This window comes from Chloracidobacterium sp. N (assembly GCF_018304765.1).
GTDB classification, from domain to species: domain Bacteria; phylum Acidobacteriota; class Blastocatellia; order Chloracidobacteriales; family Chloracidobacteriaceae; genus Chloracidobacterium; species Chloracidobacterium aggregatum.
Window position 1 is genome coordinate 107,501 of the sequence record NZ_CP072642.1, and the last position, 57,671, is coordinate 165,171.

44 protein-coding genes and 2 rRNA genes (2 of these 46 running past the window's edge) are annotated in these 57,671 nt (G+C 62.0%); 27 read left to right on the plus strand and 19 right to left on the minus strand.

The annotated features are described in order from the left end of the window. The 3 genes from J8C05_RS00425 to J8C05_RS00435 form a co-directional block, all read left to right on the plus strand. Positions 1–1,076, plus strand: a 23S ribosomal RNA gene (locus J8C05_RS00425); it begins 1,811 nt to the left of the window's first position. A gap of 41 nt (positions 1,077–1,117) precedes the next feature. After that, positions 1,118–1,234 (plus strand): 5S ribosomal RNA (gene rrf, locus J8C05_RS00430). A gap of 71 nt (positions 1,235–1,305) precedes the next feature. Continuing rightward, positions 1,306–2,418 carry an amidohydrolase family protein gene (locus J8C05_RS00435; RefSeq protein WP_211422295.1) on the plus strand — a complete coding sequence of 371 codons (1,113 nt, stop codon included), beginning with the start codon at positions 1,306–1,308 and terminating at the stop codon, positions 2,416–2,418. Between the two features lie 47 nt (positions 2,419–2,465). Here J8C05_RS00435 and hemF read toward each other — a convergent pair whose 3' ends face one another. Beyond that, positions 2,466–3,425 (minus strand): oxygen-dependent coproporphyrinogen oxidase, encoded by a 960-nt coding sequence (gene hemF / locus J8C05_RS00440; RefSeq protein WP_211422296.1) that lies wholly within the window; start codon positions 3,423–3,425, stop codon positions 2,466–2,468. Positions 3,426–3,538: 113 nt separating this feature from the next. Here hemF and J8C05_RS00445 point away from each other — a divergent pair, with 113 nt between their 5' ends. The 3 genes from J8C05_RS00445 to purQ all read left to right on the plus strand — a co-directional run bounded on the left by J8C05_RS00445 (position 3,539) and on the right by purQ (position 6,436). Then, entirely contained in the window at positions 3,539–4,066 is a 528-nt protein-coding gene (locus tag J8C05_RS00445; RefSeq protein WP_211422297.1) for a hypothetical protein, read from the plus strand. Next, complete coding sequence (locus tag J8C05_RS00450; RefSeq protein ID WP_211422298.1) at positions 4,063–5,604, plus strand: phytoene desaturase family protein; 1,542 nt, start codon at positions 4,063–4,065, stop codon at positions 5,602–5,604. Before J8C05_RS00445 ends, J8C05_RS00450 begins: the two co-directional genes overlap by 4 nt. A 94-nt stretch (positions 5,605–5,698) precedes the next feature. Then, positions 5,699–6,436, plus strand: a complete 738-nt coding sequence (purQ, locus tag J8C05_RS00455; protein WP_211422299.1) for a phosphoribosylformylglycinamidine synthase subunit PurQ — start codon at positions 5,699–5,701, stop codon at positions 6,434–6,436. On the opposite strand, the gene nadC is transcribed toward purQ, so the two are convergent. Continuing rightward, positions 6,414–7,271: a carboxylating nicotinate-nucleotide diphosphorylase gene (gene nadC / locus J8C05_RS00460; RefSeq protein WP_211422300.1), complete on the minus strand. Its 858-nt coding sequence runs from the start codon at positions 7,269–7,271 to the stop codon at positions 6,414–6,416. The genes purQ and nadC overlap by 23 nt on opposite strands. Positions 7,272–7,383: 112 nt before the next feature. On the opposite strand from nadC, the gene dnaN reads away from it, so the two are divergent. Then, positions 7,384–8,559: a DNA polymerase III subunit beta gene (dnaN, locus tag J8C05_RS00465; protein ID WP_211422301.1), complete on the plus strand. Its 1,176-nt coding sequence runs from the start codon at positions 7,384–7,386 to the stop codon at positions 8,557–8,559. A gap of 65 nt (positions 8,560–8,624) precedes the next feature. On the opposite strand, the gene J8C05_RS00470 is transcribed toward dnaN, so the two are convergent. Beyond that, positions 8,625–9,842, minus strand: a complete 1,218-nt coding sequence (locus J8C05_RS00470) for a class I SAM-dependent rRNA methyltransferase (protein ID WP_211422302.1) — start codon at positions 9,840–9,842, stop codon at positions 8,625–8,627. Positions 9,843–9,980: 138 nt separating this feature from the next. Here J8C05_RS00470 and J8C05_RS00475 point away from each other — a divergent pair, with 138 nt between their 5' ends. The 8 genes from J8C05_RS00475 (at position 9,981) to J8C05_RS00510 (ending at position 22,993) form a co-directional block, all read left to right on the plus strand. After that, the gene (locus J8C05_RS00475; protein ID WP_211422303.1) at positions 9,981–10,700 is read left to right on the plus strand and encodes a Bax inhibitor-1/YccA family protein; all 720 of its coding nucleotides are present in this window, start codon (positions 9,981–9,983) and stop codon (positions 10,698–10,700) included. A gap of 347 nt (positions 10,701–11,047) precedes the next feature. After that, complete coding sequence (locus J8C05_RS00480; protein ID WP_211422304.1) at positions 11,048–12,517, plus strand: Cas10/Cmr2 second palm domain-containing protein; 1,470 nt, start codon at positions 11,048–11,050, stop codon at positions 12,515–12,517. A gap of 16 nt (positions 12,518–12,533) precedes the next feature. Beyond that, a complete protein-coding gene (locus tag J8C05_RS00485) occupies positions 12,534–14,483 on the plus strand; it encodes an RAMP superfamily CRISPR-associated protein (protein WP_211422305.1) in 1,950 nt (649 codons plus the stop codon). After that, positions 14,480–16,468, plus strand: coding sequence for an RAMP superfamily CRISPR-associated protein (locus J8C05_RS00490; protein ID WP_211422306.1), 1,989 nt, complete (start codon positions 14,480–14,482; stop codon positions 16,466–16,468). The genes J8C05_RS00485 and J8C05_RS00490 overlap by 4 nt, the downstream gene beginning before the upstream one ends. Further along, the gene (locus J8C05_RS00495) at positions 16,468–18,774 is read left to right on the plus strand and encodes a TIGR03986 family type III CRISPR-associated RAMP protein (protein WP_211422307.1); all 2,307 of its coding nucleotides are present in this window, start codon (positions 16,468–16,470) and stop codon (positions 18,772–18,774) included. Before J8C05_RS00490 ends, J8C05_RS00495 begins: the two co-directional genes overlap by 1 nt. Continuing rightward, positions 18,774–20,261, plus strand: a complete 1,488-nt coding sequence (locus J8C05_RS00500; RefSeq protein WP_211422308.1) for a hypothetical protein — start codon at positions 18,774–18,776, stop codon at positions 20,259–20,261. The genes J8C05_RS00495 and J8C05_RS00500 overlap by 1 nt, the downstream gene beginning before the upstream one ends. A 160-nt stretch (positions 20,262–20,421) precedes the next feature. Beyond that, positions 20,422–22,137: a class I adenylate-forming enzyme family protein gene (locus tag J8C05_RS00505; RefSeq protein ID WP_211422309.1), complete on the plus strand. Its 1,716-nt coding sequence runs from the start codon at positions 20,422–20,424 to the stop codon at positions 22,135–22,137. 91 nt (positions 22,138–22,228) lie between these two features. Beyond that, the gene (locus J8C05_RS00510) at positions 22,229–22,993 is read left to right on the plus strand and encodes a TIGR00266 family protein (protein WP_211422310.1); all 765 of its coding nucleotides are present in this window, start codon (positions 22,229–22,231) and stop codon (positions 22,991–22,993) included. Between the two features lie 30 nt (positions 22,994–23,023). Here the strand turns inward: J8C05_RS00510 and J8C05_RS00515 are convergent, their stop codons facing one another. From J8C05_RS00515 to J8C05_RS00540, 6 genes are all read right to left on the minus strand, one after another. Continuing rightward, positions 23,024–23,473 carry a cytidine deaminase gene (locus tag J8C05_RS00515; RefSeq protein ID WP_211422311.1) on the minus strand — a complete coding sequence of 150 codons (450 nt, stop codon included), beginning with the start codon at positions 23,471–23,473 and terminating at the stop codon, positions 23,024–23,026. Continuing rightward, entirely contained in the window at positions 23,470–24,105 is a 636-nt protein-coding gene (locus J8C05_RS00520; protein ID WP_211422312.1) for a lysophospholipid acyltransferase family protein, read from the minus strand. Before J8C05_RS00520 ends, J8C05_RS00515 begins: the two co-directional genes overlap by 4 nt. 100 nt (positions 24,106–24,205) lie before the next feature. After that, positions 24,206–25,645: a S8 family serine peptidase gene (locus J8C05_RS00525; RefSeq protein WP_211422313.1), complete on the minus strand. Its 1,440-nt coding sequence runs from the start codon at positions 25,643–25,645 to the stop codon at positions 24,206–24,208. A 152-nt stretch (positions 25,646–25,797) separates the two neighbouring features. Next, complete coding sequence (locus J8C05_RS00530; RefSeq protein WP_211422314.1) at positions 25,798–26,430, minus strand: radical SAM protein; 633 nt, start codon at positions 26,428–26,430, stop codon at positions 25,798–25,800. Between the two features lie 62 nt (positions 26,431–26,492). Continuing rightward, positions 26,493–27,989 carry a glycosyltransferase gene (locus J8C05_RS00535; RefSeq protein ID WP_211422315.1) on the minus strand — a complete coding sequence of 499 codons (1,497 nt, stop codon included), beginning with the start codon at positions 27,987–27,989 and terminating at the stop codon, positions 26,493–26,495. A gap of 95 nt (positions 27,990–28,084) precedes the next feature. Then, positions 28,085–28,957 carry an SDR family oxidoreductase gene (locus J8C05_RS00540; protein ID WP_211422316.1) on the minus strand — a complete coding sequence of 291 codons (873 nt, stop codon included), beginning with the start codon at positions 28,955–28,957 and terminating at the stop codon, positions 28,085–28,087. Positions 28,958–29,095: 138 nt separating this feature from the next. Between J8C05_RS00540 and J8C05_RS00545 the strand changes: the two genes are divergently transcribed. Further along, positions 29,096–30,124, plus strand: a complete 1,029-nt coding sequence (locus J8C05_RS00545; protein ID WP_211422317.1) for a dipeptide epimerase — start codon at positions 29,096–29,098, stop codon at positions 30,122–30,124. Between the two features lie 66 nt (positions 30,125–30,190). Here the strand turns inward: J8C05_RS00545 and J8C05_RS00550 are convergent, their stop codons facing one another. The 3 genes from J8C05_RS00550 to rfaE1 form a co-directional block, all read right to left on the minus strand. Continuing rightward, positions 30,191–31,387, minus strand: a complete 1,197-nt coding sequence (locus tag J8C05_RS00550) for a M14 family zinc carboxypeptidase (protein ID WP_211422318.1) — start codon at positions 31,385–31,387, stop codon at positions 30,191–30,193. 34 nt (positions 31,388–31,421) lie between these two features. Beyond that, a complete protein-coding gene (locus J8C05_RS00555; RefSeq protein WP_211422319.1) occupies positions 31,422–32,549 on the minus strand; it encodes a citrate synthase in 1,128 nt (375 codons plus the stop codon). 225 nt (positions 32,550–32,774) lie between these two features. After that, positions 32,775–33,806 (minus strand): D-glycero-beta-D-manno-heptose-7-phosphate kinase, encoded by a 1,032-nt coding sequence (gene rfaE1 / locus J8C05_RS00560; RefSeq protein ID WP_211422320.1) that lies wholly within the window; start codon positions 33,804–33,806, stop codon positions 32,775–32,777. Positions 33,807–34,064: 258 nt separating this feature from the next. Between rfaE1 and J8C05_RS00565 the strand changes: the two genes are divergently transcribed. Beyond that, on the plus strand, positions 34,065–35,438 hold the full coding sequence (locus J8C05_RS00565) for a flavin monoamine oxidase family protein (RefSeq protein WP_211422321.1): 1,374 nt from the start codon (positions 34,065–34,067) through the stop codon (positions 35,436–35,438). 34 nt (positions 35,439–35,472) lie between these two features. On the opposite strand, the gene J8C05_RS00570 is transcribed toward J8C05_RS00565, so the two are convergent. Then, positions 35,473–37,668, minus strand: coding sequence for a RelA/SpoT family protein (locus J8C05_RS00570; RefSeq protein WP_211422322.1), 2,196 nt, complete (start codon positions 37,666–37,668; stop codon positions 35,473–35,475). Between the two features lie 114 nt (positions 37,669–37,782). On the opposite strand from J8C05_RS00570, the gene J8C05_RS00575 reads away from it, so the two are divergent. Continuing rightward, positions 37,783–38,742, plus strand: coding sequence for a VWA domain-containing protein (locus J8C05_RS00575; protein WP_211422323.1), 960 nt, complete (start codon positions 37,783–37,785; stop codon positions 38,740–38,742). Positions 38,743–38,869: 127 nt separating this feature from the next. Here J8C05_RS00575 and J8C05_RS00580 read toward each other — a convergent pair whose 3' ends face one another. The 4 genes from J8C05_RS00580 to J8C05_RS00595 form a co-directional block, all read right to left on the minus strand. Next, complete coding sequence (locus J8C05_RS00580) at positions 38,870–40,384, minus strand: DUF4394 domain-containing protein (protein ID WP_211422324.1); 1,515 nt, start codon at positions 40,382–40,384, stop codon at positions 38,870–38,872. Between the two features lie 136 nt (positions 40,385–40,520). Next, entirely contained in the window at positions 40,521–41,063 is a 543-nt protein-coding gene (locus tag J8C05_RS00585) for an O-acetyl-ADP-ribose deacetylase (RefSeq protein WP_211422325.1), read from the minus strand. Beyond that, positions 41,044–41,928: an LpxI family protein gene (locus tag J8C05_RS00590; RefSeq protein ID WP_246840706.1), complete on the minus strand. Its 885-nt coding sequence runs from the start codon at positions 41,926–41,928 to the stop codon at positions 41,044–41,046. The genes J8C05_RS00585 and J8C05_RS00590 overlap by 20 nt, the downstream gene beginning before the upstream one ends. A gap of 33 nt (positions 41,929–41,961) precedes the next feature. Next, positions 41,962–43,194: a SurA N-terminal domain-containing protein gene (locus J8C05_RS00595; RefSeq protein WP_211422327.1), complete on the minus strand. Its 1,233-nt coding sequence runs from the start codon at positions 43,192–43,194 to the stop codon at positions 41,962–41,964. A gap of 161 nt (positions 43,195–43,355) precedes the next feature. Between J8C05_RS00595 and rpsO the strand changes: the two genes are divergently transcribed. The 5 genes from rpsO to J8C05_RS00620 all read left to right on the plus strand — a co-directional run bounded on the left by rpsO (position 43,356) and on the right by J8C05_RS00620 (position 50,391). Then, positions 43,356–43,625, plus strand: coding sequence for a 30S ribosomal protein S15 (gene rpsO, locus J8C05_RS00600; RefSeq protein ID WP_058868066.1), 270 nt, complete (start codon positions 43,356–43,358; stop codon positions 43,623–43,625). Between the two features lie 312 nt (positions 43,626–43,937). Then, entirely contained in the window at positions 43,938–46,112 is a 2,175-nt protein-coding gene (gene pnp, locus J8C05_RS00605; RefSeq protein WP_211422328.1) for a polyribonucleotide nucleotidyltransferase, read from the plus strand. A 70-nt stretch (positions 46,113–46,182) separates the two neighbouring features. Then, positions 46,183–46,572: an integration host factor subunit beta gene (locus J8C05_RS00610; protein ID WP_281503755.1), complete on the plus strand. Its 390-nt coding sequence runs from the start codon at positions 46,183–46,185 to the stop codon at positions 46,570–46,572. A 68-nt stretch (positions 46,573–46,640) separates the two neighbouring features. Continuing rightward, a complete protein-coding gene (locus J8C05_RS00615) occupies positions 46,641–47,189 on the plus strand; it encodes an HIT family protein (RefSeq protein WP_211422329.1) in 549 nt (182 codons plus the stop codon). Between the two features lie 40 nt (positions 47,190–47,229). Beyond that, a complete protein-coding gene (locus tag J8C05_RS00620; RefSeq protein ID WP_211422330.1) occupies positions 47,230–50,391 on the plus strand; it encodes a PAS domain-containing protein in 3,162 nt (1,053 codons plus the stop codon). Between the two features lie 39 nt (positions 50,392–50,430). Here J8C05_RS00620 and J8C05_RS00625 read toward each other — a convergent pair whose 3' ends face one another. Both J8C05_RS00625 and J8C05_RS00630 read right to left on the minus strand, forming a co-directional pair. Further along, a complete protein-coding gene (locus J8C05_RS00625) occupies positions 50,431–51,396 on the minus strand; it encodes a hypothetical protein (RefSeq protein ID WP_211422331.1) in 966 nt (321 codons plus the stop codon). Positions 51,397–51,492: 96 nt separating this feature from the next. Next, a complete protein-coding gene (locus J8C05_RS00630; RefSeq protein WP_211422332.1) occupies positions 51,493–52,158 on the minus strand; it encodes a hypothetical protein in 666 nt (221 codons plus the stop codon). Positions 52,159–52,411: 253 nt separating this feature from the next. Between J8C05_RS00630 and secD the strand changes: the two genes are divergently transcribed. From secD to J8C05_RS00650, 4 genes are all read left to right on the plus strand, one after another. Continuing rightward, on the plus strand, positions 52,412–54,100 hold the full coding sequence (gene secD, locus J8C05_RS00635) for a protein translocase subunit SecD (RefSeq protein ID WP_211422333.1): 1,689 nt from the start codon (positions 52,412–52,414) through the stop codon (positions 54,098–54,100). An 88-nt stretch (positions 54,101–54,188) separates the two neighbouring features. Further along, positions 54,189–55,469 (plus strand): protein translocase subunit SecF, encoded by a 1,281-nt coding sequence (gene secF, locus J8C05_RS00640; protein WP_211422334.1) that lies wholly within the window; start codon positions 54,189–54,191, stop codon positions 55,467–55,469. Positions 55,470–56,014: 545 nt separating this feature from the next. Beyond that, on the plus strand, positions 56,015–56,779 hold the full coding sequence (locus J8C05_RS00645) for an energy transducer TonB (RefSeq protein WP_211422335.1): 765 nt from the start codon (positions 56,015–56,017) through the stop codon (positions 56,777–56,779). A gap of 153 nt (positions 56,780–56,932) precedes the next feature. Next, positions 56,933–57,671, plus strand: the 5' portion of a protein-coding gene (locus tag J8C05_RS00650; protein ID WP_211422336.1) for a MotA/TolQ/ExbB proton channel family protein. Its footprint extends 17 nt past the window's final position; the window shows 739 of its 756 coding nt (coding positions 1–739); the start codon lies at positions 56,933–56,935; its stop codon lies beyond the right edge, outside the window.

Sequence of the window (57,671 nt, forward strand, 5' to 3'; positions counted from 1 at the left end):
GTCAAGACGACGTATGGGGGCTGACGCCTGCCCAATGCTGGAAGGTTAAAAGGAGGGGTGAGATCATATCAGGCCCTGAATTGAAGCCCCAGTGAATGGCGGCCGTAACTATAACGGTCCTAAGGTAGCGAAATTCCTTGTCGGGTAAGTTCCGACCCGCACGAATGGCGTAACGATCTGATGACTGTCTTAACGAGTGGCACAGCGAATTTGTAGTACCGGTGAAGATGCCGGTTTCCCGCATCTAGACGGAAAGACCCCGTGCACCTTTACTACAGCCTGATATTGAACTGAAAAGTTTTTTGCGCAGGATAGGTGGGAGACTGTGAAGCTGGGCTTCTGGGCTCAGTGGAGTCACCGGTGAGATACCACCCTGAAAGCTTTTGAGTTCTAATCTGCCCGCAAGGGAGTGACAGTGTCAGGTGGGTAGTTTGACTGGGGCGGTCGCCTCCTAAAGAGTAACGGAGGCTCCCAAAGGTTGGCTCAAGGTGTTTGGAAATCACCTGTAGAGTGTAAAGGCATAAGCCAGCTTGACTGTGAGACAGACAAGTCGAACAGAGACGAAAGTCGGGCTTAGTGATCCGGCGGTTCCGAATGGAAGGGCCGTCGCTCAAAGGATAAAAGGTACGCCGGGGATAACAGGCTGATCGCCGCCAAGAGTCCACATCGACGCGGCGGTTTGGCACCTCGATGTCGGCTCATCGCATCCTGGGGCTGAAGAAGGTCCCAAGGGTTCGGCTGTTCGCCGATTAAAGCGGTACGTGAGCTGGGTTTAGAACGTCGCGAGACAGTTCGGTCCCTATCTGGTGTGGGCGTTGGAAGTTTGACGGAGGCTGACCCTAGTACGAGAGGACCGGGTTGGACCAACCTCTGGTGTACCTGTTGTTGCGCCTAGCAGCACCGCAGGGTAGCTAAGTTGGGTATAGATAAGCGCTGAAAGCATATAAGTGCGAAGCTAGTCCGAAGATAAGACTTCCCAATCAGGTTGGTAGAAGACTACTACGTTGATAGGCGAGAGGTGTAAGTGCAGTAATGCATTGAGCTGACTCGTACTAATAACCGATCGGCTTAACCACAAAATTTGTCGAATACGAGCTAACCCTTCGGGGTAACGAGTTTCGGTGGCCATATCGCGGAGGACACACCCGTTCCCATTCCGAACACGGAAGTTAAGCTCCGTAGAGTTGATGATACTGCGCGGGCAACTGCGTGGGAAAGTAGATAGCTGCCGGAAACATAGGGCAAGGTTGCGAAACCTTGCCCTTCCACATTTAAAGACTTTTTCCCTCCCTCCGGTCGCCCACCGTGGCTTTGCTCCGAAAACTTGACCTGCACACGCATATTCTGCCACCGCGCTGGGAAGACCTGCATGCCAAGTACGGCTATCCAGGTTTCCCCCGGCTGGAACATGTTAGCGCACGCTGTGCGCGCATCATGATTGATGACCGCTTCTTCCGTGAGGTGCAGGAAAACTGCTGGCACCCGGAAGCGCGCATCCGGGACTGCCACGCTCATGGCGTCACCACGCAGGTGCTATCCACCGTGCCGGTGATGTTCAGTTACTGGGCCAAGCCACACGATGCCTACGATTTGGCGCGCTTTCTGAACGATCACATTGCTGAGGTCGTTGCGCGCCATCCAGCATATTTCGTTGGTCTGGGAACGCTCCCGATGCAATCGCCTGAGCTGGCTGCCCGTGAGCTTGAGCGCTGTGTCCGTGACCTGGGCCTGGCCGGCGTGGAAATCGGCACCCATATCAATGACTGGAATCTCGATGCCCCGGAGCTGTTTCCCTTCTTTCAGCGCGCGGCTGAGCTTGGCGCGGCGGTTTTCGTTCACCCTTGGGAAATGGTCGGGCGGGAACGCATGCCCAACTACTTTCTACCGTGGCTCGTGGGGATGCCGGCCGAAACGTCCCTGGCCATCTGTTCAATGATTTTTGGAGGGGTGCTGGAGCGCCTGCCCCGTTTGCGCTGCTGCTTTGCACACGGGGGTGGCGCCTTTCCGTTCACGCTTGGGCGCATCACGAAGGGGTGGGCCGCCCGTCCAGACCTCTGCCAGGTGCATATCAGCCAGCCTCCACGCACGTATCTGCCGCAAATTTACGTGGACTCCCTCGTTCACGATGCCGATGCCCTGCGCTACGTCGTGAAAGTCTTCGGGATGACGCGCGTCGTCCTGGGGAGCGACTACCCTTTCCCTCTCGGCGAGGATGAACCGGGAAAGCTCATTTGCGCGATAGAGGAATTCTCTGACGCCGACCGGGAGCGCCTGCTGTGGAAAAACGCCGTCGAATTCCTGGGGCTGGATGACCAGCGGTTGGGTCTGCCGTCCGAAACGGGATGGCCAACCTGTACGGAGAGTGAAGCAGGTGCCGCAGGGATGTCAGATGAGAGAGTACCGGGCGAACCCACCTAGTGGGCCTCCTGTGATGGTTCCGCCCGGCTATCGCAAGTGTACAGGACTTATGCCGTTGCCTGTCCCAGACCCAGCCAGTCCTGCGGGGTGAAATAGGTCATCGCTTCGGCTTCGCGCGAACCGGGCGCCGGACGATAGTCATAGAGCCACTTGGCCAGGGGGGGGAGCGACATCAGAATGGACTCCGTGCGTCCGCGGGTTTCAAGGCCAAAAACGGTGCCACGGTCATAGACGAGGTTGAATTCGACATACCGCCCCCGGCGAATGAGTTGAAACTCCCGTTCGGCTTCCCCATAGGGCTCATGCTGACGGCGCTCAACGATGGGCAGGTAGGCCGGAAGAAAAGCCCGCCCGGCCGTCTGCACAAAGGCAAAAATGGCTTCCAGGTTGGTGTGTTCATCGGCCTTGAGGTAGTCAAAGAAGATGCCACTCACGCCACGGGTTTCGTTGCGGTGCGGCAGGAAAAAATACTCATCACACCACTGCTTGAACCGTGGGTAGTAGTCTGGATGGTGCTCGTCACAGGCGGCCTTGAGCGTCCGGTGAAAGTGGATGGTATCTTCCCGGTAGGGGTAATAGGGCGTCAGGTCCGCGCCGCCGCCGAACCACGCACTGCTGCCCTGCTCAAGGTAGCGAAAGTTCGCATGGACGGTTGGCACCATCGGATTGCGCGGGTGAATGACCAGTGAAATGCCGGTGGCGTGGAAGTTCCGGTCTTCGCCGGGCATCATGCGGGCAGCCAGTTTTTCGGGCATCAGGCCGTGGACGGACGAAAAGTTCACGCCGCCCTTTTCAAACACCCGGCCGTCGGCGATCACGCGCGTCCGTCCGCCACCGCCGCCCTCGCGTTCCCAGAGGTCTTCACGGAATCTGGTGGCGCCGTCGAGCTGCTCCAGGGCGCTGCAAATTTCATCCTGGAGGGTCTTGAAAAAAGCTTCGGCGCGTTCCCGTAAGGTTGGACTGGTGGCGGCTGGCGCTTCGCTGGATTGCATTTCAGTTGCTGTCATGCCGATGAATCCTTTCCACAGAGGTGCAACTCTTTCTTTTGTCAAGCTACACTACGCGCTAGGCTTGCGGCAGATGAAATTCGTGGGTCTCGCCGTTTGCCATACTGACCGCCATGTTTGAGCTGGAAACACCAACCGCCGCTTCGGAAACCAACTCGCGCCGCACCCTGTTCCTCATCCTGGCCGCCACCTTCGTTGTGGTGTCAGCCGTGGTGGGACTTGTCATGTGGTGGGAAAAGCAGGGCCGTGAAACGGCTGCCGTGAAGATGTCCGAAGGGATGTTGCGGGCGGGAAACCCGGAGTACGATGACTACCTTCAGCGTGAAGGTGTCAGGCTGGTAACGCTGGATCGTCTCGTCGTCAACGGCGAGGCCAGTGACCGGTACGAATACATCTGCCGCATCGAGAATCGTGGCAACCGCCCCCTGACCGGCATCGAACTGCGGGTCTATCTCATTGACATGGAAGAAAAAACCATCGTGGAGAAGCTGGCTTATCCACTTGCCGCCCAAAATCTGAAACAGCTTGCGCCAGGCCAGTCCATCACGGCCCGTCCGACGCTGACCGGTGTCAAAACACCGGAAAGTGATGTCCGCGACTTTTTGTGCGTCGTCAACGGCTTGCGCTTTGCCAGGCCATGACCATTGCACACTCCGAGAGCTGGCAGCCGGAAGTCGTTGTCATCGGCTCAGGCATTGGGGGACTCGCCACGGCAGCGCGCCTGGCCCGCCACGGCGTGCGCGTGCTGGTGCTTGAACAGCACACTGTACCGGGGGGAAGTGCGTCGTATTTCACCCGCGCCGGATACCGGTTTGATGTCGGCGCCTCCCTGCTCTATGGGCTGGGAACGGAAGGAACGATCAACTTCGTCGCCGAAGCTCTGGCAGAGGTTAGTGAAACCGTTGAGACCCGGCGCGATGACGTACAGATTCACTACCACCTGCCGGACGGGATGGAAATCCGCACCCACTATGACCGCGAGCATTTCCTGGACGAGCTGACCAGCTATTTCCCACAGGAACGGGCTGGTATCCGCGCCTTTTACGATGCCGCCATGGAAGCCTACCGCGTCATGGCGCGCGTACCACTCATTGCACTCGATGATGTTCCGGGACTGATCCGTGGTGTGGCCACGGCTCCGTGGGATGCCCTGCGGATGAGCCAGGCGGCGTTGACCACGCTGGGCGATCTGGCCAAACGGCATCTGCGGGATGTCCGGCTGCGGCGCTTCATAGACATCGAGACCTTTTGCTGGGCACTGACCGGCGCCGGTGCCACGCCCCTCGTCAATGCGGCACTGGTGTTTGGCGACCGCCACGTGAACGGTGTCCGCTATCCGCTCGGCGGATGCAGCATCATCGCGGAAAAACTGGCGGCCGGCATCGAGCGCCACGGCGGGCGCATTCGCTATGGCAGCCGCGTTGCAGCCGGGTTGGTCCGCCAGGGGCGCGTCCAGGGCGTGCGGCTTGCGACCGGTGAGGACATCACGGCCCGCGCCGTCGTTTCCAACGCCACGGTGTGGGACACCTACGGGCGACTCTTCCGGGAACATCCGCTGGCTGGCGTGATGTTTCGGGAGCAATCCCTGCGGTATGCCCAGGCGGACAGCTTCACCAGCCTGTTTGGCGGCGTCGCCAGCCCGCACCTGCCGGCGGAGACCGTCGTGCACCATATCGTCGTCAACGATTGGGAAGCCTACGACAAACCCCGTGGGATGCTGTTTGTTTCACTGCCTTCGCTGCACGACACAAGCCTGGCCCCGCCCGGCTACCACAACGTCCATGCGTTCATGGTGGACCGCTATGATGACTGGTCGGCGCTGACCCAGCGTGCTGCCGGTGGCGGAGGCGTGCGCCGTACCCCGGCCTACCGGGCGGCCAAGGAAGCCGCCGCCCGCCACATGCTGCACATGCTGGAACGGGTCATCCCGAAGGCTTCCGAAGTCGTGCAGGTCGTGTCGGTCGGCACGCCGCTGACGAACGAGCGTTACCTGGCGCGAACCCGTGGCACGTATGGTCCCTTGCTGCGCCGTGGCCCGGACGTACTGCTCAAGCCACAGGGCGGCTCACCCATTCGTGGTCTCTACTGCGCCGGGGACAGTTGCTTTCCCGGCCAAGGCGTGCCCTCGGTTGCCGCTTCCGGGCTGAGTTGCGCCGGACGCATTCTCCGGGCGTGGTGAGCCGCATGTGGGCAATTTGCTTTGTATTGGGGTGCCGTGAAAAGTAACGTATGAGCTTTGAAATCTCCCAGCCCTTCCCAGGAAGCCCTGCCTCATGAAGTTCGGCGTCGTCGTTTTCCCCGGCTCCAACTGTGACCACGACACGTATCACGTCATCAGCAAGCTCATCGGTCAACCGGTGCGCTTCATCTGGCACGCCGAAACGTCTGTTGCCGATTGCGACGTGGTGATTTTGCCCGGCGGTTTTTCCTATGGTGACTACCTGCGCTGTGGCGCGATTGCGAGTTGTTCGCCGGTGATGCGCGCCGTACGTGAGCATGCCGCGCGGGGTGGGTATGTCGTCGGAATTTGCAACGGGTTTCAAATCCTGTGTGAGGCCGGTCTGCTTCCGGGCGTGTTGTTGCGCAATGCCGGGTTGCGGTTCTGCTGTGACCTGGTGCGGGTACGGGTTGAGCGGGCCGACACGCCCTTCACCCATACCTATGCACCGGGGGAAGTCGTCACCCTGCCGATTGCGCACGGTGAAGGCAACTACTACTGCGCCCCGGAGGAAGTCGCCCGGTTGGAAGCCGAAGGGCGGGTGCTGTTCCGCTATGTGGACGCCGCCGGGCAGCCCACGCCAGCCGCCAACCCGAACGGGTCACTGCATAACATTGCCGGTATTCTGAACGCCGAAGGCAACGTGCTGGGGTTGATGCCCCATCCCGAACGAGCCTGTGAAGAAGCCTTGGGCAGCGGCGACGGCCTCCGGTTCTTCCAGGCGTTGATGCTCACCCTGCGGGATGCCGAGCAGCAACGGCGAGGTGCGGCTACGGTGACAGTTTCAGGCTGATGTCCGCTGCCTTGACGCTGTGCGTCAGTGCCCCGACGGAGATGAGATTGGCGCCGGCTTCCGCGTAGGCCCGGACGTTATCGAGCGACATGTTGCCGGAAACCTCGATGAGGGTCTGCCGTCCGGGTGGTTCCAGCTCACGGATGAGCGCCACACAGGCCCGCACCTGATCAACCGTCATGTTGTCGAGCAGGATGACATCAGCGCCTTCAGCAACGGCTTCCTGGACCTGTTCGAGGTCACTGACCTCGATTTCGATTTTGAGCAGGTGGGAGGCGTTTTTCTTGGCCAGCCGCAGCGCACGTCCAATGCCGCCGGCCAAGGCGATGTGGTTGTCCTTGATGAGAATCCCGTCATCGAGTCCGAACCGGTGATTGTGTCCGCCGCCGACATGAACGGCGTATTTGTCGAGCAGCCGCAGCCCCGGGGCTGTCTTACGAGTATCGGCAATGACGGCGCTGGTGCCTTCAATCGCCTGAACGAACGCATGGGTGAGCGTCGCAATGCCTGACATCCGCTGGAGCAGGTTGAGGGCCACGCGCTCACCGGCCAGCAGCATGTGTGCCGGCCCGACCACACGCGCAATTTCCTTGCCGGTGGGCACCGTATCCCCGTCCAGATAAAAGGTCTGAATCTGGATTTCGGGATCAAACCACTGAAACACCATCTCCGCGACTTCGAGGCCGGCCAGGATGAGTTCCTGTTTGGCTAGAAAGCGGCCGCGGGCCTTGACTTCGTGGGTCAAAATGGCGTCCGTCGTGACATCGCCGCGTCCGATGTCCTCCGCGAGAAACTGTGCAATGAGGTTTTCAATGGCAACAGGATCGAGTCTCATGGTGTGTGTCGCTGACCTTGGGCGGCACAAGCCGCCGGGTTGCTTTGCCGTTTGTAACGACGCATAATCGCGTACTTTACGTGAAAATCAAATGGAAGAGAGATGGTGTGCCGTGGAATTCTCAGTTGCCAAAGCCGATTTGCTCAAGGAATTGACCTTCCTCAACAATGTCGTTGAGAAGAAGACGACCATCCCCATCCTATCCAACATTCTCCTGAGCGGGGAAGCGGGCAGCGCCTCGGCGGGTAATGTGCTGACCCTTGCGGGAACTGACCTTGACGCCACCCTGAAAACCTCATGTCCGGCGGCCATCAGACACAGCGGCACCGCGTTGCTGCCGGCGCGGCGGTTGTTCGACATCGTACGCAATCTGCCGGATGCCGACATCCACTTCAAAAGTGACGGGAGCGGCAACATGACCATGACCTGTGAGCGCTCCCGGTTCCGGCTGTTCAGCCCGGCGCCGGAGGGGTATCCCGCCCTGCCGGAAATACCGGCGCTGCCACTCTCGGTTTCGTCCGGCATTCTGCGCACGATGATCCCGCGCGTGCTTTTTGCGACTTCCCAGGAAGAATCGCGCTACCAGCTCAACGGGGTGCAGATGGTGGTGGACAGCGCCGCCGCTGATGAGTCCCAGGCTGCTCTGCTGCGCATGGTGGCCACAGACGGACACCGGCTGGCGTTGATTGAGCGGCCCGGCTGCGTCCGGCTGGATGCCGGCGCCCCTGTGGAGAAGGGCAAAACGCGCATCAGTTTCCTGATTCCCAAAAAGACCATGGCCGAAATTGTACGGTTGGCGGCTGACACCACGGCTAACGAGATTGCCTTTGGCCAGGACGATCGCCATGTGTTCTTTCAGATCGGGGGGCGCACGTTTGCCTCGCGGCTGCTGGCGGGGCAGTTTCCCAACTACGAGGGCGTTATGCCCAAGAGCAATGACAAGATCATTGTTTTTGAGACCGATCTGCTCGTGGCGGCGCTCAAACGGGTTGGGGTCGTCGCCGATGAAACAACCCACGCCGTCAAACTCCACGCTACGGAAGGACGGGTGGAAATTACCTCCCAGTCGCCGGAGTCGGGCGAAGCCGTCGAAACCCTGAGCGTGGATTATCCCGGCCCTTCGATGACAATCACCTTCAATGTGGGCTACCTGATGGATTTTCTCGCCGTAGCCCATAGCACGCAGACGCGCTTCGAGTTCAAGGACGAAATCACCCAGATACAGCTCCGCCCGGCGGACGGCGACGGATACGACTACCGCTATGTCGTCATGCCGATGCGGGCTTAGGTGAAACGCCCTTGGGGTGAACCGGACTGGGGTGAACCGGTCCGGCGTATCGCCGGTGCAGTGGGTCAGTCCACGCTGAGCAGCAGGCTTTTCAGATAACTGCCTTCGGGATGGAAAACGCTGACCGGGTGATCGAGTGCCTGCCGGTGGCGATGCAGGATGCGCACCTGGCGTCCGGCTTCGCAGGCGGCCTGGAAAACAATCTGCCCGAAGAGCTTTTCATCCACGAAGTGGGAGCAGGAACAGGTCAGGACCAGTCCGCCCGGCGCGACTTTGGCCATGGCGAGCCGGTTGAGGTCTTTGTAGGCGCGTCCGGCGCGTATCACATCTTCCCGTTTGCGCGCCAAAGCCGGCGGATCGAGGATGATGAAGTCGAAGGCCGCCGCATCAAGCTGCCGCAGGTAGGCAAACATGTCAGCCTCAACGAAGTCGTCATCGGTGACAGAGAAGCCGTTGAGGATATGGTTGCCCTGTGCCAGCCTGAGCGCGCCGCCGGAGCTGTCCACCGACACGACCTGCTGCGCCTGGCCATGCCGGGCGTAGAGTGAAAAGCCGCCGGTGTAGGCAAAGCCGTTGAGTACCCGCCGGCCCGCCGCGAGGCTTTGCACCAAGGCGCGCATGTCGCGCTGATCGAGAAAGAGACCGGTTTTCTGCCCGTGTTTGATGTCCACGTGGAAGCGCAGCCCCTGTTCGGTGACGACAAGGGGGCCGAAGTCGCGCCCGTAGAGCAGGCCGGCAAAGTCGGTCAGCCCTTCTTCGTAGCGCGCCGCGACATCCGATTTCTCATAGACGGCCCGGGGCTGTGTCAGCTCGACCAGCGTTTCCAGCACAAAGGGCTTGAGGCGTTCCATGCCGAGCGTCGAGATTTGCACGACGAGGACATCGGCATACTGATCCACGATGAGTCCGGGCAACATGTCGCCTTCGCCGTTGACGAGCCGCACGGCATTAGTTTGGGCTGGGTCAAAGTGTTTTCGTCGGAAGGCGACGGCGCGGGTCAGGTTGTCCCGGATGGCCGTGTAGGGTTCGGCGTCACCGAAGGCGACCATCCGGGCGGCAATCGAGCAGCGGCGGTTGACGTAGGCGTAGCCCAACCGTTCGCCGTTGGCGGCGCTGACGGCGGCGAGACCGCCGTCTTCAAGCTCCTGGGGCCAGTGGGCAATGGCCCCGGAAAAAATCCAGGGATGGCGGTTGCGAACCGATTTTTCGCGGTTGGCGTGCAGTTTGAGGGTTGGAAGGTGTCCGGTGGAGTGGGTCCGGGGTGAGCGGCTGGAGTTTGGCATGCGGCAGTTTTCTACGGGAACTTCTCGTGGAGTGGTACGTTTTTCGGCTAGGATACACAACGCCGTGACGCCTTGTGAGGCACCCTGTGCAGGCGCAAGGCATGAGCCATAACAGATTGTACCTGTCGGAGGGAAACGATGAACGACTACCGCTACAACCAACTGGATCGGGGAGTGCCGCCGGCTTACGGTTTCGGCGGCGTGCTGGCGGCGGATGCATCGGTAGCCGCCCGCATGGCGTTTGTTCGTAAGGTCTATGTCCTGTTTCTCGGCGGCATTTTCTGCGCCATGGCGGGGGTGGCGGTGAGCATCGTCACCGGCCTGTACATGGCTGTGGTGCAGTATTACTGGCTGGCGCTGATTTTGCTCATTGGCGCGGTCATTGGTGTCGGGGCGGTCCGCCGGGTCAAGGGCGTCAATCTGATGGCACTCTTTGCCTTTACGTTCCTTGAGGGGGTGCTCATTTCACCGATCATCCTGTTCACGCTGGGGAGAAGCCCGTTGACGCTGCTGGCGGCGGGGGCGTTGACGGTGGCCACCTTTGGGGGGCTGACGGCTTACACCTTTGTGACCCGCAAGGATTTCAGCTTCCTGGGTGGCTTTCTGTTCACGGGGCTGATTGTGATTCTGGTGGCTTCGCTCATCGGGATTTTCGTTGGTTCGAGCATCTTTTCACTGGCGATTTCTTCGGGGGCGGTGCTGCTGTTTGCGGGTTATGTGCTGTATGACACGTCGAACATCATGCACAACCTGCCCACGGATGAGTACGTCGCCGGTGCCCTGAGCCTGTTTCTGGATTTCTTCGGGTTGTTCATTCACCTGCTGAACATTCTGAACATCCTGGGTGGGGACGAATAGCCTGCCCAAGCTTGCAGGGTGAAGCCTGCCGTTGCTGTGAGCCGAGGCTGCCGACTGGCGGCCTCGGTTTTTTTGTGGTGTTTTTCAGGGCAGGCAGCGGCAGTACTTTTTCAGTGTTCGTTGGAGCTTGACATCATTCGCCGGGGTTGCAGTAAAGTTGCAGCCCAACGACAAGATAATCCTGTAAGTCATTCCCGCCCAAACCCAAGGTCTTCCGTTTGACGGCAGGTGCTGCTGGTGAGCTGTCACCGGCGCCGGTTGTCGGCTGTCTAGGGGCAGGTGACGGACTGGCTACAATCGTTAGCCGGCGCCGGATTTGAAAGGGCTGGTAAGTAGGCTGAACCCTGATGCAGCGAGTCCACATTGAGTTTCAGCGGGTTCAAACGTGGTTGTTTGCTGTGCCGCGCCTGCGCGCCATGGTCGGCGCCAATGCCCTTCTGGGCAGGGCCTTGCGGGTTGCGTTGCCAGACCTGGCACGCCAGACTGGGTGCGGTTGGGCACTTGCCCCCAGCCACGCAAACTATCCTTCCGCCGACCCAAACGACCCACTGAAGGATTACGACGATCCCGCCGCCGATGCGAAGGCAGGTATCCTGTCACGCGATGGTGGGCACTTCGAGGCACGATTTTCAAATGGTGCCAGCGAGTTTGCGGCTGCGGCTGCGAACCTGCTGCGGAGTTGCCTGCCCGGTCTTCGTTTCCGTATCTCGATTGACGGTGCCGGGACGGCGAAGAACCAGGTACATTTGTCCACAGAACTGCCAGTGCTTGCGCCCTGTGAATGGACAGGGCGTGGTTTGGCATCAGCTATTGTGAAGCAGGGCAGCGAGCAGCCCATTGTTTCCCCCGATGTCGCACAGCGGCATCAGGCCGCAACCCAAACCGAAGACGGCACGGCGGTGGACCTGGCAAGTCTGCTCAGCGCCAGAACGAAGCTTCAGAAGCTTGAGCGTCCGCAAGAGCTGAAGGAACTGGTTGGAAACGGCTACCTGGCGCTCATCCACGCCGATGGCAATGGCATTGGTAGCGGCGCAGGCAAAACCGAAGCTGAGCGTGCGGCATTCTTTCATCGCAACCGTGTGCTTCTGCGGCGTGCCTTGCAGCAGGCGATTGACAGGCACTGCCCCAACGCAGGCTTGGCCCCGCTCATCCTGCTGATGCTTGGCGGTGATGACATCCTGCTCGTGACCCGTGCGGAGATTGCCCTCCCTTTCGTCGTCACACTCTGCACCGCGTTGGACGCGCTCCAAGGGAATGAAACCGGCTTCAAACTCACCCTTGGCATTGGTGTCGTCATTGCCCGGCATACCATCCCTGTGCATCGGCTGCACGAAGTCGCCGAACAACTCACCAGTTCGGCAAAACACCGCTTCCGTGGGTTCACGCAAGGGGAGAAAAAACACTCCGTTGTTGACTGGGCTGTGTACAGCACGGCGTGGGTGGACAACCCCGAAGATGTGCGTCGGCGCGACTGGCTGCGCGGCAACAGCACCGACCTCCGCGTGCTCTCACAACGTCCGGTCAATGTGCTCGGCCAGGAACTCGATTCGCTTCAGGGGCTTGTCCATGCCGCCCAAAAGCTCGGGCACGCACCGCGTTCACAACTTCGCTACCTCGTCGATCAGCTTCCTCGCGGACGTGCGCTCTCGGCGCTGGCGTTTGCCGAACTTCCCACCCGAGGCAAGGGGACACTCGCTCAAGCCGGCGTGAAGGAGCTGTGGCGACGCGCAGGAAATGCCTGGATAACGCCACTCCTCGACCTCGTGGAGATCGCCGAGATTGCCCGCCTGGGTGTTACACCGGGTCACAGACCCTGAAATAAGGAGACTGCCTGTGTCCAAGCCATGGGTTCGCCGGATGCTCACTGCCGAATTGCTCTCGGATGCGCACTTCGGCACGGGTTCGGGAGGGGGCGGGATTGATGCCCTCATTTCGCGCGACCGCTATGGCCGCCCCGTCATCTGGGCCTCACACGTTGAGGGTGTCCTGCGCGATGCCGCGCGAAGGTTGTTCAGTAATCAGGTGGCCGAGAACTTCTTTGGCCGCGCAGGTGGCGACTACCAGCGCAGCGACCGCCAGCGCGCCATCTTCACCTCGCTGTATGTGAAGGACGACCCCGAAAGCCATATCTGGCGCGCCACGGCGCGTGAGTCCTTCGACAACCGCGCCCCCAAGGACGACACGCTGCGGGTCGTTGAGTACGTGCCCAAGGGGACACAGCTTACCGGTGAAGTCGAGCTGCCGGAGGACGAGCTGCTGACGTTACAACGGCTTGTCCAGGAGGTGGATCGCCTTGGCAGCGGGCGCGCTGCCGGTGCCGGGCGTGTACGGCTCTCGCTTTCTGAAAATCCGGTGCCGTTACGTAATGTGAGTGGTGCGAAGGGGATTCTCCGGTTGCTGCTCAGAAATCGCGATCCGCTCTGCATAACCGCCACGGCCACACCTGACAACCTGATCCCAAGCCTCGCCTTCATCCCTGGTCGCGCATTGCTTGGCGCGATGGCGGCCTGGCTCATCGCCGAGGGTGAACAGTGTGCAGCCGCACTGCTCACTTCAGGAAGGGTGTCGGTCGGCGATGCACTGCCGTTGCCCTGTGCTCCCACAAAGCTGGAGGATGTCGAGGTCTTGCCGGCGCCGCTCTCACTTCAGAGTGAGAAGCCACAGGGAGTAGCCGGCGATGTGCCCTGGTGGGCGCAACCCATAGCGCCAACGAAGCGGGTTGATGCCTGGCAGGTTGAAGAAAAACTCAAGCGCCCGGAAGATGACCTCTTTGTTTTCCGCGCATATGCAAGTGCGTCCTGGGTGTGCTTCCGCCCGGCCCGCCGGGTGCGTCTGCGCAACGGGCGGCCCGATCCGCATCAGCCGGGTGCCTCCCTGTTTGCCATTGAGCAGATCGTGGAGGAGACGTATTTCCTCACCGAGCTTTGCGGGTCGCCGGAAGATGTGCAGCAACTTACCGAAAAGCTTGGGCCCGTGTTGGCTGGGCAACGCTGGTTGCGCATCGGTCGCGCCGGTGCACCGGTCGAAGTCGTGCAGCTTGCCGGGCTGGATGCGGCAACAACCGCCAATGTCACGGACAGGATGCGGCTTACCCTTACGTCAGACCTGCTTGTGCGTGATGAGCTGTTGCGTTGGCGTACGGCGCTCGATGAAACCGCATTGAAAGCCCTGCTGGGTAATGACATTCAGCTTGGCAGGTCGCTGCAGGACAGTGTGCCGGTCTATGGCTTCAACGGCACTTCGCGCTTGTGGCGCATGCCCGCCGTGGCCATCCGGCGTGGGTCGGTCTTTGAGGTATCAGGTTCGGGATGTGCCGCGCTTGTGGCGCGGGCCGCAAAGCATCAGTGGCTTGGTGAGCGTACCCATGAGGGCTTTGGGCGCTTTCGCCTTGATGTGGTACTCCCCGGCATGCAGGGCGAAACCGCTGGAAGCCATGCTCCGACGCCGACCGGTGACGTTTCCGAAGAGGCGATTGCTGCGACAACACAGGATTGGTTCAACGCACACAAGTCACTGGCAAGGACTGGCAGTGCCAGTGACCGGAAGCCAAGCCTCTCGCAGTGGCTTGATCTGGTTGGAGACCTCGAACGTGCTGCCCCCCAGGCGCTCCCCAGTCGCATCAACCCTCAGACTGCGGGCGGCAGGAACTGGAAACACCCGGACGCCAGGGCGGTTCTGGAGAAACTCGCGGCACTTCCACCCGAACAGCAAAAACTCTACGCACGCTTCTTCGTGCGCTGGTTGCGCGCGGAGCTGCGCCGGCAGGTGAAGGAGTCCCAATGACAACCAAACTGACGCTGTTCACGGCCACGCTCGTGCAGGACTCGGCGCTTTCGGTTTCAGGTCTTGATCGCGAAAGCAGCGCCGACCAACCCTTTACGCTCGTTGACGGCGTGCCGACCCTGGTGGGGCGGGGACTCAAAGGCGCTGCGGTGGCCATGGCGAGGCGCTGCTTCGACCCGCTGCCACGCGCTGTCTCTGACGACATCCAGCACGGCGCACTGCGCCGCTCCGCGTGGGAATTCACCGATGCCACCACTACAGGCACGCCACGTCTTCGCGCCGGCGTCGGCATCCGCCACAAAACCGGGGCCCGCGCTGCCGGCGTCCTCTACGACCGTGAGGTGATGCCTGCTGGCACGCAATGGAACCTCTACATCCGGGTTGACCGCTCCTACACGCTGGATGATGCCGAATTTACCGAGGCTGAGGGCATCCTGGGCTACATCCTGTCCGAGCACTGGGCCAAAGGGCGCTGCTGGCTCGGCAGTGCTGTCGCCCGCGGGCTTGGCTGGTGCCACCTTGAAAACCTGACGGCATATCGCTTCGATGATATGGCCTACGAGACGTGGGTAAAGTCTGGCCGCACGACGCTTCCAGCGGCACTACCGGCTGTGCCAGTCGTCTCACCAACCCGCTCGTGGTGCTTCCGTACCCTTGATGTCAACATCTCGTTCGGTGAGTACAAGCCCAATCCTGATGATGCCGTCTGGGGCCTCGACATGTTTGCCGTCGGTCCACATGACACCGAGCGCGCCGTGCAGCCGACGGGTGACGGTCAGTGGGCCAAACCCGTGTGGGCCATGAAAACAGGGACGCCCGATGCACTGGCGACCGACCGCGCACTGCTGATGGAGAACGGTCGGCCATTGCTCCCCGGCGCAAGCGTGCGCGGTGTCCTGCGGCATGCGTTCTCACGTATGGCGCGCGCAGGTGGCAAAGACGTGAAAGACCCGCATCTTGTCCAGGGTGATGTCGGCTGTGAAGACCCGGCGGGAAACGCCTTCGGCACGGTCAGCCGGAGCAGCCGCATCCTCATCCGTGATGCGCGTGCTGAAGACGGGTGGGCCGCCGCCAGGCTGCACATGCACGCGGAGGACGAATTCTCGGCCGGCTCGTATGGAACGGCCAAACGCGATGCCGTGCGTTTGCTTCGGGGTACGTTCCCGGTGCGCATCGTTGTTGAAGGTGCAACGGCTGAGGAGGTCACGCCGCTCATCCAGCTCATTGATCGCCAGGTTGCACTGGGCGCGCTGGGACACTTGCCCATCGGCGGCCACAAGACACGTGGGGCCGGTTGGGGGCGCTGGGAGAAGGGGGGCGGTTGGGTCAACCACGATGTAACAAAGACGAGAGACTGGACGCCACCGAAGGAATCCGGCGAGGACACATCACAGGACATCCCTTCACGGCATTCCATGATTGAGACTTCCGGCCCTTCTGACGCCTGCGTACGAACGGAAACCGGCGAAGTCACCACTCCGCTCACGCTTGGGGCAGCCGCGAAGCTGGCCAAAGCTGCGCTGGGCGGACGGACGCTCGTTGCGTGGTGGTGCGATCCGACCATTGACCTGACGCTGACCGCCCCGCCGGCAACGTTTGGCCGGCAGTGGCCGCCGGATGATGCAACGCTGCAGGTTGATGAAGTCGCCTTTTACGCCGAGCGCGCCGTCTGGCGTGCCGTGCGCACGCACGATGGGGCGCGATACGTTCTCATTGAGGAAGTTGCTTCGGACGAAAACGGCGCGAAGCAGACCCGTGTGATTCATACCCCTGCACGACTCCATGGTTTCCTTCGTTTTTCGTCGGCCAACACCGGCCCGGGCAGCGTACTTCTGCGCGAGTGGCACGTCGGTGATGAAATCCTTGGTTTCACCCTCGAAAAGGTTCTCACTCCAGGGAAGGTTATCACTCCAGGGAGCCTGCCAACGGCATTGCCAGCCGGTGACGATCTCTTTCGCCTTACGCCCGAAAAGGAGCTGCGCTGATGGACGGAAAACCTGACAAACCACATCGCATCCGTGTGCGCACGTGCGACGGCAAGCCGCGCGATGCCAGGGAACTCAACAGGTTGAGGAGCAACCAGCTTGGGATGCCCCACCTCGACATCTTTCAGACTGACACCCCCACCGAGTTGATCATCTGCGCTTCCATAGAGGACCACATCAAGGCTGTGCGCAACAAACTTGCGGGCGCCGGGCTTGAAGAAATCGCCAATGGCAATACGACCATCACCACAGAAGACAGGATGAAGACTGTGTCGCAGCCGTCCCAACAGGGGGGCCAGACGCAACACGGTGGCCGGACTCCGGGCGGCAGCGGACACCGCCCGCAACAAGGACAACAGCCTGCCCTGGCGAGCCAGACGGAGCCTCTCCCCGGCAAGCCCTACGGGTTTGTCGCACTTCCGTCGAGCTTCGACACCAAACCTCCAGTCTGGCACGACGGCACGGGCAGCAAAGAGCGATTTTCAGGGGAGATACGCTGCGAGCTTGAGAACCTGGCACCGCTGCTTGTGGGCTGGGAGCGCGGGCAGGTTGGTGATGCTGACAGCGACTGGCCCGTGCCGGCGACCCTTGATGCTGTCGACGGCAAGCTTACAGCCGGCAAATCCGTGCTTTGTCCGCTGCGCGCGCCGTGGGGCAAGCGGCCGGTCATCATTCCCGGGGACTCGCTGAAGGGCCTCCTGCGTCACGAACTGGGCGCGCTGCTCGGTGCGCCGATGGAGCGCGTCGCCGAGCGGTCCTACTCATACCGCCCGAACGCACTCTTTCCGAAAGACCCAGACCCCAGACTCATTGCACGCATCGCCCGTGTTCCAAACGATGGCGTCACTATGAAGGCGCTCGACGACAACCACCAGGTTCGCGTGACGGTCAAGCTCGAACTGCTACCCATGAATCTTCGCTACGACAGAGAGGGCAACCTGACAACCGAGTATTACCGCTTCGACGATGCCAGTGGTGCGCCGTACCGGGGTGGCCAGGGTGCAGGCGAGAAGCTCAACTCCAAGCGTAAGTTGCATCAAACACTTGAGGTGAATCCGAACCAGGCAGTCAAAACAGCATCGGTTCCGACAGCAGTGCAGGACGGCTATCTCGCAACGCTTCGCCATCTCGTTGACCTCGCCCACGGCCACTTCTCCGAACGGCATCCCGATGTTCCCAAAACCATCACCGGCGATGAGGCGCGCCGGCGCATCCTGAAGGCCGCAGCCGAAGAAGTTTTCCAGCCCGGCGACCTCATCTGGGTTGAATGGGACACCAAAAAAAAGTGCATCGTCTCGCTCGGCTGGCACTACTACTACCGCTGGGCCTACACCGACACGGTTCGCCGACAAGGCGGCAGGCTCGAACGCCACGGCCTTTTCCCGCTCGACAGAGAGCGGGAGAAGGACCGCGAGGGCGCACCGGTGAAGCTGTCGGCGGTACGGCGGCTGTTTGGCTACACGGGCGACAACGAAGGCAGTGCCAGCATTGGCGAAGGCGATCACACGCAACTTATGAGCCGGGTTTCCGTCAATGCTGCGCTTGAAGTCGTGGGTGACAACGAGGCCGATGACCAACGCTTTCTGCCGCCGGCGTTCCTCAAGGAGCTGGGCATGCCCCGGCCAAGTGCCGTCGAGTTTTACCTGAAGCAACCCTATCACCCACGCTCACGCCCCTCTGACCGGGCAACACTCGTGACCTATGGCGATGCTGCTGGCTACGACACGCCCGGCGAGCTGGCAGGTCGCAAGTTCTATCTCGACCGTAAAGATGCTTATGGGAACGACGGGAAGGGATTGGTGCCCGGCCCGGCTGCGGATTCCTCCCCTGAGAACAGGAAGAACGAGCGCAGCACACTCGCGCTGGAAGCGTCAAAGCCCGGGCGAAAGTTTCGTTTCACCGTCCGCTTCCGTGATCTTGATGCCCATGAGGTCGCTGCAATCCTTGTCGCGCTTTGTCCTGACCAGTTCAAGGGTGTGCTCGGTGGCCACCACGCTGATGGCTACTGCTCGAAACTCGGTTATGCACGTCCGCTTGGCTGGGGCAGCGTACGCATCGCGGCCCGGCAGCTTCTGTTGCTCGACGAAGCGGGTGACGCGCCCGTGCTGAATGAGGCCGATCCGGCCGCCTGGGTGAAGCAGCACCATCAGAAGACAGCAACGCAGGATGCGTGGCTTGCCATCCATCACCGCCGCCATCCAGACGCGGAGGACTATCCACGTAGGAATGGGGAGATTTTCACCTTCCACACCTCACTGCGTGCCGAGCATTCGCGTAAACGCCGCTACCGCCAGGAAGGCTGTTGATGACGACCCTGCTGGTCATGACCACTGGACAGACGGACGTGCAGCTTGTGATGAACGGCGTCCGTTGTGAGTTACGCAAGGATCGCTGCGCAGCACTGCACGACGAACTCGAACAGCGCCGGGCGGAGTGGCACTTCGTTGACGCGCCCTGTTACAAGCAGGAGCCGCCGGTCGAGGCCCTCCCGGAAGGCGCCTTTTCCCTGTGTACACCAAAGCTCGATGCGGTTTTGTGCCGGGTTGTTCCGGCCGCCGCCCTGCTGCTCGAAACGAGGCGGAATGCCAGCGCCGCACCGGGGGACCCGCGCTTTGCGGGCGCCGTGCTGAAGTCCCGTCTGGAAACACGGGGTGTCGTAAGGGTTTACCGATGCACCTACTTGCAGAACAATGAACGTCTTGAGGACCCTGACCAGCCTCTTGATGCTGTCGTTCGCCGGGAAGTCGTCCGTCGCCTCGAAGCTGCCCTCTGTAACGCCATCGCGAATGTAAAACCCTCGCGCTTCGTGGTCACGGCAACCGGCGGCTTTCCGGTCATCAGCAACCTGGTGGAGGAAATGGTTCGCCTCCATGCCGGCGAGCTGGACGTTGAGGTGCTTGAGATTGCTGATGGCACCAGAGCCACCCCTCCCACGCCGGATCGCGCTGTCCCACGGGTATCCGTACCGGAGCCGCTGGTTTCCTTTCAGTCACGCCGCCGCGCCCTGGAGCAGATAACCAAGGGCAACCTGCTCGGCGCCTGGGCAATTGTCGAGCCGCTTCACGTTCATGAGACAGAGCGGGTGTGGACTCAGGTCGTTGACTGGCTCCGGTGCTTCGCCTCCTCGCTGCCGATGCCACACGGCTGTGATCTCCAGGTGCTTGTGCACCCCCGGATGGCTGTGCGAGCCGCGCTGCGCGTCGAATTGGCGCTTCGCGCCGGCGATATTCCAAGAGCCGTTCACGGAACCGTTGCGTTCTGCGAAGCCGCCGTGTGGGACAAGCTGCTTGAGTACTTCGAGCGTGACGCTTCCAATCCGCGCTGTCTGAAGCTCAGGGAAGGAAAGCCTAAACCCACTGGAAAATTACTCCGCGATGGCGGCGATGACGACAGAAACTGTCACGACAAAAAAAACCGTCCCTTTGAGAGGAAGACCTGCCCTGATGGGCAGCCGGGGTTTTGGTTTCACGAAAGCGGCACCGGACGTTTTGCCTGCGACTATGTGGGGAGTGAGCCGCTCAAGGCCCTGCACGACGCCGTTCAACAGGTGAAGCAACTCCGTAACGATGTGGCTCACAACGAACCAACCCCTAAGCTGATGGCCGAGGCCCGTGAGCGGATGCAAAAGGCCAGGCTGTGGTCTTCCGAAGACACGTTTCTGAGCCAAAAGCTTGTTCAGGATGTTCTGACGGAACTGGGGGAAAGCCAGCCCGACCAATTGCTGGAGTGCCTGCTTGCCAGGGTGAGACACCGCCTTTACGGCTGTGGTCACGCTTTGACCGCCAACGGATGACTGGCTACAGACCCGATACAATGCCACTTACCCACATGCCCCCAGTCCAAGGTGTTGTTCCGGGAACGCCTTTTGTGATCCCTTTGGTGCACATCCGCTCCGGCTGATTTGGTAAGCTGCTGCCACCTTGCCAACTTTCATTGCCAAAGGCTGATTTCCCATGCGCGATTTGCTCACCGAGTTTGAACGCGAAGAAATCGTCGTCGAACGCCTCGATGCTTGGGCGCAGACCACTCCCGATGCCGTCTATCTCCACTACGGCGAAGATGACCGGACCCTGACCTTTGCCGAAGTCGCCGCCCTCACGGACCGTATCGCCGGAAACCTCGCCCGCCTCGGCATCACCCGCGGACAGCGCGTGTCCCTCCTGATGCAGAACCCCCTCATCACCACCCTCGCCATGTTCGGCATCTGGAAAGCTGGCGCCGTGTTCTGCCCCATCAACTACACCTTCACCGGCAAACTCCTCGCCTACACCCTCAACGACACCCAACCGGCGCTCCTCCTGACCGAACGCCGCATGGTGCCACGGCTGACCGAAATCGCCGCCGAACTCACCCATCTGCCCCGTACCGTGGTCTATGACGCACCCGAAGGCACGCACGATTTCCTGCCGCCCACCGAACGGATGCCCCTCCCGGATGCCTTCCAACCCACAGGCTGGACGGAACTGCTCGAACCGGCCGCACGTCCGAACGTCACCCTCCAGTACACCGACCCGGCCAGCATCATCTACACCTCCGGGACAACCGGCCCCTCCAAAGGCGTCATCCTTCCCTTCCGCTGCCTGAACCAGTACTGCTTCCTGGCACGCAAGCTGCTCACCCGCGAGGATGTCATCTACTGCGATCTGCCGATGTACCACATTGCCGGCGCCTTTGCGCTCATCGCCCGCGCCGCCTGGGTCGGCTGCGAAGTCGCCGTCTGGAACCGGTTCAGTCCGCAGGATTTCTGGGCGCGCATCGCCAAACGCGGCGCAACCACTGCCATTCTGCTTGATGTCATGGTGCCGTGGCTGATGAAAGCCCCACCCAGCGAAAACGACCGCGCCACAACGCTGTCAAAAGTTCACTTACAACCGTTGCCCCTCAACCACCAGGAAATTGCCCGGCGGTTCGGCTTCGACATCGTGACCACCGGCTTCGGTCAGACCGAATCCGGCCTCGGCCTCTGCCTGCTCATCGAGGAAATGCCCGAAGGCGAAGGCACACCGCCCGAACTGTGGAAAGGTTCAAACCGCGCGCACCTGCGGCAGGTGGCCGGGCAGTTCGGCATCCCGGTCGTCCGGGGCGAAACCGTCACGACCAAAGGTGCCATGGGGCGTCCGATGCCGTTTCACGAAGTAGCCATTCTCGATGCCAAAGGCTACCCCTGCGTGCCCGGCGAAATCGGCGAACTGTGCTTCCGTCCGAAAATTCCGTCCCTGCTGTTTGATGGCTATCTCGGCAAACCCGAAGCCACCCTCAAGGCCTTTCGCCAACTCTGGTTCCACACCGGCGATGTGGCCTACGCCGATGAGCATGGCGGGTATTTCTTCGTTGACCGCCTTGGAGACCGGCTGCGACGGCGTGGTGAAAACTTCTCCAGCTATGTTGTCGAAGACCTGCTGCACCAGCACCCCGACATTGCCCTGTGCGCCGTATTCCCAATCCCAGGCGTGGAAAGCGACGAAGATGACATCGTGGCATTCATCGTTCCCAAGGCCGGCACGGCCCTGACCGAAGCCGCCGTCCAAGCGTGGGCCGCCGAGCACCTGCCGAAATTCATGCAGCCGCAGCACATCCGGCTTGTAACCGAACTGCCCCGGACGCTTACCAACAAGGTGGAAAAGTACAAACTGCGCGCCGAAGTCCTGCGGGAACTGGGCCGCGTCTAGTCTGGGCTGCGCCCGGCTTGGTGCCGGTTCGTCGGCTGTGCTACGAACCAGGGGCCGCCAAGGCGCATTTCCATTCCAGGGAGCCAGGTCCATGCCACAGTCGGATGTCATTGATTACCGGATCGTCGGCGACGATCTGCAGGGCGTCATCATCACACTCGATCCCAACGAGCAGGTACTGGCCGAAGCCGGTGTCATGCTCTACATGACGGCCGGCATCGAGATGCAAACCACCATGGCCACCGACAGCTCAAAAGGCTTCTTTGGCAACCTGGCCAAAGCCGTCGGGCGGGTGTTTTCGGGGGCCGGGTTCTTCATCACCACGTTCACCAACTACGGTCACGCCCGGGCCGACGTGGCGTTTGCCGCTCCCTATCCGGGCAAGATCATTCCCATTGACCTGGCCAAGTTCGGCGGCGAAGTGCTGTGCCAGAAAGACTCGTTTCTGTGTGCAGCCCGTGGCACCGACCTCAGCGTTGGCTTCCAGCAGCGCCTGGGGGCCGGTTTTTTCGGGGGTGAGGGCTTCATCCTTCAGCGTTTGCGCGGGGATGGCCTGGCATTCATTCACGCTGGCGGGGCCACGATGACCTACAACCTGCGGCCGGGTGAGACGCTGCGCGTGGATACCGGTTGCGTCGTGGCTTTTCAGCCGTCGGTTCAGTTCAATATCCAGTTCGTCGGCGGGTTCAAAAATGCCCTCTTTGGCGGCGAGGGACTGTTTCTGGCATCCCTGACAGGGCCCGGGCAGGTCATCCTGCAAACCCTGCCTTTCAGCCGGTTGGTTGGGCGTATTGCGGCCACGTTGCCACGGACGACTTCCGGTGGTGGCGGCGGCTTCTTTGGTGACGAAAACTGACGGCGCAACGCCAAAAAGCAGTCAGTTGGGTCAGTCCGGCTCCGGGGAAGACGGCGTTGTGGCCGCGAGGTTCCGGTCGTCAAAGGCAGCCGGAAGCAGCGCGGCCAGGGACCACTCGGCCGTCTTCCCCTGGGGGCCGGCGCTGATGATGCGGATGTCGCCGCAGAATTCCCACAGCACCTGCCGGCAGGCACCGCAGGGCGGGGTGGGCGTAGTGGCGTCCGTGGCAATCACGACCGCCTGAAACTGCCGCTCGCCTTCGGAAAGCGCCTTGAAAAGCGCCACCCGCTCGGCGCACACCGTCAACCCAAACGAGGCGTTCTCGATGTTGCAGCCGGTGTAGAGCTTTCCCGACCGGGCCTGAACCACGGCCCCGACGGAAAATCCCGAATAAGGCGCATGGGCCTGTCGCCGCGCTTCCCAAGCCGCCGCAATGAGCACTTCCTCGTCATGCCCGGCGGATGGAGTGGACTGGTTCATGACACACCCGGGCGCTGCAACTTGCTGGCGATGACTTCCCGGACGGCGCGGGCCGCTTCCGCCGTGACTTCCTTCAAATCACGGTCGTCCGCTGAAAAGTACATCGGCGGGTGAAAGTGAACGGTGATTTTGCCCGGTCGCGGCAGCTTGCGGTACATGCTCCATGCCTCGAAGCCGCCGTTGAGCGTCACCGGGACGATGGGCACCCGCAGCTTGACGGCAATCCGAAAGGCGCCGGCCTTGAACTCCTGCAAATCGCCGTGGGGCGTCCGTCCGCCTTCGGGAAAAATCATGACGATTTGACCTGACCGGAGCAGCTCCTGGGCAACTTTGAGGGCGCTTTTGTCGAAGGGCTTGTCATGGTCAACCGGAAAGCACTGGAAATAGCGCAGCAGGGGGCGCAGGTACGCGACCCGAAACACCCGGCTCCACGTCATGAAGTGAATCGGACGGCGGATGGGCAGCCCAATCCAGAAGGGGTCGGCATAGGCCTGATGGTTTGGAGCCAAAAGAACCGGCCCGGTTTTCGGTACGTGCTCCACCCCGAAGTAGGTCATTCTGAAGAACGGATGAAGCGCCAGTCGTAACGCAGGACGGGTCACATAGACGATGGTGCGCTGATGCAGATTCATCGCTCCCTAATGGCCATGGGGAACGCCCCCGCCAGAGTGGCGAGGGCGTTGTGTTTTGAACCTGTGAAATGTCTGGGGCCCGTGAAGGGCCTGAGAAAGGCTACTCACCACGTACGCCGAGCGCCCGCGCAATGTTGAGGCGGCCGCCCGTGGCCAGCCGCCCTTCGAGCGCGGCCACCGGAGTCACCGAGCGCAGCAACTGCGCCTTGAGCGCCGACACCGACAGCTTGGGGTCACGGGCCAGAACGAGCGCCGCCGCGCCGGCCACATAGGGCGTGGCCATGGACGTGCCCGAGAAGTGCTTGTAGCCCTGCCCGAACACCGTCACCGGAACAGTGCTATAGACATCCACGCCCGGCGCGGCCAGATGTACGGTTTTCTTGCCATAGCAGGAAAACGAGGCCAGGTTATCGTTGGGCGCAAGGGCCGCGACGGAAAGCACGTTGGGAACATCGTAGGAGGCCGGATAGTGCGGGATGCGGTCGTTGTTCGTGCCGGAGTTGCCCGCCGCCGCGACGAAAAGGATGTCGTTGGCATTCGCCGTGCGGATGGCCTCTTCCAGAGCGCGGGAGTAGCCGCCGCCACCCCAGCTATTCGACAGGACGCGCACATTGACGCCCCGCTGCTTCATGGCGATGGCGTAGTCAATGCACTCCAGCGCATCGTTGAGCGTTCCGCGCCCGTTGGCATCCAGAAACTTCAGGGCCATGAGGCGGACATCCCAGTTGATGCCGGCAATGCCTGTGCCATTGTCGCCCTTGGCGCCGATGATGCCGGCGCAGTGCGTGCCGTGACCGTTGTCGTCGAGCGGGTTGCCATTGTTCCCCACGGCATTGTAGCCGTAGTAGTCATCCACGATGCCGTTGCCGTCGTCGTCAATACCGTTGTTGGGAATCTCACGGGTGTTGACCCACATGTTGTCGGCCAGGTCTTCGTGGGCGTAGTCCACGCCGGTGTCAATCACCGCCACGACAACCTCGCGGCTGCCGGTGGTGACATCCCAGGCCGACACCACAGCGGCATCCACGCCGGGAATGCCCGGCTGGCCGCCCTTGATAGGCTGCCCTTCGTTGAGATGCCCCCATTGCTCAGCGAAGCTGGGATCGTCAGGACGGGTGTCCCCAATGCGGTACACATAGTTGGGTTCGACATACTCGACGCTCGGATGCTGCCGCAGCCGCTCCAGAAAGGCATCCGTCGCCTGGGCTTCGCCTTCCGGGTACATGCCAAAGGCAAACAGGGGCAGATGGGGATAACGGTACGAGCGGCGGACGTTCAGCTCCTCCAGCATTCTGGAAATCACGCCGGGTTTGGCCGTGCGCTTGTACTTGATGATGAATCCGTAGCTTTCAGGACGCTCGGCAACAGTCGGCGTGGAAGCTGAATAGGGGACCTGGTGCTGGCTGGGGCGGGCTTCGATTCGGCAGAACTTCGCCCCACGCGGCTTGGGAGCCGGCAGGCGGCGCATGAGGCCGATTCCGCCGGCTGCCGCAATGACCGCGCAGCCAAGGGCAAGATGCTTGAGGGTGGACGGACGCATGGATTGACCTCCCGTGGCGGAATGACAAGCCGCGTGGCAGAGAAACGCAGCCCAAAGGATTGGGAAAAACGCTACACCGTCATGGTCAAGACGGCAAGCCGGAGACGGTTGGCTCCGGCTGGCATGTTCCGGCTGCCGGCCCACCGGGCAGCTCAGACGCCGCGCATATCGGCCGGCCAGATCAGTTTGTGCAACTGGGTCTGGAAACGGACCTGAAGCCCATCTGCCAGCAGCCGCTCGACAATCGGCCGCTGTTCCACACCAAAGACCGTTGAAAACAGGACATTCGTCCGTTGTTCGAGCCGGTAAATGCGCAGGATTTCGCGCGCCCAGAAGTAATCGGCCAGGTCGGCCAGCACGAACTTGACTTCATCGCGGCGGGTGATGTGGTCGAGGTTTGACCACAGGTTTTTTTCCACCATGCCGCTGCCAGGGCACTTGATGTCCAGAACCTTGATGATCCGGGGGTCGAGACGTGAAACGTCGCGGTGGCCGCCGGTTTCGATGAGGACGGTGTAGCCTTCGTCGAGCAGCCGTCCGGCCAGTTCGTAAATGTCCTTCTGCAAAAGCGGCTCCCCACCGGTGAGTTCCACCAGGCGGGTCGGATAGGCGCGAATCCGTTCGAGAATCTCTTCAACGGACATGTGCGTTCCGCCCGTGAAGGTGTATTCCGAGTCGCACCAGGTACAACGCAGGTCACACCCGGTCGTCCGCACAAAGGCACAGGGGAGTCCGGCGTAGCTCGATTCCCCCTGGATGCTGAAGAAGATTTCGGTGATACGCATGGGGACGACACTCATGTTGGACGCAAGGTTCACTTCGGGGCTGGGTCCGTTGCACGTGAAGGCTATATCGTTTCACGAATGGAGCGCCCCGAAATGTACGCCAGCATGCCACGCAACTGTGCTAACCCCATCATCCACCGGAAGGTGATGGCGTGTGTGATGGCTGCCAGACTGAGGTTCAGGATGTCACCTGTGGAACGGCGGCGGCGGTTTGAGACCTCATCGCAGAGCAGTCCACCGAGGCTGTCAGCCAGTCCGATGGCCAAAAACAGCATCAGCAGCGCCACCAGTTCGTCAAAGGTGAAACCACCGGCCAGCGCCGCCACATCCACCAGAATGACAGCCATCCACTCCCAAATTGGTGCAAACAGCACGGTCACAATGAAGACCGGAAGGGCGAGCCGGGCGCGCCAGTCGCCCTGTCCGCTGAAGGTGAGCCCCAAGTGACGGACGATGATGCCAAAGGATTTCTGGGTGGCGACGGCGCGGGACTGCATCGCCTCATCGAGTGAGCTGAACGGTTCGATGCGGGCCATGATTTCCGGCAGGAACAAGACCCGGCGGGTTTCTTCACTTTTGCGTACCTGGTAGGCCGTCAGCAGCAGGTCCAGGGTGTCGGTGGCATAACCGGTGCGGTAGCCGCCAGCCGCGACAATTTCAGCTTTCTTGAGCAGCGACACCACGCCCGGCAGCATGGCGAGGTTCCCCACACCGGCGCGCAGGAGCCACTGGGCATGAAAGAGCGCTGCGCGGTCAACCCGTTGCAGGTCATCGAGGGGGCGCTGGTCTGCGGCGATGCTGACCGACCGCTGCGGGGGGGCATACGCCGGCGCAATGCCGTTGGACGAGAGACGGATGTCCGAGCCGCTGGGGGTCGAGGCGTCGCCGTAGAACTCGGCCAGGCAGCTTACGGCAACGGTTTGGGTCACGTTTTCAATGAACCCACGCGCCAGTTCGATGAGAGCATCGGCGTCGAGCGTCACCCGGGTGTCGAGCGCGCAGATGAGCGGGTAACGGGAGATGTTCAGGCCGCAGTTGAGGGAGTCCTCGCGCCCGGTTTCCGGCTTGGCGATGACCGTCAACTGGGGATGCTTGGCGGAGGCGTACAGTGCCGGCTCAGTCTGAATGGGAATGCTGCGCTGGATGATACGGGAGGTCGGATGCAGGGAAAACGCTTCCATCAAACAGGCGAGTGTGCCGTCCGGTGAGCCATCGTTGATGACGACGACCTCGAAGTTTGGGTAGTCAAGCGCGAGCAGCCGGTCCACCGTTTCCACCACCTGCTCCCGTCCACCGCGCACGACCATCACGATGGAAATGGGACGGATGCGCTCGGAGTTGGGAAGCGTCCACTCCATTTCCACGGCGCGCCGCCACCGGCGCTGCCGGATTTCCCACAGCGAGCTGCCCATGGAGATCAGACGGAGCAGGGCGGATGTCAGGACCGCCAGCACCAGCGCCGTCGCGCCGCCTTTGAGCCCAAGCTGAAACTCGAATCCAATCCCACCCGGCGCCGCAACGACAAAGAAGACCAGAAACGGCACGAGCCACCAGGTCATCAGCCCCACGGCCAGAATACGACCTGCGAGCGTGGGGGCAGTGACCGGTCGGCTTTGGGAATGGCTTGTCAAGGGCGCTGAGGGCGCGTCAAAAATCACGAAGTGACTCCTGCGGGTGATGGAAACACCTGGCCCACCACTTGCTCGCTGACCTGCCACAGCCGCGCCTGGGCTGTCGGGTCCATCGCCGCCGCGCTGGTCGTCGCCGCCCGACAACGCTCAAAGTAGCGGCCGCTGACGCCCGCAACCTCGTCCGCTGTTGCCAGATACACGGAAGTTTCAGCGCCCCGCGCCGGGGAGATTCCAATCGCCCACTTGAGCACTTTGGCCGTCAACCGAAACCAGCCGGTGGTATTGTCGGCAAAGTTGGAAGCCACTCCGCCGGGGTGCAGACTGTTGGAGGTAACGCCGGTGCCGTCCAGCCGCCGGGCCAATTCCTGACTGAACAGAATGTTCATCAGTTTGGACTGGCCGTAAGCTGTCATGGGCGCATAGGGCTTCCGCTCGAACTGGAGGTCGTCGAAGTCCACGCCCGGTACGAACCGGTGTGCGGCGGAACTGACATTGACCACCCGCGCCGGCGCACTGGCCAGCAGCCGGTCAAGCAGCAGGTTGGTCAGCAGGAAGTAGGAAATGTGATTGAGCGCAAACGTCTGTTCGAGTCCGTCCGGCGTGGTGCGCCGGGTGTCAAAAATCGCGCCGACGTTGTTGACCAAGACATCGAGCCGGGGATAGTCCGCGCGGAATTCGTCCGCAACGCGCCGGATGTCCTCCAGCCGCGACAGATCAGCCGTGAGGGCGGTGATGTCGGTCTGTCCTGTGTCGGCGCGCAGTTCCTGCACGACCTCATTACACTTCTGACGATCACGCCCCACAAGGACGACTGCCAGCCCGGCCCGCGCCAACCCACGGACGGTTTCCTTGCCAATGCCAGACGTGCCTCCAGTCACGAGCGCAATTCGTTTCATGGTGGTGCGGAATGCGATGGTATCAAGATAACGGCGTTAGGTTATCCAAGAATCCGCATCCAGCGTCAATGTTTCTCCATCAGTTTTTTCGGTTGATCGCCGGGACCGCCAATTCCGACCGTACCACGGGGCTTCGTCATGCAACTCACCGTCCATCCGCTCACCCTGGAACTCCGGGAACCTTTTGCCCTGGCCGTTGGCCGCCGTACCACGACGCCGGCCGTCTGCCTTGAACTTCACCACGCGGGTCTGGTGGGCTACGGCGAAGTGGCGCTGCCGCCATACCTGGGCTGGACCCAGGCCGAAGTCTGCCAGGCATTGCACCGGGTCCAGTGGCCGGAACCCATCCATCTCCTGAATCTTGACCGCCTGCTGGCGGCGGCGACAGCGGCCATCGGGCCGCTGCCTCCGGCACTGGCGGCGCTGGACATCGCCCTGCATGACCTGTTTGGAAAGTACCTTGGCCAGCCGCTCCATGCGCTGTGGGGTTTTGACCTGAGCCGGGTTCCACCCACTTCCTTCACCCTGAGCCTGATGTCTCCCGAGGCGGCACGGGAAAAAGCCGTGCAGATGGCCGAATATCCGGTGCTCAAGCTCAAGCTGGGGGGCGACAACGACCGGGCGCTGGTGACGGCCGTGCGGGAAGTCACCGACCGACCGCTTTCCGTGGACGCCAATCAGGGCTGGCGCGACCGTTCGGCGGCGCTGGATTTCATTGGCTGGCTGGCCGAACAGCAGGTGTTGTTCGTCGAGCAGCCGTTTCCCGTCGCGTGTGTGGATGACCACGCCTGGCTGACTGAGCGCAGCCCGCTTCCCATCATTGCGGACGAAGCCGTACGGACGATGGCCGATGTCGTCCGTGCGCCGGGGGTCTATCACGGCATCAACGTCAAGCTGGCCAAATGCGGCGGCCTGCGTGCCGCGCATGCCATGCTCACCGTCGCCCGCGCCTTGGGGCTGAAAACCCTTCTGGGATGCATGACCGAAACTTCCTGCGCCATCTCGGCGGCGACACACGTTTCACCGCTGGCTGACTGGGCGGATTTGGACGGCGCAGCCCTCATTGCCAACGACCCGTTCGAGGGAGCGCGATTGGTTGACGGGCGCATGCTGCCGCCGGTGCGGCCGGGAATTGGCGCCTGCCCGGTACGGCCGCTCGCCGGCTGAGTTCGCCGGATGACCCTTGCCCGGTGTGGTGTGCCGGTGTGGTGTATCGGGTCCAGTTGGAAGAATTTACGAGGGCTGGATGGGCTGCGCCATGGCGCGGAGGGCATCCACGTCAACTTCAGCCTCGATGCGGAAGTCCTGACCTGGCACCGCACAGCCGTCCAGCGACCACCGTTCCCCGGCGTCGTAGTCGTGCAGGTCGCCCACGTCCATGACGCGCCCCCGAATGGCATCCGCCGGCGTTGACGGCCACTGGTTGCTGACGTTGATGGCGATGTCGGCGACGATGGGCGGCAGTCCGGGGCCAAATTCAAGCGTCGCCGACTCAAAAATGAGGTCGTAGAAGTAACTCGTGTTGGGCGGCAGCGCCTCGTATGCCGTCGCTTCCACGGCATCGCACTCGTCGCCGGCAATGGCGTGAAGCGCACCGAGCAACGCCACCGCATTGAGCTGGCGCAGGTAGGCTTTTTCCGGGTCGTTGCGCCAGCCTCCCGACTCGACGAGGACGACACTCGTTCCCCAGCCCTGCATGGCGTCACCAAAACTGCGTGGTTCGTGCGTGTCGTCAAAGCGCGCCATGTAACCGCCGATGTATGGAGTCAGCATCTGCACCAGCGCAGCCGCCAGCCGCTTGGCGCGCCGCCGGGCCATGTTGTCTTTGCCCGAGGCGTCGTGCGCCGGCGCCAAGAAGGCCATCGCCGTCAGGCGGTGACTGTCGCCGGCCGTGTAGCGCGGGTTCTGGTCGTGGAGATTGAAGGCGAAGTCTGGAACGAAGTCGTCGTGCGTACGCTTGAGAAGCTTCGCTTCCGGTGTTCTGAGGTGGCGGGCATCGCGGTTGAGGTCAATGCCTTGGGCGGTCCGGCGCTGGAAGGCTTCCGCGCCATCCGGGTTGAGCATGGGAAGGATGCAGACCTGGACTTCCCTGAGAATCCTGTCCAAGGCTGCATCCTGGGGAAAGGCCGCGAGCGCGGCGAGCAGGTCAAGGACAGCCAGGGTCGCCGTGGGTTCGTCGCCGTGCATCTGCGTCCACATCAGCACGCGCCGCTGGCCCTGCCCAAATGTCACCCGGTGAATCGGACGCCCGGCTGCGGAGCGGCCGCCGACTTCGACGGCAAGGCGTTCGTCTTTGGAGGCGAGGTCGGCCAAATGGGAGGCCAGCCCCGCCGCCGTCAGGCGGGGCGTGGCCGCCCGAACCACATAGTGGTCATAGTGCGAGGCAAGCCGCTTGACCAAGGCGAGGGTTGCCTCGGATAAGCCCAGCATGGCCGGTATGCTCCAGGGTCAACCGTGGGCAACCCTATCGGTCAGACATCGGGATGTATTCGGCTTTTTCCGCCCCGGTATAAAGCGCCAGCGGCCGGATGAGACGGTTGTCACGCAACTGCTCGATGGTGTGTGCCACCCAGCCCGAAATGCGGCTGCACGCAAAAATCGGCGTGAACAAATCCACCGGGATGTTGAGCGTGTAGAACACCGGCGCCGAGAAGAAATCCACGTTCGGGTAGAGCTTTTTGCGCGCAAAGGCCAACTGCTCGATGCGCTCGGCCATCTCGTACCACTTCGTGTTGCCGACATCTTCGCCAAGCTGCCTGGCAAACTTGCGCAGGACGGTTGCCCGCGGGTCCATCGTGCGATAGACGCGGTGCCCGAAGCCCATGATTTTTTTCTTGTTGGCAAAGAGGTTGTCCACGTAGGCTTCCACTTTGTCCAGTTCGCCGATTTCGAGCAGCATTTCCAGCACCCGCTGGTTGGCACCGCCGTGGAGCGAACCGGCCAGCGCCCCGATGGCACCGGTTACAGCCGCGTGTACGTCCGAGAGCGTCGAGGCAATGACCCGTGCGGCAAAGGTCGAGGCGTTCAGCTCATGATCGGCGTGCAGAATCAGGCACACGTCAAAGACCCGCGCGCTCGACGGATGGGGCTTTTCACCCGTCAGTCCATACAGGAAGCTTTCCGCCATCGAAAGTGATGGGTCAGGTTTGATCGGTTCCAGACCGCGCCGGATGCGATCATAGGCCGTCGTCAGTGTGGTCATCTGCGCAATGAGCCGCACGGCTTTGCGTACGTTGGCGGCGTCGCTGTTGTCGTGTCCGTCGGGGTCGTAGGCGGAAAGAGCGGAAGTCGCCGTGCGGAGCACTTCCATCGGCGTGGCCGTGGACGGCAGGGTGCGCAGGAGGGTGTAGATTTCCGTCGGCACCTCGCGTTCGTTCTGGAGCTGTCCGACAAACGCATCGAGTTCGGACTGCTTCGGTAAGTGACCAAACAACAGGAAGTAGGCTGTTTCCTCGAAGGTTGAATTCTCCGCCAAATCCTGAATGTCAATCCCACGGTACGTCAGGCGACCAGCCGCACCATCAATGAAACAAATCGATGATTGCGCTGCCAACACGCCCTCCAAACCCTTGATAAAATCTTCGTGCGCCATGTCCGCTCCTTTGGAGAGTGAGGATGGTAGGTTTTTTGGCAAGCTTGCCACAAGGTCTCGAAACTCAACCCGACCGAAGGGGGATTACAAAAAACGAGCTGCGGTTTCCGGTGGCGGGCCGATGCCGAAGTGTATGAACCATAACAAAGCCGCAGGCCGGTGGTCAATGCAGCCCACGTCAGGAAGCTGGTCAGGAAGCTGGCCGCGAAGCTGGCATCGGCCTGTTCAACGGCCCGCCGGCGTCGCAACCAGAGCCTGCCCGGCCAGCAGTTCTTCCGGGCGGACAGTCGCCGTGCCGAGCTTGCCCACCACAACGCCGGCCGCCCGGTTGGCCAGATGCGCGGACTGGCAGAGTGTCAATCCGGCGCTCAGTCCAAGGATGAGTGTGGCCAGGACAGTATCGCCAGCGCCCGTCACGTCATAGACTTCGCGGGCCGTGGCCGGAATGTGGTGGATGTGGCCCGGTGCCTCATACAGGGTCATCCCCGCTTCGCCACGGGTGATGAGGACGTGCGCCCGGCCGAGCATGGCCGAAAGGCGTCGGCTGGCAGCTTCCAGCGAAGCCTCATCCGTGACGGACATCTGGGCTATGAGGGCGGCTTCGTGATGGTTGGGCGTCACCACCGTGACCGGCTGGTAGCTGGCAAAGCGTACCGGTTTGGGGTCAAGCGCGACCGGCAGCCCGCGCTGCCGGGCGTGGGTCAGCACGTGGCGCAGAAACCGGGGGGTGAGAACGCCTTTGTCGTAATCCGAAATGGCCACGGCGCTGACTTCCGGCAGCCAGGCATCCACTTTCCGCATCAGGGTTGTTTCGATGTCCGCCGGGATGGGCTGCCGGGATTCCCGGTCAAAGCGCGCCATCTGGTGGGCATTGACCATGACACGGGTCTTGCGCGTGGTGGGACGGTTGGCATCCACGACCAGCCCGTGCCACTCCAGATGCCAGCGCAGCAGGGTATCGCGCAGGTGCTCGGCCGCGAGGTCGTCCCCGACGACGCCCACCACGAACGGCAGCCCACCCAGGGCGCGGATGTTGGCGGCAACATTGGCCGCGCCGCCGAGCACGTAGCTTTCACGCTCGATTTCCACGACGGGCACCGGCGCTTCGGGCGCAATGCGGCTGGCGCGACCCCAGAAAAACTCATCGAGCATGACATCGCCCACAACGAGGATGCGTTGCCCGGACAGGCGGGCGACCAGGGGTGCGTAGGCCTCAGAGGATGCGTCTGCCGGATGGGTCATGCCAAAAGCTGTCATGTGGCGGCGTCTGGGTCCGTTGGGCTGATGCTGTCCAGCCGACGCTGTGAGTCTGACGAAGCCGGAAACGCCACGTCAACCGCATCCGTTCCACGTCCATCAGGGCCAGCCAAAGCCAGGACGTTGAACGGGTTGTCATCCCTGAGCTGGGGGGGGGGCGGTGCTCCAGCATCTGGCTTTTTGTGGAAGGTTGCCGCCCTGTCCGGGTTCCGGTAGGTTGCGGCGGTCCAAAACTTCCCTGTTTATGGAGGGCGGGTGATGACGGGTTTCGGTCCGCTTTCGCGGCGTGAATTTCTGAGCCTGCTCTCCCTGGCGGGCCTGCTGTCGGCCGCATCACCATCCACGTCAGGTTGTCCGGTGGAAGGGCACGTCATAGTCGTTGGTGCTGGCATCGCGGGATTGGCCGCCGCCCGGGCGCTGGCCGATGCCGGGGTGGAGGTGGAGGTGTTTGAAGGGCGCAGCTACGTGGGCGGACGTATCTGTACCGACCGCTCACTCGGTTTCCCGTTTGATTTGGGCGCGGCCTGGATTCATGGCCCCGATGGAAATCCGATAACGGACCTGGCCGCCCGGGCGCAGGCGCGTACTTTCCTGACCAATGACGAAAGCGTTGCAATTTACGATTCGTCCGGGCAGCGCGTCGCGGGCGAGACCATCGTCACTGGCGAACGGCGCTATCGTGAGATCATCAGAAAACTTGAAGCCGGAAGCCGGCAGCGGACGCGCGATGAAAGTGTGGCCGGTGCACTTCAGCGCCTGGCCCCGGATGCGCTCGAGGACCCGCTGATGCGGTATTTTCTGTCGGCCTACATGGAGTTCGACACCGGCGGCGCGCTGGAGCGGCTTTCTGCCGCTGAATGGCAAAACGATGAAAAGTATCCGGGTCAGGATGTGTTGCTGCCCGATGGCTACGATGCCGTCACAGACCTGCTGGCACAGGGATTGACCATTCACACCGGCACGGCCGTGAAAGCCATTGCCCACGACGCCGAACAGGTGGTCGTGACGACGGCGGACGGACAATCCCACGCGGCAGACGCCGTGGTGGTGACGCTGCCGCTTGGCGTCCTGAAGCAGAACACGGTGGCTTTCACGCCGTCGCTTCCGGCGCGCAAGCGTGAAGCCATCCGGCGCGTCGGCGTCGGTGTTGTCAACAAAGTGTGTCTGGTCTTTGGCGAGCCGTTCTGGGACGTGGAAACCCAGTATTTCGGCTATCAATCCGACGTTATGGGAAAGTATGCCTACCTTCTCAACACCCGCACCTTCTGCGAGGTCAACGCCCTGGTGACGTTTGCCTTCGACAGTTATGGACGGACATTCGAGCAGCGTACGGATGCCCAGATCGGGCGTGAGGTCATGGACACCCTGCGCACCATGTTTGGGGCGGATATTCCCGCGCCGAAACAGACCCTGGTGACGCGCTGGGGAGCTGACCCCTTCGCGGGTGGCGCGTACTCGTTTGCCTCGGTTGGTGTGACGCGCCAGGACTTCGAGGCCCTGGCCGCACCGGTTGGAAACCGTTTGTACTTTGCGGGTGAGCATACTTCGGCGGCCTACCGGGGCACGGTTCATGGCGCCTATCTGTCCGGGTTGCGCGAGGCTGCCCGCATCCGGCAGTGGTTGACGGCGTGACGACGCGCCCGGCCTGTGACCGGATGGCTACGGCTTAGCGGTCGCCTTCGCCGTTGGCCACCAGACGTTCGAGACTGATGACCCCGGAGACACTGCGAATGGCCCGCATGACGCGCGAAAGATGCTTGGCATCGTGGACATCGAGCGTGATGGTGATGCGCCCGAAGCCGTCCGAGCCGACGTGTGCGTGGGATTCCCGAATGTTGGTTTTGATTTCCGCCACGGCCGTCGTGACATGGGCCAGCACGCCCGGACGGTTTTCGGTCGTGGCCGAAAGCGTCACCGGATAGGTGGTGGTGCCTTCCGTTTCAATCACCCAGTCCACGTCAATGATGCGCTCCCGGTTGATCATGAGGTTGGCGGCATTGGTGCAATCGGCGCGGTGAATGGCCACGCCTTTGCCACGGGTGATGTAGCCGATGATTTTCTCGCCGCGAATCGGCGAACAGCACCGCGCCCGAAACACCAGAACTTCATCAATGCCGCGTACCTGAATGCGGTCAGGGCCCAGCCGCAGGTATTTTTTGACGAGTCTGCCGACCTTGGCCAGCCCGTTGGCCGGCGTCCGGGCGTCGAGTTCCGAGAGTCTGGCCGGCGGCACGAACTTGGACAGCACATGCCGGGCTTCGAGCTTTCCGTAACCGATGGCGGCAATGAGGTCTTCATCGCGCTGGTAGCCATGGTCCTGCGCGACCCGGCTCAGTTCACCGGCCTCCAGCAGCTTGCGCAGGTTGAGTTTGAGGCGGTCGGCTTCGCGTTCGAGGGACTTGCGCCCGATTTCGAGCGACCGCTGGCGTTCGGTTTCGACGAGATAGCGGCGAATCTTGTTGCGCGCCCGCGCCGTCTTGACGAGTTTCAGCCAGTCGCGGTTGGGTTTTCCGTTGGGCGACGTCAGAATCTCGACGACATCACCGTTTTTGAGTTCGTACGACAGCTTGACGATATTGCCGTTGACTTTGGCGCCGACGCACTGCTGCCCAACGTCACTGTGGATGGCATAGGCAAAGTCAATTGGGCAGGAGCCGCGTGGCAGTTCGAGCACCTTGCCCTTGGGCGTGTAGGCATAGACTTCGTTGGGATAGAGGTTGATTTTCAGCTCGTCGAGGAACTCCCGTGAATCGGAGACTTCCTGTTGCCATTCGACCAGCCGCTTGAGCCATGCGTATGTTTCCGGGTCTTCCCTGACGGCCGAGCGGCCTTCCTTGTAGCGCCAGTGTGCCGCAATGCCTTCTTCGGCAATTTTGTGCATTTCGGCCGTGCGGATTTGCACTTCAAAGGGATGTCCGATGTCGCCGACCACGGAGGTATGCAGGGACTGGTAGAGGTTGTTGCGGGGGATGCCAATCCAGTCCTTGAAGCGTCCGGGGATGGGTTTCCAGATGTTGTGCACCACGCCCACCGCAGCATAGCAGTCAGCAATGTCCTGCGTGATGACCCGCACGGCCATCAGGTCATAGACCTGGTCAATCGAAATGGCACGCTCCTTGAGTTTGCGGTAGAGGCTGTAGAGACGCTTGATCCGGCCCTGAATCTCCACGACCTTGACGTTGTACTCCGGGAGTTTTTCCTGGAGCGTCGTGCGGACGTGGGCCAGATCGGCTTCCAGCGCCGGGCGGCGCTGATCGAGAATGGATTTCAGATGCCGGTAGTCGTCAGGGTACAGGTACTGAAAGCTGAGGTCTTCCAGTTCACCGCGGATTTTCCCCATTCCCAGGCGATGGGCAATCGGGGCGTAGATGTCGAGGGTTTCCTGGGCTTTGGCCGCGCGTTTTTCCGGCGGCAGGTGATCGAGCGTCCGCATGTTGTGGAGGCGGTCGGCCAGCTTGACGAGGACCACCCGGATGTCATCCACCATGGCCAGCAGCATCTTGCGGACGGTTTCCGCCTGGCGGTCTTCCCGCGAGGTGTACTCGATGTTGGAAATTTTGGTCAGCCCATCCACGAGGTGGGCAATTTCCGACCCGAACTGCCGTTCCAGTTCCGCCAGGGTCACGTGGGTGTCTTCAACCACGTCGTGCAGCAACCCGGTCGTCACGCAGATGACATCGAGGCGCATTTCGGCCAGGATGTAGGCGACGGTGAGGGGGTGCATGAGGTATGGCTCGCCGGATTTACGCACCTGTCCCTTGTGCATCTGGGCCGAAAGCAGGTAGGCCCGCCGCAGCAAATCCAGGTCGGCGTTCGGGTGATAGCGTTCGACTTTCTCGGCGATGTCTTCAAAGCGAATCACGGTGGTATGCCTCGCGCCAATGCCCGCCGCATTGGGCAACAATCGTGGGGATAACTATAACGCGCCGCGCGAAAATTTGCTGTATGACCTGCCCGGACGAGGGGGACGTAGCTCATGGTTGGTAAGTTGGTGAGATGTCTCGTGGCATGGGTTGGTTTGTGTCTGGTGGGCGTCCTTCCGGTGGGACTGTCCCACGCCTCGGCCCAGGAAGAAATCATCCTGCGCAGCAACCTGGTGACGGTTGAAGTCACGGTCACGGATGCCCAGGGACGCCCCATGACCGGTTTGCACCGCGATGACTTTCTGGTTTACGAAGAAGGCCGTCCACGCCGGATTGCGTTTTTTCAGGCCAATGGCGAGCAGGCGCTGCGGCCGCTGGCGGTGGTCTTCGCCTTTGATGTGTCGGGGAGTGTCACGCCTGACGAAGCGGCGCTCCAGCGCCGGGCGCTGGAAGCCTTTCTGACCGAGCGCCATCCCGATTCGGTGTTTGCCCTTGTGACCTTCAACCATGAAGTGCGCGTTCTGGAAGGGTTTACCAGGGACCCGTCCAGGCTGTTGACAAAGCTCAGCCGGTTCCGGGACTTCGGTGGTTCGACCCGCCTGTTCGACGCCGTGGACAGGTCTGTGTCCCTGTTCAGGAAAGTGCCCAAACAGCGCGGCGGACGGGTGTTGCGCCGGCTCATCGTCGTCCTGACGGATGGTTTCGACAGCGCCAGCAACGTCAATCTGGATGACCTGCTGCGCCGGGTCAACGAGCAGGAAGTCACGGTCTATAGTGTCACCGCGCCTTCCTACACCCTGACGGTCGCCGGGCGGGTACGTGTGCCGACGCCGCTGGATGCCACCCGCCTTGTGCCGCTGACGGGCGGCCGGGACTTTCCCATGACGCCGGGGAAAGATTACAGCGATTCCTTTCGCGCTATCGCCAAGGATGCCGCCACGAGTTACACCCTGGCCTACGAGCCGGGCGACCTGCCGGAGGGTGGAACCGGTTTCCGCCGCATTTCTGTCCGGTTGCGCCATCCCGAAGCCGTGGTGCGCACCAGCCGGGAGGGCTACTACGCCCAACCCTGACCAGACTGTTGCTGGTGGGAGGCGTGCCCTGTCTCTAAGGGGCCTGTCCCGGAAAGGCAAACGGACGGGGTTGCCCCCGTCCGTCGCCGGTTTGGCGCCCGGTGAGCGGCTCAGCCGCGTGGCATTTTCAGCGGAATTCGCCATTCCAGTTGCCCACCACCGGTCGGTCGCTGGCGCTGCCAAAGGGGATCATCAGGTCAGGCGTCCCACTCGTGTTGCTGTTGCGCAGCAGGAAGGTGCCGTTGCGGAACACACCCACCGAGTCGAAGCCTTTGCCCGTCCAGTCGCCCGCCACAGGGCGGTCTCCGGTCTGGCCGAACGTGAAGAACACGTCGGGGAGTCCCGGTGTGTTGTTGTTTCTCAGCAGGAACGTTCCGTCGCGGAACACCCCGATGCTGGTTTTGCCGTCGCCGTTCCAGTCACCCGTCACGGGAAGGTCCGTAACCTGCCCGAAGCTGATGGCCCGGTCGGCAAAACCGGCCGAGTTGCTGTCTCTCAGGAAGAATATGCCGTTGCGGAAAACACCAACCGAGTCGAAACCCTTGCCGGTCCAGTCGCCGACCACGGGAATGTCGCCCGCCGCGCCATAGCTGAAAGCAATGTCGGCAAAGCCCGGTGTATTGGAGTTCTTCAGGAAGAACCGGGCCTGTGAGGGACGAAAGACGCCGATGGTGTCCACGCCGTCGCCATCCCAGTCGCCGGTGATGGGAATATCGCCCGGAAGCCCGTAGGCAAAGGCGGCATCGGCCATCCCACTCGTGTTGGTATTCCGCAGAAACGCCGTTCCCGTCGTCGGGCTATAGACCCCGATTTTGGTAACGTCGGTCACGAGACGGCTGGCCAGGGAGCTGCGGAAAGCCCGGCCGGTGACGAGATCAAGCCGGTAAATCTGGCCGGCCATGCCGGTGCTGGTGAACAGCAGCGCGCTTCCCCCCTGCACCGGTGCATTGCTGGTCTGGGCGCGCACATTCGGGGAAATGTCAAAGCCGTTGATGGCGTCAACAGCCAACGGCGCACCGTTGAAGGTGGTGTTGGCGACGAAGGTCTGCGTCCCGGAGTTGGGCGGACTCTGAATGTAGAGGGCGCGGCTGACTGTATCTATCGTGTACTGGGTGGTGACAGTGGCTCCGCCAAAAGCGTTGGTGTAGGCCGTGGCGGCCACGCCGGTCGAACCTGCGGGCAGCCCGTTGATGTTGCCATCCATCTGGATGCCGGGAGCGCTGGGGTTGCCGTCGAGCGGCAGTCCATCGTTGGGATTGAGCCGGAAGTTGAGGCCGTTGCCCGTGGTGATGCGCAGTCGGTCAACCACGGGGTTGAAGTCCATGCCATAGCCGTTGGCCGGCAGGGCGACCGGCGTTGTGCCATCCGCCTGCACAAAGGCTACGGCCGAGGGGGCCAGCGGGCTGCACGCGCCGGTTTTGGGATCAACGAGGTAGAGCGTGCCGTTGGACGCCGAGCTGTTGATACCCAGAGCGTAGAACTGCCCCGTGGCCGGACGGTAGTCCACCCCGACCAGTTGTTCCGTGGCGGCCACACCGGTCACTGGAACCTCGTTGGCCGCCAGGCTGCCGATGCTCACCTGTACCAGGCGCGTGCCGTTCTGGTTGAGCGTGACGGCTATAACGTTTGCCCGGCGTGGCAACGATGTGTCCACTTTGGGCAGGTGCGCGAAAGCAGCCAGCCTGTGGTTGCCCGCCCCGAAGGTGCGGCAGGGCAAAAAGCAACCGTACCGGGTAGGCGGTGTGAGCGTGCGGTCGTTGGAAAGGCTCGGCCAGTCTTCAGGCCGGAGGCGGCCCGGCCACTTGGGCCAGCGCCCGGTGATAGTGGGCGGCCGTGGCTTCCGAAAAGCACATCAGGGTGACGTGCAGCGTCGGGTAGAGGGTCGTCAGCGCCGTCCACAGGGTATGGATGGCAATGGGCGCAGCGCGTTCGACAGGAAAGCCGTAAGCGCCGGTGGAAATGGCCGGGAAGGCAATCGTTTGCAGACCATGCGCCGCCGCCAGTGCCAGGCTGTTGCGATGACACTCGGCCAGTATTTCGTCTTCTCCATGAGTGCCGCCACGCCATACGGGGCCGACGGTGTGGATGACCCAGCGGGCCGGGAGGCGGTAGCCACGGGTCAGCTTGGCCTGTCCCGGCGGACAACCGCCGAGCGTCCGGCACTCTTCCAGCAGCTCCGGGCCGGCAGCGCGGTGAATGGCCCCATCCACGCCTCCGCCGCCCAGCAGGGAAGGATTGGCGGCATTGACAATGGCATCACCGGCAAAGCGCGTGATGTCGCCAACGGTCACGATGAGACGATCAGGAATCAGTGTGGTCATGCGGTTGGGGAGTCGGCGGGATGCCCAGAATGGTCAGCTTGTGGCGGTTTGCCAGGGCAATGACGGCATCGCGGTCAAAGATGAGCGTCTTGCCGGCAGTCACGGCCAGGGCTGTCGCGCCAGCCGTCAGCATGGTTTCGATGGTCGCCCGTCCGATGACAGGCACATCGAAGCGCATATCCTGCTGTGGTTTGGCCACTTTGACAACGGTGAGTTCGCGCCGGTGGGCGAGTTCTCCGGCACGCAGGATGGCGGCGTCCGTCCCTTCCATGGCTTCGACGGCCACGACGGCGCGGTTGCGTACGACGATGGTCTGTCCGAGGTCCAGCCCGGCGATGACCTGGGCGACTTCCAGCCCGTAGTCAATGTCGGCACGCTCGCGGGCCGTGGGCTGGCGTTTGGTCAGAACACCAGCCGGGGCGAGCAGGTGCGGAACAAAGAGGGTGGAATCCACGAGTTCAATGCCGTCGGCCGCGAGTTCGGCCACCACGGCTCCGAGCAGCGAATCCGTGTTGTTGCGCGCCAGCTTGAGCAGCATCGTCGCCATGCGCCAGTCGGGAAGCGCCCCGCTGAAAATCTGGCGGTGCTTGACCTGTCCCGCCATGATGGCCCGCCGGACGCCTTCCCGGCGGAAGAAGCGGATCATCTTTCCAAGCTGCCCCAGTCCGCACCACTCAACCTTCACGCCCGTGCGGTCAATGTCGGGCGCGGTTTCTTCGCGGATGGCCGCCACCACCATGCGGACGCCGGCCGCGCGCGCGCCTTCCAGAACGTAGAAGGGAAACTGCCCGTTGCCGGCAATGAGGCCGTAGGTCTCCGTATGGCTGGTCGCAGGGGCTGGCGCGTCTGGCAGGGCGTCCGACATGGCAGCGGCCGGCATCAGGCGTCAGCGACTGCCTTAGCGGCTGCCTTCCGCCGGTTTGGTTTCGGAGGGTTTGTCTGTGGCCGGCCTGGACTCCGCCGGCTTGTCGTCCGTGGGCTTCGGCGAGGTGTTCTGGTCGGCGCTTGTCCCGGCCGCCGGCGTGTCCGACTTGGGCAGCAGGGCGGAGCCGGCCGGACGGGCCGAACCAAAGTTGACAGGGTTATCAAGAATGCGCTGGGCGAGGTAGTTCTCAATCCGGGCATCGTTGGTGGCCGAGGCCTGGAGCGCTGCCACGAGGATTTGTTCGCGCTGCTGGCGGATGAGGTCCACAATCCGCTTCCGAATTTCAGGATTGTCCAGCTTGGGTTCGATGGCTTCCGTCCGCTTGCCGGTCAGCTTGAAAATGTAGAGCCGCCCGTTGGAGCCGGGGATCGGCTCGGTGATCTGCCCTTCGGTCATGCTGAAAAAACGCTTGGCCAGGGCTTCCCCGAAGGTCTGCCGCAGAATGTCTTCCGGGAAGAACCCGGCATCGCCGCTGTTCTGGGCCGTCTGGATGTCTTCCGAGACGGTACGGGCCACGGTGGCAAAGTCATCTCCGGCCTTGAGCCGTTCGGCAATCTTGGCGATTTTCTCCCTGGCCTGGGCTTCGCCAATGGCATCGTTTTTCAGCCCGTTGTCGGCCGGGTCCACGGCGATGATGCCCAGCGAGACCCCCCGTTCGAGGCGGAACTGCTCTTTGTTCTGGTTGAAGAACTCCTCGATTTCCTTGTCCGAGGGGGCCGGCACTTTGGCTTTGAGCTTTTCCTGGAGCTTGCTGACGAGCAGCGCCTGACGGGTTTCTGTCCGAAACTCCTCTTCCGTCAACCCGGCTTCCTTGAGCTTTTTCCGGTAGTCCTCTTCGGACAGTCCCTCATCGGCAATCTGCCGCTTGACGGCCTGGTCAACTTCGGCATCCGTGACCTGGATTTGCTCGCGCTGGGCGCGCTGGAGCAGGATTTCTTCGTTGATGAGGGCATCAAGGGCCTTGAGTTGGGCAGCGGCCAGCTCGATAGGGCTGAGGTCGCTCAACTTGGCATTGGGTTGCTGCTGTTTGAGGGTCTGCTCGATGCGCCGGTTGACTTTGGCGAGCGGAATGACAACGGCATTGACTTTGGCGGCAATCTCGGCGGTGCCGCCGGTCGCGCCGTCGGTCTGGTCGCAACCGGCGAAAAACCCGGCGCTTCCGCCGGCCAGCGCCAGGGTGAGGATGAAGGATGCTAAACGCTTCACGAAGGACTCCTTATGGCGGCAACACAGGTTTGACTCGCAACACACGGTTTTGGTATAAATGCGAGTTTCACATACTAAAGGAAGACGAACCTAAGAGCAATCCACCGCACATCTTGGCGCTCCCGTTCGTTTTACCGGCATCGTTTGGAGGGGATGTTTTCGTGGCACTCAGCACAGAAGTCAAAAGCAGCATCTTGCAGGAATACGGGCGACATGCGACCGATACGGGGTCGTCGGAGGTGCAGATAGCGCTGCTGACCAAGCGAATCGAGGAGTTGACCGTTCACTTCAAGACCCACGTCAAGGACAATCACTCCCGACGCGGCTTGCTCAAACTCGTCAGTCAGCGGCGGCGGCTGCTGAACTACCTCAAGCGTCAGGACGCCGAGCGTTACCAGCAGGTTATTTCAAAACTTGGCATTCGGAAGTAGGTGTGAAGGCGGTTCCCGGCGTGGCCGTGCGGCTGGCGCAAAGCCAATTGGTCACGAGCGGGCGCCAGAGTGCAGGGCCGCGACCGGCCCAACCCGTCACCTGTCGGGCGCTTTTCAGCGTACCGGTGGTGGCGGGTTTTGTCTTTTGGGCGCTTCGCTTGGCGGAGGTGTCCGTTTCAGCCGGGAGCTGACCGGGGCGCGGATGGCCCCGGTGCCGTGCTGTACGCCGTGCAGCGGCTTCAGCCGGCAGAACTTCCGTACGGCGGCGTCCAACGGTTTGTTCTCAATGGGATGAAGGGAGATAAGACGTTTATGTATATCAGGCAAACGATTCCAGTTGGCGGGCGCGAGCTGTCCATCGAAACCGGAAAAATTGCAAAGCAGGCCGATGGGGCCGTGGTGGTGACCTGTGGCGAAACGGTCGTGCTCGTCACGGCTGTGGCGAACAGGGAGCCGAGTTCGCGGGGCTTCTTCCCGCTGACGGTGGATTACCGGGAATATGGCTACGCTTCCGGGCGCATTCCGGGGGGCTATTTCAAACGCGAAGGACGCCCCACCGAACGCGAAATTGTCACGTCCCGGCTCATTGACCGTCCGCTCCGTCCGCTGTTTACCGAGGGCTTCGACAGCGAAACCCAGATCATCGCCCTGGTGATGTCCGCCGACAAGCACAACGACCCGGACGTGCTGGCCATTACCGGAGCCTCGGCGGCGCTCTACATTTCCGATATTCCGTTTGAAACGCCCATTGCCGGTGTCCGGGTGGGGTTGGTGGATGGCAAGCTGGTCATCAATCCGACGTACCAGGAAATGCGGGCGTCCAGCCTGAACCTGACCGTGGCCGGCAGTGAAGAGGCCATCGTGATGGTCGAGGCCGGAGCCAAAGAGGTCAGTGAAGAAGTCATGGTCGAGGCGCTGCTTTTCGGGCACAGCGAGATCAAGCGGCTGTGTGCCATGCAGCGCGAACTGCGCGCCAGGGTCGGCAAGCCGAAGCGTCCGGTCACGCCCGTGACCCTGGATGAAGCCATCCTGCAGTCCATCACAGCAGATTATACCGACCGGCTCCGGGCGGCGCTCGACGTGCGCGGACGCGACAAACTGACGAGCTATGCCGAAGTGGATGCCCTCGAAAAGGAGGTCATCGAACGCTACCCGGCAGACGCGCCCGACCAGCGCGCCATGGCGCGGCGCGTGTTTGAGTACCTGAAGGAAAAAATCTTTCGGGAGGACATCCTGCTCAACCGCCGGCGTCCCGACGGGCGCAAGTTTTCGGAAATCCGGCCCATCGAGATTGAAGTGGGGGTACTGCCCCGGGCGCACGGGAGCGCCCTGTTTACCCGTGGCGAAACCCAGGCCATTGTCACGGCCACCCTGGGCACAAGCCAGGATGTGCAGTATCTGGACGATCTGGAAGCCGGCGAAGTCAAGCGGGACTTCATGCTCAACTACAATTTTCTCCCGTTCAGCGTGGGTGAAACTGGGCGGATGGGCAGCCCCGGACGGCGGGAAGTCGGTCACGGCGCGCTGGCGCACCGGGCCCTGCAGGCTGTCCTGCCAGCGGATGATTTCCCCTATGTGACGCGCATCGTCTCCGACATCACGGAGTCCAACGGGTCCTCTTCCATGGCCACGGTGTGTGGCGGCACGCTGGCCCTGATGGATGCCGGTGTGCCCATCAAGGCGCCCGTCGCCGGTGTCGCCATGGGACTGGTGATGGACGACAAACGCTATGCCGTGCTGACGGACATCGCCGGCGCCGAAGACCACTATGGCGACATGGACTTCAAGGTAGCCGGGACGCGCCACGGTATCACGGCACTTCAGATGGACATCAAGGTGAAAGGGCTGAATGCCCAAATCCTGGCCGATGCGCTCCAGCAGGCCAAACAGGGCCGGCTCTACATTCTGGAGAAAATGCAGGCGGTGCTGCCGGCCCCACGTCCGCAGATCAATCCGCTGGCGCCACGGATTCTGACCCTGAACATTCCCGTGGCCAAGATTCGGGATGTCATCGGCAGCGGTGGCAAAGTCGTGCGCGGCATCGTCGAGAAGACCGGTTGCAAGATAGACATCGAGGATTCCGGGCGAGTCATCATTGCCGCTTCCGACCAGGAAGCCGGCCAGCGCGCCCGGGCCATGATCGAGGCCATCATCGAGGAGGCGGAACCCGGCAAAACCTACCTTGGCACGGTTACACGTATTGCCGAGTTTGGCGCTTTCGTCGAAATTTTCCCCGGCACGGAAGGGCTGCTGCACATTTCGGAAATCGCCAACTACCGCGTCCGGTCGGTGGCGGACGAACTCAAGGAAGGGCAGCAGTTGATGGTCAAGTGCCTGAGCACGGACCCCAGCGGCAAGATTCGCCTCAGTCGGCGGGCCCTGCTCGAAGAAACGCCTGCCGGCAATGGGGACACGGAGCGTTCCACACCGCCGGAACGGTCGGGTTCACCCGAGCGGGACAGCGAGCGCCGTTCCCGCCGCCGCTGAAAACGGACTGGCAGAGAAATGGTGCGCTTTTCCGTAAAGTGAACGTTTTGGAAGACTTGCTGGAACCACAGTGGCTTTGGTAGCGTCTGTCCTGCAAGCTACAAGGCGGAATTCCAAAACGTTACTGAACCCTGCTGACGCCCACGTTCAAGGCAGAGCGAGGCTGACTATGACGAAAGCCGACCTGGTGGAAGTGGTGGCGCGGGCTGCCGACCTGACGAAAAAGGATGCCGAGGTCGTCGTTGAAGAGGTCTTTGCGGCGATCATCGAGTCCCTGAATCGCGGTGAAAAGATCGAATTGCGCGGTTTCGGCTCATTTCGTATCCGCCAGCGTAACCCACGCCGTGGGCGCAATCCCAAGACCGGCGACGCCGTGGACATCCCGGCCAAGGCGGTGCCCTATTTCAAGCCGGGCAAGGAGTTACGGGAACTCATCAACCAGCGGATGCCCTCGGCCTGAGCTGGTTGCCCGGCCGGGGCCTTTCACCGGTGTGGCTGGCTGCCGGGAGTTGACCAAGGAGACACCTCGTGGACGTGCTGTGGAGTCCGTGGCGTTACCGCTACATTGCGGGCCTTGATCGCCAGCCGGAACATCCGGCCGAGGCGGCCACGACGTGCCCTTTCTGTCGGATTCCGGCGGAAAAGCGGGATGCCGAAAACTTTGTCCTCTACCGCGGACGCCACAACTTTGTCCTGCTCAACATCCATCCCTACATCAACGGCCACGTTATGGTCGTTCCCTATGCGCATGTCGGGAGGTTGTCGGTGCTCCCGACCGAGGCGGGGTATGAAATGTTCGATCTGACCCGCTACCTGACGGAAATCCTGACTCAGGAGTACCGTGCCATGGGGTGCAATGTTGGCATGAATCTGGGACAGGCCGCTGGCGCTGGCATTGCCGACCATCTGCACATGCACGTCATGCCGCGCTGGTTCGGGGATGTGAATTTCGTGACGACCATTGGGGAAACGCGGGTGCTGCCGGAGGAGCTGTCCACGACCTATGCCCGCCTGCATCCCTACTTTGCCAAGCTGGAGGAGAACGGGCTGCCACCGGGCAGCCCCGCCTCCACATGAGGTGTGCCGTTGGTTTTTTGACCCGTTGAGTGCATCCGCCATGCGCGAGATTCTCGAACCCATTGCCCATCAACTCCAGAATCCGCCGGACCTCGACCGTGTGTTGTCAGCGGTGGTGCAACGGGCCGCCGAGAGTGTGACAGCCGTGTGTGCGCGGCTGTGGCTGATTCGGCGCGGGGATGTGTGCCAGACCTGCCGCTGGGCGGAGGACTGTCCCGACAAGCGACGCTGCCTGCACCTGAAAGCCAACTTTGGAATTCCCGTGGAGGCGGCTTACCGGCGCGCGCCGCTCATCGTACTTTCCGGCGAGCAGTTGGCGCGCGGTGGCGTGGTGGCCTGGACGCCACCGCCTTCGGCCGCCGCGATGCTGCTTGACCCACGGCTAGCCGACGAGCAGGGGGTGGTGTCATTCATCGCCCATCCATTGCGCGTTGAAAACCGTGTGCTGGGACTGCTGGCCGTCTTCGGGGCGCGGATGTTTACGGCCGCAGACTTTGAAACCTGCGCGACCCAGGCGGCAGCGGCCTCGACGGCCATCCGGGTTGCCGAATTGGTCAACCGCGTACAACGGGCCGACACCACCGCGCGTGACAAATCCCGCGAGTTGGAGCAGCAGAGCCGCCTGCTGACCGCCATTCTCACCCACTCCACGGACCGCGCCCTGCTCATCGAGGACCTGGACGGCAACATTCTGGCGTTCAACGAAGGGGCGCGCCGCGCCTATGGCTACGGCCCCGAAGAGGTCATCGGACGCGCCACCGCCGACAAACTCCACGCGCCAGAGGACTGGCGCAGCGGCCACGTCACCAAAATTTACCAGCAGGCGCTGGAACAGGGGGTGTATGTTGGAGAAATCCGCCGGCAGCACCAAGATGGACACATCTTTGTCGAACACACGACGCTGACCACGCTCCGGGACGAGGAAGGCGATCCGGCCGGTTTCCTGTCCCTTGCGCCGGTCGGCGCCGAGCCGGCCCGGTCGGCCGCTTCGGAGGCCGTCCTGGTGGCGCTCGAAGAACTCGCCACGATTCGGCGACCGGAAAACATTGCAGCGGAAACCCTGTCGCAGATGTGCCGGTTGAGTGCGGCCCGGGCCGCTGCACTGCTGACCCTGGAAGGGAGCACCCTGGCGGTGCGCGCTGTCCACGGTGAGGCGGCTTTTGTGTCCGGGCTGGCTGGCCGGAAATGGTCTCTGGGGGATGTCCCGGAGCTGTTTCGCGCTCTGGAGCAGGGACAGGCCGAACCGCTCGGCGCCTCGGCCGGCCGGCTGTTGACCGATGCGGCGGCTGGCGGGCTGGTCATCCCGATGCTGCGGCAGCAGGTGCAGGCCGTTGCCGTGCTCGTCGCTCCGCAGCGGACGGACACCAGTCCGTTGCTCCAGTTGGCCAAACTGGCGGCGTCTTTCCTCAAGTGGCAGCTTCTGGCCGAGCAGATTGAAGTGCGTGAGCATGCCTTGGTCACGGAAGAAGCTGCCCGCCGTGCTGAGCTTGAACAGCGTGAACAGGCCTATGAACAGCTTGCCGCAGCACATCAGTCGGCGTTGGCCAAAGTGACGGCACTTGAAACCCAGGTGCAGCATCTTCTGGAGTCCGTACAGGTGGCGGCCGACGCCCAGCAGGCTGCCGAGGCGCAGATGGCCGAGCTGGCGTCGAGGCTGGCCACGGCGGAAGCCGAACAGGCGCGGTTGGTGGAAGTCTGTCGGCAGTCGGAAGTTCTGGTTGAGCAGTCCCGCCAGGCGACGGCTGAGGCGCTGGCGCGCTGTGAAATCCTGGCGGCCGGACAGGAAACGGCGCTTCGGGAGCGGGACCTTTTTCGGTCACGGGTGGAGTTGTTGGAAGCTGATTTACGCCAGACACGCCAGCGTGCCGAACGCTCCACGCACCAACACGCTGAAGCCCTGGTTCACCTTCATGAGCTGGAAGCGGCGCTGGCGGCCCGTACCCAAGCCCTTGAAACCGCCGAGCAGGCTTTGGTCGAGTTGCAGGAGCGGTATGAAGCGTCCTATCACCAGATGGCAGCGCGGGTTGCGCAGCTCGAAGACCTGCTGGGTGAAGCCCAGCAGGCACTGTCCGCCCACGACGCGGAAGCGGAACGCCTCGCCGCTCAGGTGCGCGAGTTGACGGATGAGGTCGCCGCTGCACATCAGGCACGCCTCGATGCCCAGCACGCCATCGAAGCCCTGCGCCACGACCTCGACACCACCCAGCAGTTGCTCGAAGAAGCCGTCGTGCGCGGTCAAACGGCCGAACGGACGGCAGCGGAGATTGAAGAACGGGCGGCGACGCTCCTTTCGGAAGTCATCGCTGTTCAGGAGGAACAGGCCCGGCTGATCAAGGAGTGTGAGGCGCTGGAAGATGCGCTGTCCACGGCCAGAGCTGAGGCCGACCGGCAAGCCCAGGCCGTGGCCCTTTTTGAAGCCCATATTGATGCGCTTGAACGCTCGCTGGCGACGAGTGAAGTGTCCCGCGCGGCGCTCGTACAGCAGGTGGAAACGCTGCTCGCCGAGCGGAGCGTGTGGCGGCAGACCCTCGATCATCTGGAAGCACGTCTGGCCGAACGCCAGGCCGGGGCATCAGCCGCCGGTTCCACTCCGTCCGGTGCCAGCGATGGCGCATCGGTGGCGCTGCCGCTGGCCGAAGCCGAGGTGGCGCGGCTGCGGGAAACGCTGGCACAGCGTGAGGCCGAGAATGCCTCGCTGCGCCAACGGCTGTCCCTGCTGCAGGGCACCTACCGGGAAACCGTCGCCGTGTTGCAGTCCCGCCTTGACGATCTCACCAAACTCAATGCCATCACCGGGGCGCACCGCAAACTTGAAGACGTGCTGTTTGAGGCCGCTCCACCGTCTGCAACCGCGCCGGTGGTGGTGGTGGCCTGTGACGACGCCGACCTGCGCGCCCAGTTGGCAACCTGGTGCCAACAGTCCGGCTACCAGACGAGTCAGGTCATGGACAGTGATGCCACGCTGGCGACACTGATGCTGGACCCGCCCCAGAGCATCGTGCTGGCCGGCAGTCCAGTCCACATTGGCGATACCTACCGCCGCATCCGCCGGAATCCCGACTGGCGTACCCTGCCGATTCTCGTCATTACGCCAGAGACCTTTGCCGGCATCTCGGCCTCCCCCTCGACGCTGATCCTTGACCGGCAGGCCCTTTCCCCACCGGCCCTTCAGAAGGCGCTCCGGCGGTGGTCCGTGGGGTAAGCCCCTGACCACTGCCGGGCGATGGGTGACGAATCCCACCTAGTGACCACTGGACCCAATGGTACGCACGAGCCGCAGGGCAACAGCCGGTCGAATCCCCCGGTTGGGCAGGTTGCGTTCAGCACCAAGTCCCATCTGAAACGAATACTGTCGCCACTGAAACTGGGCCTGTGGCAAAACGGTCCAGTCCGTACGGCGTCTGGCGCCTACCGCCAGGTTGGTTTCCAGACCAAGGACAAGGCGCTCAGAAACCTCCCGAAAGACCGTCGGGTTGAAGACACCCTTGACGCCGCGCTGTGACTCATGACGCTCGAACCGTACGCCCTGCATCGTAAACAATGACCAGTGTTGTCCGAAACGATGGCCGGCCAGATGGAGGACATCGAGTTGCAGGTCTTTTCCTGCGCGCGCACGTTCCAGCAGGGCCTGCCAGCCGTGGATGGAACGCTGCTGGCGAAAGGTGCCGAAGGTTCCCTGAAGTCCAAACTTGAAGGCTTCCAGATGCCCACCCTGGAAAGGGATTTCAACCTCCACGGTGTGTCCAGGGGCAAAGGCCCATTCGACCTCTGGTGCCCAGGCAACCCCGGTCGCGTTGCGCCCGACGGAGGGGCGAACCAGCGTATTGACTTCCAATTCACCCCGTTCGGCGCCCAGCGGACGCATGAGGTCAAACAGCATGGGCTCTGGAATCACGGGAACCTGACGTGGCTTGGGCTTTTCCTGTTCCCGGTACGTACCTGGGGCAAGGTCCGGGAAGTTTTCGACGCCTTCCCGTCCATCGGCGACGGCATCGTTTGGAACGGAGTCCTGCGTTCCGGCTGGGGCCGGAAAAACGTCTGGGACCGGGACACGTCCCGCCGGTCTGGTGTCCGGTGGCGGTGCAGACAGAAGCGGCAGGTGCTGCCCCTGACCAGTGGATGAAAGTGCACACAGGGCAAGAACATGGGCAAGGCCGGGGACGAGGCTGGCCATCAGCCAGCGCCAGCGGCAAACACACTTTGGCATTGCGGAATCCTCCACGACAGGGCACTGCGGTTGACAGGAACGCCTGCCACACGCCGGGCCAGGTGTCCTGTGAACGTGAAACCACCTTCAGATCCGTCAGATCGGGGTGGTTTGGGGTGTCAGCGTGGGTGTGGAAGGAGGAGCGCGTGAGGGACACCCTGCCACGGACTCGTATGGTGTTCGATTCCGGTACAGGCAGAACCAGGCCCGGTGGGGTTCAATGTCCAGGGCTGTGAAGACCAGTCTCCAGAAAATCAGTGCTGGTTGGGGGGGGCGGGTACTTTTGGTCAACCAGTCGGCAGCCGTGGCGCTGTCTGTAGGTTCCGGCCCCGATTGGTGCAGCGGCTCTCTGGTGACACAGGGGGTGAACACCCCGTGTCCGTCGTTTTCCAGGTGAATGAAGCGGCCACCCAGCCCATCGGCCACCAGCAGGTCCACCAGGCTGTCGGCGTTGACATCCTGGACGGCAAAACCGACGCCATTGGCCGTGATCGTGACCTTGTTGGGCTGGCTGCTGAGGCGGACTTCGATCAGATAGCGCCCACCGGCTGTTGTACGGCCTGAGATGGTATCTGGCAGGTGGTCGCCGTCGAGGTGCGTGATGACATGTCCCACAGGGCCGGCCGGGACCGTCTGGTGGGCCAGGCTTGCCGGAGGCCGGGTGGTGGTGTCCGCCCGTGATGCCAGAAACGACAGCCCCGGCAGGCTGGCCAGCGCCAGACAGAACAGCCAGATTGGGTGCCATCGGCGGCGGAAAACCATCGTTTACACCTCTGGGCCGGACGACGCCCGGCTGCTCACCAGTGTTTCAGTCAGCCGGTTGGAACGCATAAAGCGTGAACCAGCACCGCTGATTCCAGGTGTGAGATTTTTGACACACAAGGGACGGATTCCACGCAGGCAAAGTCCACCGGTTGGGAAGCATCGCCAGGTTTCTCGAAAGCCCTTGCTGATTTACCTGGTTGCGCTATGCTTGGAACTTTTCCAAATCCTGTAGTCCATCGGAAACTGCAACATGCGCGAAAACGTTCTCCAGCGGGCCCTGGTCATCCTGGCGGTGACGCTGGCCTCCTTGTATGTCATGCTCATCGGCTGGCGCGCCCCACGCCTTGAAGATTTCAAATCCTTTGACCAGATCAAGAAAAACGTCGCCACAAACATCAAGCTGGGGCTTGACCTCAAGGGCGGTTCACACCTCGTCATGCAGGTCATGGTGGACGAAGCCCTCAAGAAGATGTGTGACGACAATGCCGAAAAAGCCAAGGCTATTCTGGAAAACATCGGTATTTCGGTCAAGGAAGCCAGGAGCCTGTCGGCAACCCAGCTTGCCGTTACCGTCAATGACGCCGGGCGCATCGCAGAAGCGCGGGACAAGGTACTGGAAGATTTCGGCAAGTCGGAATGGAACGCAACTATCAGTGGGGACACACTGACCTTTACACTCAGCGAGCGGGTCGCCCAGGAGTATCGGCGGCGGGCGGTTGAGCAGGCAATGCTCATCATTGAAAACCGCATCAATGCCTTTGGCGTGGCCGAGCCCACCCTGCAGCGGTATGGCGCGGAACAAAGCCATCAGATTCTGCTCCAGTTGCCAGGCGTGGATGATCCTGAGCGCGTCAAGAAGACGCTGGTGCTGGAGTCCAACCTGGAGCTGCGTCCGGTGGATGGCACCTACCGGACCTATGCCACCCTGGAAGAAGCCAAGTCGGCCGTGGGCGTTCGGACGGACGTGGAAGCCCTGCCCCTCGATGAGCGCGAGGAAGACGAAGCCACTGATGAAGATGGAAACCCGTTACCGCGGCGGAATCGGCAGCCCAAGCCCGATGCCCCCACGGCCTACATGGTCGTTTCCAAAACACCAGTCGTGGTGGGGCGTGACCTGCGCGATGCGTTTGCCGCTTCAGGCACTGTGGATGGTGATGGCGATTACCGCATCATCTTCAAGCTCAAGGACGAAGCAGCAAAGAAATTTGGGGAATGGACCGGAAAAAACATTGGCAAGGGCCTGGCCATCGTCCTGAACGGCCGCATCAAGTCGGCGCCGACGATTCGGGGGCAGATTCGGGAAACCGGTGAAATCACAGGCAACTTCACCAAGGCTTCGGCCGAGGATTTGGCCCTCGTCCTGCGTTCCGGGGCCCTGCCGGCCCGCATCGTGTATCTGGAAGAGCGTACGGTTGGACCTTCCCTGGGCGCGGATTCGATCCGCCAGGGTGTGGCGGCTTCCATTGCCGGTCTGGTATTCATCCTGATGTTCATGGTCGTGTACTACCGTCTGTCCGGTGTCAACGCCATCATCTCACTCATTCTCAACCTGGTGATGCTGCTGGCGGCGATGGCCATGTTCGGTGCGGTACTCACCTTGCCGGGCATTGCCGGCGTCATTCTGACCATCGGGATGGCCGTGGACTCAAATGTGCTCATCTTTGAGCGCATCCGTGAGGAACTGCGGGCTGGCAAAGCCGTCATCAATGCCGTTGAGCTTGGCTTCGACAAAGCCTTCATCACCATTCTGGATACCCACGTCACGACGGTCGTCTCGTCCCTGATTCTGTTCGTGTTTGGCACGGGACCCATTCGCGGTTTTGCCGTCACACTTCTGGCTGGACTCCTGGCCAATATCTTCACCGCCACCTTCGTGTCAAAAACGATGTTTGGCTATGTGCTGTCGCGTTCTGAACGTCCGACGGCGCTCAGTATCTAGGCAGAGACGGCCACAGGCGGGGCGGCTGTTCCTTGCGGTGGGGCGGGCGCTGTGCCGGGGGCCCGACCTGTGTTTGTGAGATGTCATCATGATGGAACTGTTTCGGAACCCAAACTACGACTTTCTTGGGAAAGCCAAGTATTTCATCGGCTTTTCGGTGATTGTCCTGGTGGCCGGCTGCATCTCCATGGTGGTCCGTGGCTTCAACCTGGGGGTGGACTTTGCCGGCGGCACGAAAATGACGGTCCGCTTTGTGTCGCCGCCGGATGAAAACCGGATTCGTGAAGCCCTCCGCAACGGCGGCTACACGCCGGACAAGGTAGTGATCCAGCGGACTGGCAAGCAGTTGAGCCAGTCGGACCGCAACGAGGTCTTCATCAACACGCCCCAGACCGAGGCCGATGTGGATGGCGACAAGCGGAAAATCACCGAGGCATTGCAGAAGTACTACGGAGCACCGGCCGACCCTGACAAGCTCGACATCAATCTGGTTGGGGCTTCGAGCCTGGCGACACGGCTGACCGAGCTTGACGTGCTGGACCTCAAAAAGACCCTGCCGCCGGGCGAGGCCGAACGTGAGTACCGCCGCTTTGCCGACCATGTCATCCAGACCCGGGACGCCGCCGGGGGCACGCTGGCGGACCTGAAAGCCATTCCGCTCACTGGCTTTGACCCGAAGATGGCCGAAGCCCTCGAACGGGCGGCAACGGTTGGTGCGTTCAACGTCGTCAGTGCGGAAATCGTCGGCCCGCAGGTGGGTAAGGACCTGCGCAACCGGGCCATCATTGTCACCATTGTGGCCTGCATTGGGATGTTGCTGTTTATTGCCTTTCGGTTTGAGTGGGTGTATGGCGTCGCTGCCGTCATCGCCGTCGTGCACGATGTCCTGGTGACACTGGGGCTGTTTTCCCTGTTTCAGTGGGAAATTTCGCTGACCTTCATTGCGGCGATGCTGACCCTGGTGGGCTACTCGATGAACGACACCATCGTGATTTTCGACCGCATCCGGGAGCAGCTTGCCGAGCGGCGCCGGGATGACCTGGCCGTCGTCACCAATGATGCCATCAACCAGACGCTGTCACGCACGGTCATCACCTCCGGGTTGACGCTGCTTTCGGTGCTGGCCCTGGTGCTTTTCGGAGGGGAAGTCCTCAAGAGCTTCTCGTTGGCGCTGCTGGTCGGGATTCTGTTCGGCACCTATTCCTCGATTGCCATTGCCAGCCCCATCCTGCTGTGGTGGAAGCGGTATCTGGCGCAGCGGCAGCCAGCCGCGGTACCGGCGGAAGCCCCGGCCCGGACCGGCGGTGAAAAGCGCGTCGGTGGTGAAAAGCGTTCCGGGCGGACGGCGAAATCAGCTCCGACCCGGTGATGCCCTGCCCGGACCGGGTGACGGCCTGTTCGTGGAAACCGGTGATGGAAAGCCGAGGGGGACTGCCCGTATCTGAAAGTTTGGTTGGGGCCGGTTGACCGGGAACTTTTGTGGCGGGCTGTGTGTCGAACCGCATGAAGACCGGAGCACTGTCAGGCAGCAACCATCGGTCACAGGTGGACGGTCTGGTGTGGCTTCGGAGGGTTTGCGACTGAAAAAGCGGGCCGAAAAAGCCGGATTGGATGCGGCGAAGGAAACCAGAGCACGGAAATGTCTTGACTTAATCCTGTGCCGGGAAGTAACGTCTGGCGCATTCAAGACACGCCAGAGCGATGCGACGATACTGCCGGCAGGTTGGCTATCGGTTGAGCATTCCAACATTGCATGACCAAGTGCTGATGCCGAGGCAATGTGACGAAGCCGTTGCGCACATCCGATACTGAATATCGCACAACTCCATCATGCTTCACGGCCGACTTCGTCCATTTGGGAACGCACCCCTGCTGGTAACGTTCCCCATTGCCTGTGGAAGGTGAGGTAAAGATATGTTCGACACCATGGTTGAGTCCACCTCGCAAGTCAAAGACGCCGGTCGGCGTTCAGCCTTCTTTGCCGTGACGTTCATCATCTGGGTGGTTGGCTTCACTGGACTGGTCATTTGGCAGGTGTGGACGTACGCCGCTGAGCTGAGTCAGTCGGCCAACGATGTCACGTTGCTTGCGCCTCCGCCTCCGCCGCCACCTCCACCTCCGCCTCCGCCGGCGGCCACGACATCAGTGCCGCAGACCAAAGCGCCGGTCATTGACGACACCTTCACGGCGCCGAAGGAAGTCCCGAAAGAGATCAAAGAGATTCCAAAGCAGGCCCAACTCCGTTCACGGGTTGGTGATGCTGGTGCCAGTGATGCGGCTGGAATGGTGGGTGGTGTGCCAGGTGGTGTGCCAGGTGGTGTGCCGGGGAGCACCGGAGATGCAGCCCCGCCGCCGCCGCCGGACCCACCCAAAGAAGCTCAGGTGCCCTCCGGCCCTGTTCGGAAGAGTGAAGGTGTTCTCAAGGGAAATGCCATCAACCGTGTGCAGCCGGACTATCCAGCCGTTGCCAAGTCTGCCCGGATACAGGGAGCGGTCGTCGTTGAGATTGTCATCGATGAGCAAGGGCAGGTGATCAGTGCGCGGCCGGTGAGCGGACCAGCGTTGCTACAACAGGCGGCCGTGAGCGCCGCCCGCCGGTGGACGTTCAAGCCGACCATTCTCAATGGCCAGCCGGTGAAGGTCTCCGGGGCGATTACATTCAACTTTGTACTCAACTAGGGGGCTTGTGCCGTCCGTAAGTGGGTGTGTGTGGGGATGCGCCCCTGTTTTTGAGTGACCGGGCAGGGGTGGTTCCCTCCGCTGAGAGGTAGTGCTGTAACCCCCTTGGTCCCTACCTTGGAAGCTTTCTTCTACTTTGGAGGATGACATCTCATGACGTTGCTTTTCACCAAGTTCGGCTTGCTGACCATGCAGGCAATCATCATGTTTGCTGCTGAAGGCGGCAAGGCCGAAACCGAAGACTTTACCCTGCTCGGCATGATCCGCAAGATGGGGCCGACGGCGTTGGCCGTGGCGATCATTTTGTTCCTCATGTCGGTCTATTCGATTGCCATCATGGTCGAGCGTTTTCTGACCTACACGCAGGCGAAAACCCAGTCGCGTGAATTCGCTCCCAAAGTGGCACAGGCGCTGAAGAATGACCGTATCGAGGAAGCCATCAACATTGCCGACCAGCACCGCAAGAGCCATCTGGCCGTCGTTGTCAATGCCGGCTTGCAGGAGTTCCGTGCGCATCAGAATGACCCGAATCTTTCCGGTGATGTGATTGAAGCCTCAAAGCGGGCCCTGCAACGGGCGGTCGCCGTCAAGATGGCCGAGTTCAAGAAGGGGCTTTCGGGGTTGGCCACAATTGGTTCCACGGCGCCGTTTGTGGGCCTGTTCGGCACGGTAATCGGTATCATCAACGCTTTCCAGGGGATGAAGGAAGCCGAAGGCGCGGGGATCGGCGCCGTGGCCGGGGGAATCTCCGAGGCGCTGATCGAGACGGCGTTCGGTCTGCTGGTGGCGGTGCCGGCCGTGTGGATGTTCAACTACTTCACGAGCAAGGTCGAGGCCTACAACGTCGAAATGGAAAACTCGTCATCCGAGTTGATTGACTACTTCCTCAAGC

What these genes read in the sequence shown, in the direction of transcription:
- J8C05_RS00630 (WP_211422332.1), bottom strand. Translation starts at nt 52,158, where the DNA reads ATGGTTTTCCGCCGCCGATGGCACCCAATCTGGCTGTTCTGTCTGGCG.
- J8C05_RS00445 (WP_211422297.1), top strand. Translation starts at nt 3,539, where the DNA reads ATGTTTGAGCTGGAAACACCAACCGCCGCTTCGGAAACCAACTCGCGC.
- J8C05_RS00530 (WP_211422314.1), bottom strand. Translation starts at nt 26,430, where the DNA reads ATGCGTATCACCGAAATCTTCTTCAGCATCCAGGGGGAATCGAGCTAC.
- J8C05_RS00525 (WP_211422313.1), bottom strand. Translation starts at nt 25,645, where the DNA reads ATGCGTCCGTCCACCCTCAAGCATCTTGCCCTTGGCTGCGCGGTCATT.
- nadC (WP_211422300.1), bottom strand. Translation starts at nt 7,271, where the DNA reads ATGAGACTCGATCCTGTTGCCATTGAAAACCTCATTGCACAGTTTCTC.
- secF (WP_211422334.1), top strand. Translation starts at nt 54,189, where the DNA reads ATGATGGAACTGTTTCGGAACCCAAACTACGACTTTCTTGGGAAAGCC.
- J8C05_RS00510 (WP_211422310.1), top strand. Translation starts at nt 22,229, where the DNA reads ATGCCACAGTCGGATGTCATTGATTACCGGATCGTCGGCGACGATCTG.
- J8C05_RS00500 (WP_211422308.1), top strand. Translation starts at nt 18,774, where the DNA reads ATGACGACCCTGCTGGTCATGACCACTGGACAGACGGACGTGCAGCTT.
- J8C05_RS00475 (WP_211422303.1), top strand. Translation starts at nt 9,981, where the DNA reads ATGAACGACTACCGCTACAACCAACTGGATCGGGGAGTGCCGCCGGCT.
- secD (WP_211422333.1), top strand. Translation starts at nt 52,412, where the DNA reads ATGCGCGAAAACGTTCTCCAGCGGGCCCTGGTCATCCTGGCGGTGACG.
- J8C05_RS00495 (WP_211422307.1), top strand. Translation starts at nt 16,468, where the DNA reads ATGGACGGAAAACCTGACAAACCACATCGCATCCGTGTGCGCACGTGC.
- J8C05_RS00550 (WP_211422318.1), bottom strand. Translation starts at nt 31,387, where the DNA reads ATGCTGGGCTTATCCGAGGCAACCCTCGCCTTGGTCAAGCGGCTTGCC.
- J8C05_RS00620 (WP_211422330.1), top strand. Translation starts at nt 47,230, where the DNA reads ATGCGCGAGATTCTCGAACCCATTGCCCATCAACTCCAGAATCCGCCG.
- J8C05_RS00645 (WP_211422335.1), top strand. Translation starts at nt 56,015, where the DNA reads ATGTTCGACACCATGGTTGAGTCCACCTCGCAAGTCAAAGACGCCGGT.
- hemF (WP_211422296.1), bottom strand. Translation starts at nt 3,425, where the DNA reads ATGACAGCAACTGAAATGCAATCCAGCGAAGCGCCAGCCGCCACCAGT.
- J8C05_RS00540 (WP_211422316.1), bottom strand. Translation starts at nt 28,957, where the DNA reads ATGAAACGAATTGCGCTCGTGACTGGAGGCACGTCTGGCATTGGCAAG.
- J8C05_RS00490 (WP_211422306.1), top strand. Translation starts at nt 14,480, where the DNA reads ATGACAACCAAACTGACGCTGTTCACGGCCACGCTCGTGCAGGACTCG.
- J8C05_RS00505 (WP_211422309.1), top strand. Translation starts at nt 20,422, where the DNA reads ATGCGCGATTTGCTCACCGAGTTTGAACGCGAAGAAATCGTCGTCGAA.
- J8C05_RS00565 (WP_211422321.1), top strand. Translation starts at nt 34,065, where the DNA reads ATGACGGGTTTCGGTCCGCTTTCGCGGCGTGAATTTCTGAGCCTGCTC.
- J8C05_RS00575 (WP_211422323.1), top strand. Translation starts at nt 37,783, where the DNA reads ATGGTTGGTAAGTTGGTGAGATGTCTCGTGGCATGGGTTGGTTTGTGT.
- J8C05_RS00590 (WP_246840706.1), bottom strand. Translation starts at nt 41,928, where the DNA reads ATGTCGGACGCCCTGCCAGACGCGCCAGCCCCTGCGACCAGCCATACG.
- J8C05_RS00520 (WP_211422312.1), bottom strand. Translation starts at nt 24,105, where the DNA reads ATGAATCTGCATCAGCGCACCATCGTCTATGTGACCCGTCCTGCGTTA.
- J8C05_RS00625 (WP_211422331.1), bottom strand. Translation starts at nt 51,396, where the DNA reads ATGCCAAAGTGTGTTTGCCGCTGGCGCTGGCTGATGGCCAGCCTCGTC.
- pnp (WP_211422328.1), top strand. Translation starts at nt 43,938, where the DNA reads ATGTATATCAGGCAAACGATTCCAGTTGGCGGGCGCGAGCTGTCCATC.
- J8C05_RS00555 (WP_211422319.1), bottom strand. Translation starts at nt 32,549, where the DNA reads ATGGCGCACGAAGATTTTATCAAGGGTTTGGAGGGCGTGTTGGCAGCG.
- purQ (WP_211422299.1), top strand. Translation starts at nt 5,699, where the DNA reads ATGAAGTTCGGCGTCGTCGTTTTCCCCGGCTCCAACTGTGACCACGAC.
- J8C05_RS00470 (WP_211422302.1), bottom strand. Translation starts at nt 9,842, where the DNA reads ATGCCAAACTCCAGCCGCTCACCCCGGACCCACTCCACCGGACACCTT.
- J8C05_RS00535 (WP_211422315.1), bottom strand. Translation starts at nt 27,989, where the DNA reads ATGACCTGGTGGCTCGTGCCGTTTCTGGTCTTCTTTGTCGTTGCGGCG.
- J8C05_RS00515 (WP_211422311.1), bottom strand. Translation starts at nt 23,473, where the DNA reads ATGAACCAGTCCACTCCATCCGCCGGGCATGACGAGGAAGTGCTCATT.
- rfaE1 (WP_211422320.1), bottom strand. Translation starts at nt 33,806, where the DNA reads ATGACAGCTTTTGGCATGACCCATCCGGCAGACGCATCCTCTGAGGCC.
- J8C05_RS00585 (WP_211422325.1), bottom strand. Translation starts at nt 41,063, where the DNA reads ATGACCACACTGATTCCTGATCGTCTCATCGTGACCGTTGGCGACATC.
- J8C05_RS00545 (WP_211422317.1), top strand. Translation starts at nt 29,096, where the DNA reads ATGCAACTCACCGTCCATCCGCTCACCCTGGAACTCCGGGAACCTTTT.
- J8C05_RS00480 (WP_211422304.1), top strand. Translation starts at nt 11,048, where the DNA reads ATGCAGCGAGTCCACATTGAGTTTCAGCGGGTTCAAACGTGGTTGTTT.
- J8C05_RS00450 (WP_211422298.1), top strand. Translation starts at nt 4,063, where the DNA reads ATGACCATTGCACACTCCGAGAGCTGGCAGCCGGAAGTCGTTGTCATC.